This window comes from Pseudomonas sp. DW-iso17 (assembly GCF_058725345.1).
Genome location: NZ_JBZXEA010000046.1, coordinates 78,765 through 135,900, shown reverse-complemented (window position 1 = coordinate 135,900; position 57,136 = coordinate 78,765). Strand labels below are relative to the sequence as shown.

The 57,136-nt window shown below is 53.3% G+C and carries 52 protein-coding genes and 4 pseudogenes (1 of these 56 running past the window's edge); 25 read left to right on the top strand and 31 right to left on the bottom strand.

The window, feature by feature from the left end; genetic code table 11:
* From AC4PS6_RS25655 to AC4PS6_RS25640, 4 genes are all read right to left on the bottom strand, one after another.
* A protein-coding gene (locus AC4PS6_RS25655) for a heavy metal translocating P-type ATPase (RefSeq protein WP_024073349.1) crosses the window boundary here: on the bottom strand, positions 1-1,998 show its 5' portion. The gene continues 360 nt to the left of window position 1, outside the view; 1,998 of the gene's 2,358 nt are visible here — the first part of the coding sequence; it begins with the start codon at positions 1,996-1,998; its stop codon lies off the left edge, out of view.
* 2 nt (positions 1,999-2,000) lie between these two features.
* On the bottom strand, positions 2,001-2,246 hold the full coding sequence (locus tag AC4PS6_RS25650) for a DUF2933 domain-containing protein (RefSeq protein ID WP_032899631.1): 246 nt from the start codon (positions 2,244-2,246) through the stop codon (positions 2,001-2,003).
* Between the two features lie 94 nt (positions 2,247-2,340).
* The gene (locus tag AC4PS6_RS25645) at positions 2,341-2,877 is read right to left on the bottom strand and encodes a cupredoxin domain-containing protein (protein WP_008437431.1); all 537 of its coding nucleotides are present in this window, start codon (positions 2,875-2,877) and stop codon (positions 2,341-2,343) included.
* A 165-nt stretch (positions 2,878-3,042) separates the two neighbouring features.
* Positions 3,043-3,396, bottom strand: a complete 354-nt coding sequence (locus AC4PS6_RS25640) for a co-regulatory protein PtrA N-terminal domain-containing protein (RefSeq protein ID WP_008437430.1) — start codon at positions 3,394-3,396, stop codon at positions 3,043-3,045.
* Positions 3,397-3,601: 205 nt separating this feature from the next.
* On the opposite strand from AC4PS6_RS25640, the gene AC4PS6_RS25635 reads away from it, so the two are divergent.
* The 8 genes from AC4PS6_RS25635 (at position 3,602) to AC4PS6_RS25600 (ending at position 13,775) form a co-directional block, all read left to right on the top strand.
* Positions 3,602-4,297, top strand: coding sequence for a heavy metal response regulator transcription factor (locus tag AC4PS6_RS25635; RefSeq protein ID WP_008437429.1), 696 nt, complete (start codon positions 3,602-3,604; stop codon positions 4,295-4,297).
* On the top strand, positions 4,294-5,682 hold the full coding sequence (copS, locus tag AC4PS6_RS25630) for a copper resistance membrane spanning protein CopS (RefSeq protein ID WP_008437425.1): 1,389 nt from the start codon (positions 4,294-4,296) through the stop codon (positions 5,680-5,682). Before AC4PS6_RS25635 ends, copS begins: the two co-directional genes overlap by 4 nt.
* Positions 5,683-6,041: 359 nt before the next feature.
* The gene (copC, locus tag AC4PS6_RS25625; protein ID WP_008437424.1) at positions 6,042-6,425 is read left to right on the top strand and encodes a copper homeostasis periplasmic binding protein CopC; all 384 of its coding nucleotides are present in this window, start codon (positions 6,042-6,044) and stop codon (positions 6,423-6,425) included.
* Between the two features lie 3 nt (positions 6,426-6,428).
* Positions 6,429-7,367 carry a copper homeostasis membrane protein CopD gene (gene copD, locus AC4PS6_RS25620; protein ID WP_008437423.1) on the top strand — a complete coding sequence of 313 codons (939 nt, stop codon included), beginning with the start codon at positions 6,429-6,431 and terminating at the stop codon, positions 7,365-7,367.
* A 74-nt stretch (positions 7,368-7,441) separates the two neighbouring features.
* Positions 7,442-7,783, top strand: coding sequence for a hypothetical protein (locus AC4PS6_RS25615; protein WP_073844967.1), 342 nt, complete (start codon positions 7,442-7,444; stop codon positions 7,781-7,783).
* A 99-nt stretch (positions 7,784-7,882) separates the two neighbouring features.
* A complete protein-coding gene (locus AC4PS6_RS25610) occupies positions 7,883-9,139 on the top strand; it encodes a TolC family protein (RefSeq protein WP_008437421.1) in 1,257 nt (418 codons plus the stop codon).
* A complete protein-coding gene (locus AC4PS6_RS25605; RefSeq protein ID WP_008437420.1) occupies positions 9,136-10,620 on the top strand; it encodes an efflux RND transporter periplasmic adaptor subunit in 1,485 nt (494 codons plus the stop codon). The genes AC4PS6_RS25610 and AC4PS6_RS25605 overlap by 4 nt, the downstream gene beginning before the upstream one ends.
* Positions 10,617-13,775, top strand: coding sequence for an efflux RND transporter permease subunit (locus AC4PS6_RS25600; protein ID WP_008437418.1), 3,159 nt, complete (start codon positions 10,617-10,619; stop codon positions 13,773-13,775). Before AC4PS6_RS25605 ends, AC4PS6_RS25600 begins: the two co-directional genes overlap by 4 nt.
* 105 nt (positions 13,776-13,880) lie before the next feature.
* On the opposite strand, the gene AC4PS6_RS25595 is transcribed toward AC4PS6_RS25600, so the two are convergent.
* The 22 genes and pseudogenes from AC4PS6_RS25595 to AC4PS6_RS25490 form a co-directional block, all read right to left on the bottom strand.
* Positions 13,881-14,564 (bottom strand): DsbA family protein, encoded by a 684-nt coding sequence (locus tag AC4PS6_RS25595; protein WP_008437415.1) that lies wholly within the window; start codon positions 14,562-14,564, stop codon positions 13,881-13,883.
* Positions 14,561-14,857, bottom strand: coding sequence for a hypothetical protein (locus AC4PS6_RS25590; RefSeq protein WP_008437414.1), 297 nt, complete (start codon positions 14,855-14,857; stop codon positions 14,561-14,563). The genes AC4PS6_RS25595 and AC4PS6_RS25590 overlap by 4 nt, the downstream gene beginning before the upstream one ends.
* Entirely contained in the window at positions 14,854-17,817 is a 2,964-nt protein-coding gene (locus AC4PS6_RS25585; RefSeq protein ID WP_024073351.1) for a conjugative transfer ATPase, read from the bottom strand. Before AC4PS6_RS25585 ends, AC4PS6_RS25590 begins: the two co-directional genes overlap by 4 nt.
* Positions 17,817-18,245 carry a TIGR03751 family conjugal transfer lipoprotein gene (locus AC4PS6_RS25580; protein ID WP_008437412.1) on the bottom strand — a complete coding sequence of 143 codons (429 nt, stop codon included), beginning with the start codon at positions 18,243-18,245 and terminating at the stop codon, positions 17,817-17,819. Before AC4PS6_RS25580 ends, AC4PS6_RS25585 begins: the two co-directional genes overlap by 1 nt.
* Positions 18,223-19,713 (bottom strand): TIGR03752 family integrating conjugative element protein, encoded by a 1,491-nt coding sequence (locus tag AC4PS6_RS25575; RefSeq protein WP_024073352.1) that lies wholly within the window; start codon positions 19,711-19,713, stop codon positions 18,223-18,225. Before AC4PS6_RS25575 ends, AC4PS6_RS25580 begins: the two co-directional genes overlap by 23 nt.
* Positions 19,703-20,605, bottom strand: coding sequence for a TIGR03749 family integrating conjugative element protein (locus AC4PS6_RS25570; RefSeq protein ID WP_008437410.1), 903 nt, complete (start codon positions 20,603-20,605; stop codon positions 19,703-19,705). Before AC4PS6_RS25570 ends, AC4PS6_RS25575 begins: the two co-directional genes overlap by 11 nt.
* Positions 20,605-21,258: a PFL_4703 family integrating conjugative element protein gene (locus AC4PS6_RS25565; protein WP_020302977.1), complete on the bottom strand. Its 654-nt coding sequence runs from the start codon at positions 21,256-21,258 to the stop codon at positions 20,605-20,607. The genes AC4PS6_RS25570 and AC4PS6_RS25565 overlap by 1 nt, the downstream gene beginning before the upstream one ends.
* Complete coding sequence (locus AC4PS6_RS25560; protein WP_008437403.1) at positions 21,255-21,635, bottom strand: TIGR03750 family conjugal transfer protein; 381 nt, start codon at positions 21,633-21,635, stop codon at positions 21,255-21,257. The genes AC4PS6_RS25565 and AC4PS6_RS25560 overlap by 4 nt, the downstream gene beginning before the upstream one ends.
* A gap of 13 nt (positions 21,636-21,648) precedes the next feature.
* Complete coding sequence (locus AC4PS6_RS25555) at positions 21,649-21,987, bottom strand: TIGR03745 family integrating conjugative element membrane protein (RefSeq protein ID WP_008437401.1); 339 nt, start codon at positions 21,985-21,987, stop codon at positions 21,649-21,651.
* Between the two features lie 18 nt (positions 21,988-22,005).
* On the bottom strand, positions 22,006-22,245 hold the full coding sequence (locus tag AC4PS6_RS25550; RefSeq protein WP_008437400.1) for a TIGR03758 family integrating conjugative element protein: 240 nt from the start codon (positions 22,243-22,245) through the stop codon (positions 22,006-22,008).
* Positions 22,242-22,550 carry an integrative conjugative element protein, RAQPRD family gene (locus tag AC4PS6_RS25545; protein ID WP_178110642.1) on the bottom strand — a complete coding sequence of 103 codons (309 nt, stop codon included), beginning with the start codon at positions 22,548-22,550 and terminating at the stop codon, positions 22,242-22,244. Before AC4PS6_RS25545 ends, AC4PS6_RS25550 begins: the two co-directional genes overlap by 4 nt.
* 157 nt (positions 22,551-22,707) lie before the next feature.
* On the bottom strand, positions 22,708-23,019 hold the full coding sequence (locus tag AC4PS6_RS25540; protein WP_008437393.1) for a hypothetical protein: 312 nt from the start codon (positions 23,017-23,019) through the stop codon (positions 22,708-22,710).
* Positions 23,020-23,094: 75 nt separating this feature from the next.
* Entirely contained in the window at positions 23,095-24,573 is a 1,479-nt protein-coding gene (locus AC4PS6_RS25535; RefSeq protein WP_008437391.1) for a UvrD-helicase domain-containing protein, read from the bottom strand.
* Positions 24,574-24,582: 9 nt separating this feature from the next.
* On the bottom strand, positions 24,583-25,338 hold the full coding sequence (locus AC4PS6_RS25530) for a TIGR03747 family integrating conjugative element membrane protein (RefSeq protein WP_008437388.1): 756 nt from the start codon (positions 25,336-25,338) through the stop codon (positions 24,583-24,585).
* Positions 25,339-25,356: 18 nt separating this feature from the next.
* Entirely contained in the window at positions 25,357-27,573 is a 2,217-nt protein-coding gene (gene traD / locus AC4PS6_RS25525) for a type IV conjugative transfer system coupling protein TraD (RefSeq protein WP_024073353.1), read from the bottom strand.
* A 3-nt stretch (positions 27,574-27,576) separates the two neighbouring features.
* The gene (locus AC4PS6_RS25520; protein ID WP_008437384.1) at positions 27,577-27,987 is read right to left on the bottom strand and encodes a hypothetical protein; all 411 of its coding nucleotides are present in this window, start codon (positions 27,985-27,987) and stop codon (positions 27,577-27,579) included.
* Positions 27,947-28,231 carry a hypothetical protein gene (locus AC4PS6_RS25515; protein WP_024073354.1) on the bottom strand — a complete coding sequence of 95 codons (285 nt, stop codon included), beginning with the start codon at positions 28,229-28,231 and terminating at the stop codon, positions 27,947-27,949. The genes AC4PS6_RS25520 and AC4PS6_RS25515 overlap by 41 nt, the downstream gene beginning before the upstream one ends.
* Positions 28,232-28,238: 7 nt before the next feature.
* Positions 28,239-28,742, bottom strand: a complete 504-nt coding sequence (locus tag AC4PS6_RS25510; protein WP_008437383.1) for an integrating conjugative element protein — start codon at positions 28,740-28,742, stop codon at positions 28,239-28,241.
* Entirely contained in the window at positions 28,739-29,296 is a 558-nt protein-coding gene (locus tag AC4PS6_RS25505; RefSeq protein ID WP_339233003.1) for a lysozyme family protein, read from the bottom strand. Before AC4PS6_RS25505 ends, AC4PS6_RS25510 begins: the two co-directional genes overlap by 4 nt.
* Positions 29,281-30,033, bottom strand: coding sequence for a TIGR03759 family integrating conjugative element protein (locus AC4PS6_RS25500; RefSeq protein WP_024073355.1), 753 nt, complete (start codon positions 30,031-30,033; stop codon positions 29,281-29,283). Before AC4PS6_RS25500 ends, AC4PS6_RS25505 begins: the two co-directional genes overlap by 16 nt.
* 40 nt (positions 30,034-30,073) lie before the next feature.
* Entirely contained in the window at positions 30,074-30,790 is a 717-nt protein-coding gene (locus tag AC4PS6_RS25495; protein WP_024073356.1) for a hypothetical protein, read from the bottom strand.
* A gap of 159 nt (positions 30,791-30,949) precedes the next feature.
* A pseudogene (locus tag AC4PS6_RS25490) lies at positions 30,950-31,181 on the bottom strand (DEAD/DEAH box helicase); the annotation flags it as partial.
* A 191-nt stretch (positions 31,182-31,372) separates the two neighbouring features.
* On the opposite strand from AC4PS6_RS25490, the gene AC4PS6_RS25485 reads away from it, so the two are divergent.
* From AC4PS6_RS25485 to AC4PS6_RS25465, 5 genes and pseudogenes are all read left to right on the top strand, one after another.
* Positions 31,373-31,678: a transposase gene (locus AC4PS6_RS25485; protein ID WP_093235877.1), complete on the top strand. Its 306-nt coding sequence runs from the start codon at positions 31,373-31,375 to the stop codon at positions 31,676-31,678.
* Positions 31,675-32,010, top strand: a complete 336-nt coding sequence (gene tnpB, locus AC4PS6_RS25480; RefSeq protein WP_024073357.1) for an IS66 family insertion sequence element accessory protein TnpB — start codon at positions 31,675-31,677, stop codon at positions 32,008-32,010. Before AC4PS6_RS25485 ends, tnpB begins: the two co-directional genes overlap by 4 nt.
* A 61-nt stretch (positions 32,011-32,071) precedes the next feature.
* Positions 32,072-33,379, top strand: a pseudogene (gene tnpC / locus AC4PS6_RS25475) (IS66 family transposase); the annotation flags it as partial.
* A gap of 578 nt (positions 33,380-33,957) precedes the next feature.
* Entirely contained in the window at positions 33,958-35,619 is a 1,662-nt protein-coding gene (gene ltrA / locus AC4PS6_RS25470) for a group II intron reverse transcriptase/maturase (protein WP_024073359.1), read from the top strand.
* Between the two features lie 104 nt (positions 35,620-35,723).
* Positions 35,724-35,945 (top strand): annotated as a pseudogene (locus AC4PS6_RS25465) (transposase domain-containing protein); the annotation flags it as partial.
* Positions 35,946-35,983: 38 nt separating this feature from the next.
* Here AC4PS6_RS25465 and AC4PS6_RS25460 read toward each other — a convergent pair.
* A complete protein-coding gene (locus tag AC4PS6_RS25460) occupies positions 35,984-36,946 on the bottom strand; it encodes an arsenic resistance protein (protein WP_024073360.1) in 963 nt (320 codons plus the stop codon).
* A 93-nt stretch (positions 36,947-37,039) separates the two neighbouring features.
* On the opposite strand from AC4PS6_RS25460, the gene AC4PS6_RS25455 reads away from it, so the two are divergent.
* The 4 genes from AC4PS6_RS25455 (at position 37,040) to AC4PS6_RS25440 (ending at position 41,290) form a co-directional block, all read left to right on the top strand.
* A complete protein-coding gene (locus AC4PS6_RS25455; RefSeq protein WP_024073361.1) occupies positions 37,040-37,474 on the top strand; it encodes a MerR family transcriptional regulator in 435 nt (144 codons plus the stop codon).
* Between the two features lie 265 nt (positions 37,475-37,739).
* Positions 37,740-37,871 carry a hypothetical protein gene (locus AC4PS6_RS25450; RefSeq protein WP_024073362.1) on the top strand — a complete coding sequence of 44 codons (132 nt, stop codon included), beginning with the start codon at positions 37,740-37,742 and terminating at the stop codon, positions 37,869-37,871.
* A 514-nt stretch (positions 37,872-38,385) separates the two neighbouring features.
* On the top strand, positions 38,386-40,845 hold the full coding sequence (locus AC4PS6_RS25445) for a heavy metal translocating P-type ATPase (RefSeq protein ID WP_024073364.1): 2,460 nt from the start codon (positions 38,386-38,388) through the stop codon (positions 40,843-40,845).
* A 46-nt stretch (positions 40,846-40,891) separates the two neighbouring features.
* Positions 40,892-41,290 carry a TFIIB-type zinc ribbon-containing protein gene (locus tag AC4PS6_RS25440; RefSeq protein ID WP_073844972.1) on the top strand — a complete coding sequence of 133 codons (399 nt, stop codon included), beginning with the start codon at positions 40,892-40,894 and terminating at the stop codon, positions 41,288-41,290.
* Between the two features lie 124 nt (positions 41,291-41,414).
* On the opposite strand, the gene AC4PS6_RS25435 is transcribed toward AC4PS6_RS25440, so the two are convergent.
* Complete coding sequence (locus tag AC4PS6_RS25435) at positions 41,415-41,696, bottom strand: DUF411 domain-containing protein (RefSeq protein ID WP_181125140.1); 282 nt, start codon at positions 41,694-41,696, stop codon at positions 41,415-41,417.
* 233 nt (positions 41,697-41,929) lie between these two features.
* On the opposite strand from AC4PS6_RS25435, the pseudogene tnpC (AC4PS6_RS25430) reads away from it, so the two are divergent.
* Positions 41,930-42,774 (top strand): annotated as a pseudogene (tnpC, locus tag AC4PS6_RS25430) (IS66 family transposase); the annotation flags it as partial.
* Positions 42,775-43,535: 761 nt separating this feature from the next.
* Here the strand turns inward: tnpC (AC4PS6_RS25430) and AC4PS6_RS25425 are convergent.
* Both AC4PS6_RS25425 and AC4PS6_RS25420 read right to left on the bottom strand, forming a co-directional pair.
* Positions 43,536-44,210 (bottom strand): heavy metal response regulator transcription factor, encoded by a 675-nt coding sequence (locus AC4PS6_RS25425; RefSeq protein WP_019818115.1) that lies wholly within the window; start codon positions 44,208-44,210, stop codon positions 43,536-43,538.
* 495 nt (positions 44,211-44,705) lie between these two features.
* Positions 44,706-46,049: an OprD family porin gene (locus tag AC4PS6_RS25420; RefSeq protein ID WP_024073368.1), complete on the bottom strand. Its 1,344-nt coding sequence runs from the start codon at positions 46,047-46,049 to the stop codon at positions 44,706-44,708.
* 392 nt (positions 46,050-46,441) lie between these two features.
* Between AC4PS6_RS25420 and AC4PS6_RS25415 the strand changes: the two genes are divergently transcribed.
* The 7 genes from AC4PS6_RS25415 to AC4PS6_RS25385 all read left to right on the top strand — a co-directional run bounded on the left by AC4PS6_RS25415 (position 46,442) and on the right by AC4PS6_RS25385 (position 56,269).
* Entirely contained in the window at positions 46,442-47,713 is a 1,272-nt protein-coding gene (locus AC4PS6_RS25415; RefSeq protein WP_131672237.1) for a TolC family protein, read from the top strand.
* A gap of 67 nt (positions 47,714-47,780) precedes the next feature.
* Positions 47,781-49,025, top strand: coding sequence for an efflux RND transporter periplasmic adaptor subunit (locus tag AC4PS6_RS25410; RefSeq protein WP_024073370.1), 1,245 nt, complete (start codon positions 47,781-47,783; stop codon positions 49,023-49,025).
* A gap of 24 nt (positions 49,026-49,049) precedes the next feature.
* Positions 49,050-52,202 carry a CusA/CzcA family heavy metal efflux RND transporter gene (locus AC4PS6_RS25405; protein ID WP_024073371.1) on the top strand — a complete coding sequence of 1,051 codons (3,153 nt, stop codon included), beginning with the start codon at positions 49,050-49,052 and terminating at the stop codon, positions 52,200-52,202.
* A gap of 149 nt (positions 52,203-52,351) precedes the next feature.
* Positions 52,352-52,678, top strand: a complete 327-nt coding sequence (locus tag AC4PS6_RS25400; RefSeq protein ID WP_019818112.1) for a DUF2790 domain-containing protein — start codon at positions 52,352-52,354, stop codon at positions 52,676-52,678.
* Positions 52,679-53,467: 789 nt separating this feature from the next.
* Positions 53,468-53,887: a GtrA family protein gene (locus AC4PS6_RS25395; protein WP_024073372.1), complete on the top strand. Its 420-nt coding sequence runs from the start codon at positions 53,468-53,470 to the stop codon at positions 53,885-53,887.
* Positions 53,853-54,836, top strand: a complete 984-nt coding sequence (locus AC4PS6_RS25390; RefSeq protein ID WP_492181058.1) for a glycosyltransferase family 2 protein — start codon at positions 53,853-53,855, stop codon at positions 54,834-54,836. The genes AC4PS6_RS25395 and AC4PS6_RS25390 overlap by 35 nt, the downstream gene beginning before the upstream one ends.
* Positions 54,830-56,269: an ArnT family glycosyltransferase gene (locus tag AC4PS6_RS25385; RefSeq protein ID WP_019818109.1), complete on the top strand. Its 1,440-nt coding sequence runs from the start codon at positions 54,830-54,832 to the stop codon at positions 56,267-56,269. The genes AC4PS6_RS25390 and AC4PS6_RS25385 overlap by 7 nt, the downstream gene beginning before the upstream one ends.
* A gap of 187 nt (positions 56,270-56,456) precedes the next feature.
* Here AC4PS6_RS25385 and AC4PS6_RS25380 read toward each other — a convergent pair whose 3' ends face one another.
* Positions 56,457-56,687 (bottom strand): hypothetical protein, encoded by a 231-nt coding sequence (locus AC4PS6_RS25380; RefSeq protein WP_019818108.1) that lies wholly within the window; start codon positions 56,685-56,687, stop codon positions 56,457-56,459.
* Between the last annotated feature and the right edge of the window lie 449 nt (positions 56,688-57,136).

Sequence of the window (57,136 nt, the reverse complement as noted above, 5' to 3'; positions counted from 1 at the left end):
CTTTCGACCGGATTGCTGGAGGTCCGCCACCAGGCGCTCCTTGTCCTGAGGTTTCACTTCACCATGAACCTCTTCAATACCCATCTCCTTGGCGACAGCACGTGCGGTGGTGAGCCCGTCTCCCGTGGCCATGATGATTTTTACGTTATCAGCCTTAAGCTTGGTGACTGCTTCTTTAGAGGTCGGTTTTATCGGGTCTGAGACCGCTAGTAATCCTGCCAAGACCCCGTCAACTGCTAGATAGATGATGCTGATGCCTTCAAGGCGCAACAACTCTGCACGTTCTTGTAAGACCTTTGTGCTCACGCCGGCAGCTTCCATCAGTGCAGTGTTGCCCAGCTGTACTTTCTTGCCATCAACGAGACCACTCACCCCAATCCCTGAGCCGGACTCAAACGATTCAGGCTTGGTGAGCGCAATATTTTCAGTTCGGGCGTGATCGACGATGGCGTGTGCCAAAGGATGTTCGCTGCCTTGATCAAGGCTAGCGGCCAGTTGAAGCACATCGCGTGGGTTGAAATCTGGTGTGGCCTCCACACTGTGAAATACCGGCCGTCCCTCTGTCAGGGTTCCCGTTTTATCGACAATCAGTGTGTCGATCTTGCAAAGGTTTTCGATGGCACTGGCATCTCTGAACAGCACACCCATACTGGCGGCTTTACCCGTCGAAACCATGATCGACATGGGCGTTGCCAGACCCAGAGCACAGGGACAAGCGATGATAAGCACGGCGACAGCGTTGATCAGGCCGAAGACCCAGCTGGGTTCCGGGCCGAACAGTCCCCAACCTATGAGGGTCAGCAACGCAATCGCGATAACCGCCATCACAAAGTAGCCGGCGATCGAGTCGGCCATTCGTTGCATGGGCGCTTTGGAGCGTTGGGCTAGTGCGACCATTTGTACTATCTGCGACAGCATGGTGTCAGCGCCGACCTTTCGCGCCTCCATCACCAAGCTTCCATGAGTATTAAGCGTGGCACCGATCAGACTATCCCCTGCTCTTTTCATGACCGGCACAGGTTCACCAGTGAGCATGGATTCATCCACCGCACTTTCTCCCTCGAGTACAGAGCCATCAACTGGCACTTTTTCACCAGGTCTGACCCGCAAATGGTCTCCCAAGTGAACATGGGTAAGAGGAATGTCTTCCTCCTGACCATCGGCGTTGATCCTGCGTGCAGTCTTGGGAGATAGGCCAAGAAGGGACTTAATGGCGGCGGAGGTTTGTGACCGTGCTTTGAGCTCAAGAATCTGCCCAAGCAAGGTGAGCGAGATGATGACCGCAGCGGCTTCGAAGTAGACGCCGATGCGTCCATCTTGCATGAAGGTGGTGGGAAAACTTTGGGGAAATAGGGTTGCCGCGACGCTGTAAAGATAGGCTGCGGCAGTACCTAAACCAATCAGAGTCCACATGTTTGGACTGCGATTTCTAACGGATGCTATGCCTCTTACAAAAAAGGGCCAACCTGCCCATAAGGTGACCGGAGTGGCAAGAGCGAACTCGATCCAGTTTTGAACCGAACCATGGAAGATTTGTAATGAGTGACCCGCCATGGCTAGAAGGGCCACCATTACGGTTAAAGGCAGCGACCACCAAAAGCGGCGGGTGAAATCCAGGAGCTCGGGTTTGTCATCGTCATCAAGCGCGGGCATGACGGGCTCTAATGTCATGCCACATTTAGGGCAATTGCCGGGCCCTGGCTGTCTTATTTCCGGGTGCATAGGACAGGTAAACTCAGTGGCTACCTGTAGCGTGGGCTCTATAGCGGCGCTGCTGGGTTCAGCGCTGGGATGATTACCAATGTAGCGTTCTGGATCTGCCCGAAATTTCTCTTGGCATTTCTGGCTACAAAATTGATACGTCTGTCCTTGGTAAGACTCGCCAAATTTACTTGGAGGTATAACCGCCATACCGCACACCGGGTCGCGTAGACCACCGTCATTGGGTGAGGCAGCGTGGGCGGGACCGTGATCGTGGTGGCTCGGTGGAGTGGGCATAGCTATTTCTCTTCCTTGTTGGTTCCTGCCTGATCGCCATGGTCATGTCCGCCATGTCCATGTCCAAAAAAATGCATCAATGGACAGATCAACAGGATGAGGTAGGGCAAATACGGATAAACGTGGGTGAAATGTTCCCGCACCCCGTAAAAGGCACCGATCGCAATGAGCATGATCAGTACAACGCCTGTTTTGCGCCTCCAAAATGGTGGGGAGGTGCTTCCAGCCGGATGCTGATGCTTATCCATGATCTAGACCCCGTGTGTGAGCGTGTTGCTCTGATCTCTGCCTCAGAGCATAGCGAACTCTTGCGTCGACGCGGTTTTAGCGGTCGGTTCAGGCTTACTTCAAGTCAAATTGACCGACCATCCCCGACTGGTAATGACCTGGCACGTTGCAGGCAAATTGAAGTCCAGTTGTGTTGTTGAAGGTCCAGATCAACTCCTTGGTTGCCCCTGGCTCGATCAGCACGCTATTCGGGTCGTTGTGTTCCATTCCAACCATCTTCATGCCTCCCATGCTATGGCCCATGTTGCCCCACATTTTTCCAGTTCCGGTGGGTGTAAGCGTTCCATTCTGGAACATGCTCGCCATTTCTTTTTGGTGCGCCGCGTGAGCAGCGGCTTGGCCGATATTGAACTCGTGCAGCAACGCCCCTTTGTTGTGAAGTACAAAGCGAACCGTTTCACCGGGCTTTACGTCGATGCTTTTAGTTTTGAAGAAAATATCACCCATCTCTACATCAACCGTGCGAGTGACCTCTGAGGCGACTCCAGGCTGACCGATATCCTCTTTCCCATGACCTACGCTGGCCATCGCCGTAGCGCCGAGGAGTAGGGTGATTGCCGCAATAACTGGAGTAATGAGCTTAGTTTTCATGGTGACCTCGAGAGCCAGTGGAAAATACTAGCTATGCTAAAGGGATAGAGCTGAGCGTTAACTGACTTGAACACTACATTTCTGTCAGTTTTCCTGAGAAAACACGGCGCCCAGATGACGCCGTGTCTAGTGGGCGGTTCAGAGAGCCCCGTAGGAGTTATTCGGTTACTGATGGTTCTCAGAAAGCATCAGTTTGTGCTCGCGCTGCATTTGGTTCAAAACGTCATCAACCATGGCGTCGTGTTTTTCCATCCAGGCGAGATGTTCCTGAGGTGACATTGATGCTTTTGGATGATCTAGATGAAGCTGGCCCATGATCTCGCCCAGTATTTTCATATGCTCGGCCATGTGAACATGGCGCTGCCCTTCAGGAGCTTTTTCAGCTTGTACCAAGGTCGCTTCGGCTTTATCGCGCAGGCTTTCCATGCGCTCCATAATCCGATCTGCACCACCTTCAGCCAACGCAGATGCTGAGATGAGTATCGAACTAGCAAAGAATAGGACTTTTAAACGGTTCATGAGGAAGCTCCTTTTTGATTTGTTTTCCGGCTCCTCTAGCTTTCATGGTTAAGAGTCGGTCGAGCACCAGAAAGTACTCATGCTCGAACCCTAGACAGCACTCGCTGACATCTACCTGAAGCCAATATTACTTTTCTGTCAGTTGCTGGTTGGCAGAGGCATTTCATTGCAGACTCAGCCTCACAATTATTCGAGAGCCATCCCCATGAGACTTCTGGTTGCGGAAGACGAACCCAAAATAGGTATTTATTTGCAGCAAGGACTCACCGAGGCGGGGTTCAATGTTGATCGTTTTACCAATGGCAAAGACGCGCTTCAGCACGCCTTGAGCGAGGCGTATGACCTGCTGATTCTCGATGTGATGATGCCTGGGCTGGATGGCTGGGAAGTACTTCAGAAAGTGAGAGCATCCGGAAAAAATGTCCCTGTGCTTTTCCTCACGGCGCGAGACCGAGTTGAGGATCGGGTAAAAGGACTTGAGCTGGGGGCTGACGATTACCTGATCAAACCCTTCGCATTTTCTGAATTGCTGGCTCGCGTCAGAACGCTGCTGCGTAGAGGTACCACTGCCCCCTCCCAAACCCATATGAAATTGGCTGATTTGGAGGTGGACCTCCTCAAACGCAGGGTTATCCGCGCAGGCAAACGTATAGATCTAACGGCCAAAGAGTTTGCGTTGCTCGAATTGCTGCTCCGTCGTCGAGGTGAGGTTCTGCCCAAGTCGCTTATTGCTTCCCAGGTCTGGGACATGAACTTTGACAGCGATACTAACGTCATCGAGGTTGCTGTCAGGAGGCTCAGAGCAAAGATTGATGATGATTTTGAGGTCAAGCTTATCCACACCTCTCGAGGCATGGGGTACATGCTGGATGCGCCGGATTCGGGGACGGGGTCGGAATGAAGCGAATGTCCCTGACTACGCGCATGAGCCTGATGTTCATGCTAGCTGTAACGGCTGTGCTCACCGTCGCTGGACTCAGTTTTAACAACCTCAGCCGGCATCATTTCAAGATGCTGGATCAGCAGGCGCTGAACGAAAAGCTTCACTCGACGCAAAGAATTTTGACTGGGTTGAACAGCATTGATCAATTCAGTGATGTTAAGCCTGAGCTGGAGGCACTGCTTGGTGCTCATCGTGATTTGACAGCTCTTATCATCGATGGTGACGGTAAGCTCCTGTTTGCTGACCCAGGTCCGATCGTAGTTCCTGAAGACTTCCGAACGGTCACAAACAGCAATGTCTGGGAGTGGCGAGACCAGGAGCAGATATTTCGAGGCGTGACGGCGCAAGCCATAGTGACGGGGCAGGACAAGCCATTGACAGTGATGTTGATCTTTGATGTTACTCAACATATGGCCTTCTTCGAGACGCTTGAACGATGGTTTTGGATAGGACTGGTGATAAGCGCGCTGGTCAGTGCTGCACTGGGCTGGATGGTAGCGCGTAGTGGACTACGACCTATTCGCCTAGTCACTCAGGTAGCAGCTTCGATGTCAGCTAAATCGCTCAAAGAGCGTATTCCATTAGGTCCCGTTCCCCAAGAGCTCCAGCAGATGGTGCTCTCGTTCAACGCAATGTTATCTAGACTGGACGATGCGTTTGTTCGTTTATCGAACTTCTCTGCGGACATTGCTCACGAATTACGGACACCCGTTAGCAATTTGATGACTCACACTGAAGTGATTTTATCTAGAAAAAGAAATATTGAGGACTACGAGGACAATCTGTACTCAAATCTTGATGACTTGAAACGTATGGGACGTATGATTGATGACATGCTTTTTCTAGCGAAATCAGATAACGGTCTAATTACACATGAAAACAAACCGATTGACCTGGTAGCAGTAGTAGAGAAATTACTCGAGTACTACCGTTTGCTGGCTGATGAGCGAGGGATCGACCTGAAGGTCACAGGCAGGGGTAGCGTCCGAGGTGACGTACTCATGCTCGACAGGGCCATCTCTAATCTGCTCTCAAATGCGCTCCGGTACACCCCCGAAGGAAAGTGTATTACTGTCGATATTCGGCAGAAAGGAACTTCAATATCAGTCTCTGTGGAGAACCCGGGAGAGCCCATTGCGTCCGAGCATCTTGAAAAGCTGTTTGATCGATTTTATCGCGTGGACCCAGCTCGCAGAGAAGGAAGTCCAAGTAATGCAGGGCTAGGTTTATCGATTACTCGATCTATCATTGAAGCGCATGACGGAAAAATATGGTGTACGTCGTTAAACGGAATAACAGCCTTTCATATTGAACTCCCATGTGCTGATGCAAGAAAGGTCTAAGACACCTTGTTCATATGTATGCAGGCAACATGTGGTTAGCTCAATAGGATCGTTTTTGGATGAGAGAAAACTCTTGGAGCGTTCCAAAGAAAGTCGCGTATTTGGCGCCGTATCCGGGCAGATCAGTGCCAAAAACCCGCCCCAAGCTGACTGAAATGTAATCGAACAGTTTGCGTTCATGTGGCATCGTGTACTCGCACTGTGACGTTGGAAATCTTGTGATTCCTCCCTGTCCAGCCGGCCCTAGAACACGGAATTTGCTAGGTATTCGTCAGTGGTTTTAACGAGCGTCAAAAAGTAAAAAACTAGATATTCCCTAAAAACCTAGAACCAACAGCTTTTGCTGTCAGGAGTCTTGCATGTCATTCCTTAAAACTACCACCGTAGCTGTTGCGCTGACTGCGGGTTTGCTTCTGAGTGCAGTTGCTCAGGCGCATCCAAAGCTGGTTTCTTCTACTCCCGCTGAAGGATCGGATGCGGCGGCTCCGTCTAAAATCGAACTGCACTTTTCTGAGAATCTAACGACTCAGTTCTCTGGTGCAAAGCTGATTATGACCGATATGCCTGGTATGCCGAATTCACCTATGGGCGTAAAAGCTAACGTGGCAGGTGGCGGTGATCCGAAGACGATGGTTATTACACCCGCATCGCCATTGACCACGGGTACTTACAAAGTCGAATGGCGTGCCGTTTCCTCGGACACTCACCCGATTACCGGCAACTTTTCTTTCAAAGTGAAATGATTCATGAGCGACTCATTAAATATCGTTGTTCGCTTTGCTCTTTATTTCGACCTGATGCTGTTATTTGGACTGGCAATTTTTGGTCTTTATAGCCTCAGGGGAAAAGAAAGAATATCGGGAACAGTTTTGAATTTTGAGTCGCTTCTTTACAGTACTTCTGCTGTAGGTGTAGCTCTGTCCCTTGCCGCCATGTTGTTACTTGCGAAAGCAATGAGTGGCGTGTCGGGTTTCATGGAGCTACATCACCATATCTTTCAAATGGTTCTCATGGGGACTGACGTCGGTTTGACCTGGATGGTCCGAATAGGGGCGTTGGTGACGGCCATTATTGGCGTTTCCCTGAACAAGCGCTTTCCAACACTGAGTCTTTGGATTGTCACTGTCTGTGGCGCGATTGCGCTAGCGACGCTGGCATGGACAGGGCACGGAGCAATGGACGAGGGGAGCCGTCGCTACTGGCACTTTATTAGCGATATCTTCCATCTTTTGGCCGCAGGCGGTTGGTTGGGTGCGCTAGCGGCATTTGCCCTGCTGCTGCGTTTGAAATCACTGAAAGGTGAGCGAGAAGCACGAATTCTTGCTCGGGTACTGACAGGGTTTGAATCGGCCGGCGCGGTGATTGTAGTGATCATCAGCATTACGGGAGTGGCGAACTACCTATTTATCGTTGGGCCAAATCTCGATGAGGTGATGCTCAGCACTTATGGCGAGTTGCTATTTTTGAAGGTCCTGCTCTTTGCCGGGATGATCGTATTAGCGACGCTCAACCGTTTTCACCTAAGCCCGCTCTTGGAACGTTCTGTTCGAAATGGAGACTATGCTGTCGCGGTCAATGCCTTGCGCCGTAGCATGAAGCTCGAATTTTCAATGGCAGTCATCATTATTTGTCTAGTCGCATGGTTAGGTACTTTAAGCCCGGTCATGGAAATGAGCGCGGCATAGCGGTTGGTGATGGCCGACTAAGGAGTCTCAAGGGTGAATTGTAAGGGCCATTTGCACCGTCTACACTCCAGCTCATGAAACGCTACCTGCGGTTTTGCCTAATTTTCCTGATTAGCTTGGCGCTTCCCCTCAGCGGGATGGCGGGTGTTCAGACATCGATTGAACCATGCCCGATGAAAACCATGGGCATGGCGATGATGGATGGTATGGGGCAAGACTGCTGCCACGACATGAAAAGTCCCACCGAGCATGGCAAACCTTGTAAGCCCGGTCAGGAATGCAAAACTGGCGGCATGTTGCAAGTATCGATCATCAAGCCTCCTATCACCCTGTCCAGTCCTCTCATTCTATCATTCTCCAGCCATTTCCCGCTCGTACAAACCTCTTCAGGGGTATGGCGACCCCCACGTACTTGATTCCTGTACCACACTGAGCCTCATTCCGCGTTAGCGGGATGGCATATCTGCGCGCATGTCTTATGAAGCGCGCGGTGGATCATCACAGGAATCGTGAACATGAACTCCAAGTGCTGTTGCACAGGTTGGTCCTTCCTGGCCGGCCTGGCGGCAAGCGTACTTGCATTGCCGAGCTTCGCTAGCGCATTGACATTCGATGAAGCGCTGCGTCTGGCCGAAAACAATGCACCATCGTTGACCGCACAAGACGCCAAAATTCAAGCAGCCACTAGCGCGGCCATTCCCGCCGGCGAACTACCCGATCCCAAGCTACTGCTGGGCGTGCAGAACTACCCCATTGGTGGACCCGACAGATGGAGCATCGACCAGGACTTCATGACCATGCAAGTGGTCGGGATTAGGCAGGAGATGCCCAACAGCGACAAGCGCAAAGCACGTATCGAGGTCGCGGATGCGGCTGTTGATCGAGCGTCAGCCGAGCGTCGAGTGGCGCGTCTGAACGTCCGACAGTCCACGGCATTAGCCTGGATCAGAAGCTACTCGGTTGAGCGTAAAGATGCGTTGTTCCAGGACTTCTACAAAGAAAACCGTCTTCTGACCGATACCGTCAGAGCTCAGATTGCGGGTGGCCGAGCCCAACCCGCCGATGCGGTGACACCTAAACAGGAAGCTGCTCAACTGGCTGAGCAGCAGGATGATTTAGTTCGTCAACGTGCACAGGCCCGGGCCGCCCTCAAGCGCTGGATTGGCCCTGCCGCCGATGACAAACCGGTAGGCGGTTTGCCTGATTGGCCTATTGAGACCTCAGGTTACTCCCATAAGCTGCAACATCACCCCGAATTAGCGGCTTTTGTGCCGATGACCCGTGAAGCACAAGCCAAGATCCGTGAAGCTGAGGCGGAAAAGCAGTCTGACTGGAGCTGGGAATTCGATTATCAGCACCGAGGCCAACAATTCGGTGACATGGTCAGCGTGCAGTTTTCATGGGATCTCCCGCTGTTCCCTAACTCTCGGCAAAACCCCAAGATTGCGGCCAAGCACGCCGAACTAAACCAGCTTGAGGCTGAGCGCGAAGCCCTGTCACGCGAGCATACCCAGCAACTGGAGGATGAGTTGGCTGACTACGAGCGCCTCAATCGTGCAGTCAGCCGTAATCAGGAAAGCTTGTTGCCGTTGGCTAAAGAAAAGGTCGAACTCACGATGGCCAGCTACCGCTCCGGCAAGGGTGATTTGAACTCGGTTGTTGCCGCCCGACGCGAACTCATCGAAGCCCGTCTCAAGCAGGTTGACGTTGAAGAGCAACGTGCCCTGACCAGCGCTCGCCTGTATTTCTCTTACGGGGAGTCCGCTCAATGATTTTTAAATTATGGAAAGGGACTTTAATCATCGGCATCTCGATTGCCTTGGGTGTTGCCGGGGGTTACTGGTTAGCCCAACCGCGAATGAGCGGAGTAGCTGGTGTCGTACCGGATCATGAACCCAAAGCCTCTGCCGATCGAAAAGTTCTGTATTGGTATGATCCCATGTACCCACAACAGAAATTCGATAAACCGGGTAAGTCACCCTTCATGGACATGCAGATGATCCCTCAATACGCAGATACCAAGGGGGACAGCGCTGCCATTCGAATTGATCCAAGCCTGACTCAGAACCTTGGTGTGCGACTGGCTAGTGTCAGTCGAGGCGTATTTGCCTCGACACTGAACGTGGTAGGTGTGCTGGCCTTCAACGAACGGGACGTTGCAGTCATTCAGGCCCGTACAGCGGGTTTTGTCGAGCGTGTGTATGCCCACGCACCTGGTGATGTGCTGAAAGCGAATGCCGCCTTGGCAGATATCTTGGTGCCGGAGTGGGCAGCTGCTCAGGAGGAATTTCTCGCCCTCAAGCGTAGTGGCGATGCTGGCTTGCTGACAGCGGCCCGGCAGCGACTGCGGCTAACCGGAATGCCACTTACGTTAATTGCTCAAGTTGAGCGCACTGGCAAAGTTCAATCGAACCTGACGCTGACCAGCCCTATTGGTGGTGTGCTTCAAGAGCTGAGTGTGCGTGAAGGTATGACGGTGGCCGCAGGCGAGACGTTGGCTCGTGTTAATGGTTTGAGCAGTGTCTGGCTGGCCGTGGCTGTACCAGAGGCGGAAGCTGGGTCAATCGTAGTAGGGCAAGCAGCTGAAGCGCGTTTATCCGCATTCCCTGGAGTTGTGCTCAAGGGCGTCGTCAGTGCGATTCTTCCGGAAACCAGTTCGGACAGTCGCACACTTCGCGTTCGAGTTGAGTTACCCAATCCAGATGGCCGACTCAGACCAGGTTTGACCGCACAGGTAAGCCTCAATCGTTCAACGGAGCAAAGTGTTCTGTGGGTGCCGAGCGAGGCCGTCATTCGTACCGGTCGACGTGCGTTGGTCATGCTCTCTGAAGACGCTGGTCGATATCGCCCGGTGGAGGTGCAGCTAGGCCAGGATAACGATGGCAAGACGGCGATATTGAAAGGCTTGGAAGAGGGGCAGAAAGTGGTGACCTCTGGCCAGTTCCTGCTCGACTCGGAGGCCAGTCTCAAGGGCGTTGTCGCAAGCTCATTGGACGTTTCGCCATCTACTATGCCCGTTGGCGCTTTGCATGAGGCCGATGGTCAGATCGTTGAGATCAACGACAAAGAAGTCACGCTCGCCCACGGTCCCTTCAAGACATTGGGTATGCCAGGCATGACGATGACTTTCCCTCTCGCCACTCCTGCTCTGATGAAGGGCCTAAAAACGGGCGACAAGGTTCGGATCGCTGTTAGCCAGACGGACGATGGTCTGCGTGTTGAACGTCTGGAACGCTCTGGGGGCCAGCCATGATTGCGGCCCTTATTCGCTGGTCGGTGGCCAACCGCTTTCTTGTGTTGCTGGCGACGCTGTTCGTCACGGCATGGGGGATCTGGGCGGTTCAAAGTACGCCCATCGATGCATTGCCAGACCTGTCGGATGTTCAGGTAATTATCCGTACACCTTACCCAGGCCAAGCCCCACAGATCGTCGAAAACCAGGTGACCTATCCACTGGCAACCACCATGCTCTCGGTACCTGGGGCCAAGACTGTGCGCGGTTACTCCTTCTTTGGCGACAGCTTCGTTTATGTGCTGTTCGAAGACGGAACTGACTTGTACTGGGCCCGCTCGCGGGTGTTGGAATACCTGAGCCAGATACAAAGCCGCCTACCAGCCAGTGCTAAGCCAGCCTTAGGACCTGATGCCACTGGCGTTGGCTGGATTTTCCAGTACGCGTTGGTTGATCGCAGCGGTGGGCACGATCTGGCGCAACTGCGAGCCCTACAGGACTGGTTTCTCAAATTCGAGCTCAAGACGCTGCCGAACGTTGCGGAAGTTGCCACCGTAGGTGGCATGGTCAAACAGTATCAGGTCCAGCTCGATCCGCTAAAGTTGGCGAACTTGGGTATCACGCAGTCTGAGGTGACCGAGGCGATCGGCAAAGCCAATCAGGAAACCGGTGGAGCCGTGCTGGAAATGGCGGAGACAGAGTTCATCGTACGAGCTTCCGGCTACCTAAAGACGCTCAATGACTTTCGCGCCATCCCGCTCAAACTGGGCGCGGGCAGTGTGCCGGTCACGTTGGGCGATGTTGCCACGATTCAGTTAGGGCCTGAGATGCGTCGAGGCATTACCGAACTCGACGGTGAAGGTGAGACCGTCGGCGGCGTGGTGATTCTGCGCAGCGGGAAGAATGCTCGTGAAACCATTGCGGCGGTCAAAACCAAACTCGACGAGCTGAAAAGCAGTCTGCCGGCGGGGGTTGAAATCGTCACCACCTACGACCGCAGCAAGTTGATTGATCGTGCCGTGGAAAACCTCAGCCACAAGCTGATCGAAGAGTTCATCGTCGTCGCGTTGGTCTGCGGAATCTTTCTCTGGCACCTGCGTTCATCTCTGGTGGCAATCATTTCCCTGCCGGTTGGGGTGCTGATCGCCTTCATCGTGATGCGCTATCAGGGTATCAACGCCAACATCATGTCCCTTGGCGGGATTGCCATCGCCATCGGCGCTATGGTCGACGCTGCCGTGGTGATGATTGAAAATGCCCACAAGAAGGTCGAGGCTTGGCACGTGGCCAATCCTGGGGAGGAACTGAAAGGTGAACGTCATTGGCACGTGATGACTGAAGCGGCTGCCGAGGTAGGACCTGCATTGTTCTTCTGTCTGCTGATCATCACCCTGTCGTTCATTCCGGTGTTCACGCTGGAGGCTCAGGAAGGACGTCTATTCGGTCCATTGGCGTTCACCAAAACCTACGCTATGGCCGCAGCGGCTGGACTGTCGGTAACTCTCGTACCGGTGTTGATGGGGTATTGGATTCGTGGACGAATTCCCAATGAGCAGCAGAATCCGCTAAATCGCTGGTTGATCCGGATCTACGAACCCGCTCTGGACGCCGTATTACATCGACCTAAAATAACGCTGCTGGTTGCGTTGCTAGTCTTTGTCAGCGCGTTGTGGCCGATCTCTCGTCTGGGTGGTGAGTTTCTTCCCCCGCTGGACGAAGGGGACCTGCTCTATATGCCATCAGCTCTGCCTGGATTATCGGCGCAGAAGGCCGCGCAACTGCTTCAACAGACTGACCGTCTGATAAAGACAGTTCCAGAGGTCGAACACGTTTTCGGCAAAGCCGGCCGCGCTGAAACCGCGACTGACCCAGCACCTTTGGAAATGTTCGAAACCACCATCCAATTCAAACCACACGAACAGTGGCGCCCAGGCATGACCCAGGAAAAGCTCGTTGAGGAGCTAGACCAAGCGGTGCGTGTCCCAGGATTGACCAACATCTGGATACCGCCGATTCGTAACCGCATCGACATGCTGGCCACTGGCATAAAAAGCCCTATTGGTGTGAAGGTTGCCGGTACCAACCTGACGGAGATCGATGCCGTCACCCAAGCCATCGAACGTGTTGCCAAGGATGTCTCAGGTGTGAGTTCAGCGTTGGCCGAACGACTGACCGGTGGCCGCTATATTGATGTGGATATCGATCGTAAAGCTGCGGCCCGCTATGGGTTAAATATTGCCGATGTGCAATCGATCGTGGCCGGCGCAATCGGCGGTGAAAACGTCGGGGAGACGATTGAAGGGTTGGCTCGTTTCCCAATTAACGTACGTTACCCTCGTGAGTGGCGGGATTCACTCGGCGCTCTGGAGCAGTTACCTATCTATACCCCTCTAGGCAGCCAGATCACTCTTGGCACCGTTGCGAAGATCAAGGTCAGCGATGGTCCGCCGATGCTTAAGAGTGAGAACGCCCGACCTTCAGGCTGGGTGTATATCGACGTGCGGGGACGGGATATTGCTTCGGTAGTCGCCGATCTACGACGGGTCGTCAGCGAGCAGGTTAAGTTGCAGCCTGGTATGAGCCTGAGCTACGCAGGACAGTTCGAATTTCTCGAAAGGGCCAACGCACGACTCAAGCTGGTGGTGCCTGCCACGCTGTTGATCATCTTCGTGCTGCTTTATTTAACCTTTGCTCGCTTCGATGAGGCCTTGCTGATCATGGCCACTCTGCCATTCGCACTGACTGGTGGGGTATGGTTTCTCTATCTATTGGGATTCAACCTGTCGGTCGCCACTGGTGTCGGCTTTATCGCTTTGGCCGGTGTTTCTGCCGAATTTGGCGTAATTATGCTGCTTTATCTGAAGAACGCCTGGGCTGAGCGTGAAGACCTCGGCGATAGGACCGAGCACGGGCTGATGGCCGCGATTCGTGAAGGCGCTGTCCAGCGCGTTCGGCCCAAAGCCATGACTGTGGCTGTCATCATTGCTGGCTTGTTACCCATTTTGCTGGGCAGCGGGACCGGCAGCGAGGTGATGAGCCGAATTGCGGCACCCATGGTTGGAGGCATGATTACCGCGCCCTTGCTGTCGCTGTTTGTCATTCCGGCAGCCTATCGACTGATGCGTCGCCGGCACCTCTCAGTTGAGCCCATCAATCCTCAAGAAAAAGTCGTATGAAACTGACCCTGATTGCAGTTGCAAACACCGTATTTGCGCTGTCTCTTTCGGCCCACGCGTAGGACATGCCGGGCATGAAAATGTATGAATGGAATGCAAGCTCATTTAATGACAATGGCTAAGTGATTTAACGTTCGACTTTTGCAGAGCGTCGCAGCTCTTTTTTTGAGCCAGCCAATCACGAGCTGATAATAACAATACCCCGTCAGCTGGTCCCTCAAGCTTTACGGAGCTGCCAGTCGTGTTGTCTTTAATTATCACAGTAGGAGTTGCCGTAATGCCCGCTTTGAGGGCCTCCTCGACCTGTTGGCCAACATGCCGGGCGATCACTTTGTCGGTAGCTGCACAGGACAATAAGTCCTGGTAAGTAACATCAACGACGTTCAGATGCCCATTGAAACCCTCACCGTTGCTACGGGTCCGGTCAAAAATCTGGTCAATGGCTTGCCAGAAGGCAGGTGCGCCACCAAGCGCCCCCGCACATTCAGCGAGCTTGGCTTCGTGTAATGCGGTCGGACCGTGCACATCCAGTGGCAGATGATGCCACTGCAGGTTTACATCCTTCTGCTGCTGTATCCAGGTTTTCAACGCAGGTGTGTACGTCTTGCAGTAGGGGCACTCCAGATCCGCGAACTCAGTCACAGTCCAGCGTGCTTTGGAAGGACCAAACAACCACGGGCCTGTGTTGTGCGGGGATGGTATCTCACTTCGAGTGAGGGCTAAGCAGGCCATCGATGTGCCTGCCAAAACGCACCCCAGCATCAACCAATATTTGCGAAGGCCTATCATGCCCGAGCCTCTGCTGGCTTCGATGAAAGCAGCGCTTGTTTACGAAGGGCCTCAAGAAGAGCGTTCTCAGCATTCTCGGGTTGTGGGTGCTGTAGCAGCCAATTGGCTAACACCGCGTGAAGTTGGGACTCGATGTCACGACGATCCACCGCACGAACCAAAACCTGTTGCAGTTGCTCTATCAAAACGGGGGCACACACCTCAAGGGTTTGAAGGGCGTCTTCACCCGGTTGTTCAAGCAGCTGGGTCAGACTTTCTATAAGGTTCTGGGTCAGGGAATTCAATGCTCTCATGCTTGGCGCTCCAAGGCCGTGACTTGCTCGGGGAAAGTAATGATGTGAGGTTCGATACCGCGATAGCGGTCAAGCGTTGCAGCAACTTCAATGGCCGCATCCAGCTCGCTGCAGCCTTTGGCTTGCATGATGTCGAAGCGTTGCTTTTTCTCTTCCGGCTCGGTCATGGCCAGGGCCAGATACAAACTCGGTGGTACCGCCCGGAATAACATTTCCATGCTTTTGGACAACACGACGCCCTCGGTGAATTTGCCGCTTTCTTTACGCGCTGACAGCATCATCGACTTCTGTGCAGGAGTCAGTTCACGAAACCGCGCGATCTTCTCCACCTCATCAGGCGGCATGTTTAAGCACATCCACCACTCGATCATGTTGAGCAGGGCTGAGGCCTCTGGCGGCACGTCGTCAACGTTCTGGGTGGCCATCCAGAACCAGGCGCCGAGCTTTCGCCACATTTTGGTAATCTTGACGGAGTAGGGGGATAGGAGTGGGACCTTCAACTGGATGTGGCCTTCGTCGGTGAAGCAGATCAGCGGACGGCCTTTAAACTGGTCACGCTCGGCAATGTTGTTGACCGTGTTGAGCAGGGAAATATAAGCGATGGCCATCTGTGCGCTATAGCCTTCTCGCGCATAGGTGGCAAGGTCGACAATGGTAATGTCCGCTTCTGGCCATGGGGTGCCAGGACGGTTGAACATGTCGCCTTCGGTGCCCATACAGAACATGGACAAGGCTTCCGCCATCTCCAAGAATCGTGAGCTTCGGGCGTCTGGAATACCGGGCTCGAGTCCCATTTCTCGCAGCGCTTCACGGATATCTTCCGGCAGAACGATACGTTGCTCCGTCACGCATTTTTTCGCTGCATTCAGTATGCATTGGCGGATGGCGCTACGGTCGGCACGAGTAAGACGGGCATCCTCTTTTTCTTCACCACCGGTGATCATCAGCCTGGCCGCAATTTCCATCTCGCCCAGGATGTCGCGTTGTTCATCCTCGGTCTGGCTAGTCAGATGTTCGTCCGACGCCTCAAGATCATCAGCTTGGATAATCTTCACGTTTTGGCTGGGTTCGATGAGCTTCACGGCATCAGCGAATGGCGCGAGGCTGACACCCGATCCAGGTGCAAGTCGAACCCGGTTTACCGTCAAACCCAACTTTTTGGCGAAATCACCGAGTAAGCCGAAGCTGTTGCCAGCCTCCACAATGAATAGACGTGGCCGATAGATGGCGATGATTTGGCTAAGGATGTTTGTCGCGCTGGCCGATTTACCTGAACCCGTAGGCCCGAAAATGAACAAATGCGCGTTCATCTGCCGGTCCAGCTTGTTCAGCGGGTCGAAGGTTATCGGCGCTCCCCCACGGTTAAACAGGGTAATACCCGGGTGCCCGGTTCCGGTCGACCTACCCCAGACGGGGGCCAGGTTCGCAATGTGTTGGGCGAACATCAGTTGTGCGTACCACTCCAGTGCTTTGCGCGCATTGGGGTCGAAGTTGCCGGGTAGCCATCTAAGGTAGGAGTTCAGCGGTGCCACTTCATCCCGAGGTTCCACCGGCTCCATGCCCGCACCCAGCAATGCGCTGCTGAGTTGCAAACTGCGTTCGTGCAGCTGGGCATCATCTTTACCCCGCAGGTAAAACGCTACGCTACCTCTGTACAGCTTGTGCTTGCGCCCGAGCAACTGACGGGCGGTGGCGACGTCTTCGCGTGTCAGGATCGAGGCCTGAGTGTCTCCAACTGCCTTGCGTGAAAGCTGTTCCAGATGCCCTTCGAGAATGTCCTGCGGGGTGATCACGAGAGTGATACAGAGAATGGTGTCCTCTGGCATTTTGTCGAACAGTGCGTTGAGCGCATCACCGCCCTTTCGGGTTTCACCGGTTAAGTGCCCGGTCTTGGGAGCATCCCTCAAGCGGTCAAGCATCACCACCTGATGGGGAAGGCCGTCGAAATACCACAGACCTTTCTCTATATCTGACAGTGGTTCGCGATAAAACAGGTTTTGCGAGAAGTCAGTGCCGCTGGCGAGCGGCAGCTCGCCCTCTGCAGCACCAGGTGCTTGCTTGCACACCAATTCGTAGAAGCGGCGAATATCTGCATCGGCAGGGCCAAGATGATCGGGACGTGGATTGAACCAATGAATCAGCCAATGGCGAATGGCGTGGCCATCCATGCGATGGGTTTTAATGCCGGCGTTCGCCAAGCCGCCCACCAAGCGATCGCAGATGATTTTCAGGTAAGGACCTGGTGCCTGGCCTCGCACATCCGCTTGCGCGCCTTGGGTACGGCGGTAGACAACAACACGGACGCGGCGCTGTTGGCCCCTCCAGGGCAGTTGGCTGACCTTGGTGTCTTCAAACAGCCCGCCTGGTTTGGAGATGGATTCCAGGTGTTGCTTCATCAGCTTCAAATAAAGCTCGGTGAATGCACTGCCTTGTGCGCGTGGTTGAACGTAGTCATGCAGTTGCTGAAGGTAATCGTCCCAGCTGGTTTCGTCCTGGGCATAGAGCTGAACCACCCAGGGTGAGGTTTCAAGCTCGTCGAAGGAGTCCTGGAGGGCGTTTTCCAGGGCGTCGCGGGCCTTGCGTAACCATTCGGGATCCCGACCTTCAGTACCAATCGGTGTCAGCTCAAAAAAGGCAGCACGAGACACGCCGTCTTCCAATAGCATGGCTTTTTCTGCAGGCAGGTAATCTACCCACGGCAGTAGGTCTACGAAGGAGGGGTTGACGTGGTATAGACGGTCAGCATCAGCGGTTGTGGCTGGCTTTTTCTTTGGGTTACGCCAATCGCTCGGCGAGGGAATACCCATGGCAGCAAGGCGTTCGTAGTAACGCTCTGTAGCAGCCTCAAACGTCTCGGTTGCTGGTCCCTGCACATCGTCAGATAACGGCGAACCTGGTGTTACGCCAGGTTCCACACGCTCTGTCGCCCGTCGCGTTTTGAATCGTTCAAAAAAACCCATCAATATGCCTCCGTGCGTTCGCCAGGCATGGCGTATTGCACCCGCTGATACAGCGGAAACACCGTGGTGTAGCCTGGGATCGGTGCCGGGTCTGAACCCGCTAAATGAGGAAAGACGTACATCACCAGGTCGGGATTGGGTAGGCGTTTAAATTGGCTGTAGATCTCGTTTTGTGCGGTACGTGTGAACATGGTGTTGTCTGTTTCCCTCGTCTCCAGAGGCCGACGAAGATCTTGGCGTGCATCGAGCAATTGGCGGCTGCTCGAGCTGCTTGAGCCGCTGGAGCCTTGATCCCAAACGTCCATCATTGTGCGGTCCCCATGGGGGAGCAATTCGTCTTTGTTGGTGGAACAGGCCGAGGCGAGTAGGGCGATGGCCAGGTATGCACCTAGTTTTAAGCCATGATTAGTCAAGCGCAGTCGAAACATGACGGGCTCCTGAGCGATAGTTGACCTTGCGGCCATTGAGTTCGTAATCGATGGTCAGTTGCTGGTCCAGGTGCACAGCTATCTTTGCCCCGGGTTGTACATACACCGCTGCGAAGGCTTGCCCGTAGAGTTTGTTGACCCAGCTGGAGACGTCATTGACGCCCTGGCCAATAATTTTGCCCATGGCTTCACTGCCCGAGCCGCCGACAGAACCGATGGTCCCGGACTGAGGGTTTATAAAAGAGCCGCTGTTTCCATCTGACTTGATGAGGGAGGCAGCACCTGCGCCGGCGGCGGTAATCAGTACCTGCGAGCCAATGTATTGCGAGGCGTTGCTTTTGCGGTCGCCACTGATACAAGGAATGCCATAGGCATCGCTTATCCAGCCCAGGCCACCCTGAATGGTGGTTTGGTTGCCATTGTTCTGATTGTTACTATTTTGACTGCTATTCGTTTCTTCCTGAGGTTGTGGCAGCGTGCGCACAGTGCCGTCATTGAAGACGAACGTCAGGCTTTTGATCTGACCGCGTACGCAAGACAGGGTCCAATCGCCGGAAGCCGTTCCGCTGGCCACCGCGCCGGCGACGTCGGGCAAGTCGATGCCGTTGGCCGTGAGATTGTCCGGCCCGATCAATACCTTGAACGGGTAGGGGTCGTTGACAGTGCCGTCAATGGGCACCCGGCCGATCAGCGCGGACATGGCCACCGAACCCATCAATGTCGAGTTCTGCGGCAAGGTGTAGACCTTGCGCACCTGTTTGCGGGCCTCCTGTGGCGAGATTTCATTCGCAACACTTTGAGCGCCCGTGCGCAGTGCATTTTGTCCTCGGTCCACGGACTCGCCAAAAGAGGTCGGGAAGTTGAAGCCGCTTGCCGTTTGATTTGTCCCTGCAGCGATGGGCTTGCCGTTGACATCGACCGGCGTTGCGTCCTGCGGCTCTATCCAAACAACGTCCGCGCCAGGTCCGCCTTTGAAGCCTTGACCGTCACCTGGCTGAACGCCGAAGCCGATCGGCAAATCAGATCCAGACTCATTGCCACTGCCCGATTTGCTGCTCAGGGTATTGTACTGCTGCTGCAGTGTGTCCAAGAGGGTTTGGCTCTGTTGTTGCGCCTCCTGCTTCATCGTTTGCTGAACGTTCTGCAGTTTGTTATCGACGTTGAGGTCGATGTTCTGCAGGCGTTTTTGCAGCTCGATGTTCTGTTGCTTTAGTTCGTCATTGTTCTTCAAAGCATTGGAGACTTGGTCCTTGAGTTGTCTGCTTTCCACGACAATGGTGCGCAATGTGTCGCTGGGTGTATCTCCGTCAACCCCAAGCTTTTTAGCCTCCTTCGTACTAAGTACAACCGTTTCCGGCGCATGAACCTGTTGGTCGGCACTTTCGCGATTGAATAATTTGACCACTACGTATATCGCCAGGATCGCGAACGGTATGACCAGGTATTTAACAAGTGGATTACTCTTCACGACGGCCTCCCTTCGGATCGATCTGGCTGATGGCGGCCGGCAATAACGATTCGGCTAGACCATGACCACGGGTCACCAAGTAGACCGTCGAGGTGTCGCTGGAATCACCTTTGGCGCCAAGGTAGGGATGCTGAAAAGTCGCGGTGACAAAGTCACCCATCAGGTCACGCGGATCCAATGTGAGGTTTTGGGCGCTTGTGTTACGTAGCTTCACCGCCGTGACCCAATACTCGTCTAACCGCCACGACCCCAACGCAGAGGCTTCGACCGGCAATATCGGCATTAGGGTGGTGAGGTCCAAACCGCGCTTCAGATTGATCTGAGCAATCCCCTCCACGGGCTCAACGGTGCGTAGGGGCGCGTAAAGCATCTGTGCGGCATAGCGCGTCATGACCACCGGAAGAGGGGTCTCACGACGCGGTTTCGGCGCGTCCTCATCCTCCTCGGCTTGAGCGCTGGCTTGGGCCGTGGAAGAAGTTGAATGGTTGCTTGTAGGTTTGGCGTTGACTTGGCCGTAACGCGGGGCGGGACTGTCCCCGGCTACAATTTTAGCCGGCTCGGATGCGACCTGATTTGGTTTCCCTACCGTTGCGATGATATCCACGAGCATGATCTCACCGGAGTTCATGTTCTGCAGCTGTAAGCGAGTCGGTTCAATCGGCTCTTTCGCCAACAGGTAGAGGGCACCACCGGTGCTCTGCACGCGCAGTTTGTCGACGAGGTTACGAGGCAGACCCACCCGTACGTTTTGGTCCACAAAGACAATACGCTCCTGACCCACGATCAAGGGCAGTGCTATAGGGATACGATCCCAGCGCAGGATTTCGACGGCGTTGGCCAACCCGCAGAAGTGAAGGGCTACGAGCCCGATGATCAGTAGGCGGCGTGTCATCATTTGCCTCCTGCTCTGGTCGTTTCTGCGGAGACTTCGATGCGTTGTGGATTACTGCTATAACAGTCCCAGGCCAAGCCGAATGGGTTTTTTTCGGGATCGACGTCGAATCGGATAATTCTTAACGGATAGCGAGCAAATGCCCGCTTTACGCGCTCCCCGCCGTAGTGCTCGTCAGCGGTGATGTCCAGGTTGACGGTCCAGTCATTGATGCTGTGCTGTTCAATATGTTGCTCAGACTTATCGTCGATGCCTCTGCCTGGAATTTCAAATACACCCCGCTCACGTTTGCGCAGTTCCCCGCTATTGCGGCGTAGCTCGAAATCTTTCTGCAAGTAGGCTTTGCAGCTGGGAGTCAGGTAGCTTTCCAAGCGGGTAATGTTGTCCTCGTAGTCGGTTTCACCGTCAACGGGCCAACGGTTCATCTGCTGAAAAATGTACAGACCGAAGGCGTATACCGACTCCGGTGGAATATCCCACCACTTACGGGTGCTACCTGAACGTAGATCTGGAGGTACATGAACAGTTAGGTCACGCGGTGCGCTCTGCCAGCCATAAGCCATGTACAGACCCAGGGCAATGAGAAAACCAATGACCATGCGCAGGCTGTTAATGTGGGCCAGTTGGGCGTCTACTTTTTTACGGTAAGTCATTGAACCTCCGTTCGATGACAGGTCCACGCACCTGTACGAGTAATCAGCAGGGCTTTATTCCAGGTAGGAAAGAACCGCGCGATGTTCAATTGCATCTGGCGGTATAGCCATGTATCAGGTCGGCCGCGTTTCCACCGACGCAAGAAACGACTGGCAAGAAACAGCCCTAGGACAGCACAGAGCATGGCGGCGCCGATGATAAGTGCCCAAATCTGGGTCAATATCGCGGCCGGAATACCGATAACCAGCCCTGCGCCGGTGCTCAACGCCAAGGTGGCCCACATTTCGTCAGCGGTAAGGCCGCCCATGATGACTGGCTGATTGTTCAATCGCACAGGGAGGAAAATCAGGGTCCCATCGTCTGAGAGTTCTGTCATGGCCACGGCTCTTTTAAAGAATATTTGAAGCCTTGGTGACCAGAAAAATGGCGACACCGAGGATGGCGACGCCAACGGCGGCTGTCGCCCCCAGATCTCCCCATTTTTTCTTGCCAAGTTGAATTTCGTGGTAGGTGCCGAAGGCATGCCAAGCAACGCCACTGAAAATGACTGCGCAGATGATGAGGCCAAGCAAAGTAAAACCGTCAAAGGCGTAGTTCTGCATGGTTTGCATCAGGTTAGAGCCTTCCCCCCGGGTAGGAGGCTGAGACTGCGGAAGAGCCGCCATGGCCAGTTGGGGGAGAGCAAGCAACCCGATCAGCATGCGGCCCGGTTTTAAGAATGAAGTCATGGTGTATCTCCCATAGGGTCAACTAAGAACAAATGTGGTGAGGATCATGCAAAGCAGTAGGATGCGGACGAGCGAGGTCGAGGCAATCGTTCGATCAAGGTTGCCAGTGGCCCATCCTCGGTAGCAGCTCCAGATAGCCCAGGCGCCCCACATAAAGATGATGGCTACAGCGACGCCGACGAAAAACAGGTAGCTCGTCGAGGCAGGAAATCCTCCTGCCGCTTGAAACGCAGCAGCCTGAGCGCCGCTCATGCTCATGGCTTGCGTCCTTCGGTCGTGTATTGGCCTGACAGCTCAACAGGATCACGAGGCTGGGCTCGGGTTGGGGTTAGATAGCCCTCCAACCCATGACGAATTCGAGCGATATCACCTGCTAGACGCTGGTAATCGAAGAAGTAACGCTTGCCAGGTTCGTCGGCCACTTGAGCGCTACGACGTGCGGTGTCCTCTAAGGCATTCAACTGGCGGATCATCACGTCCAGGTTGGCCTGTTCGGAGGCTGAAGCAGCGGTCGCATGAGAGACAGGCAGGCCGCATCCAAAAAGTGCGATGAGGCCTGGCAAGGCAAGTCGGCAAGTGAGTGCAGTGAGACGCGGGTACTGGATCACGGCTGGGCTCTAGTCATTCCTGATGCCGTCAGCTTGCCGTGATCAAGCTATGGTCGCCGCAAGAAAACCATATTCAGGACTGTAAGGATTTCTTCTGACGGTACTGACACCATCAATCACAGTGGATAGGGCGTTTGAAGAACAGCAGATACCCGATGGGCAAGGCGAATCCGTAAGCCCAGCCTTGGGCGTTTTGATTGCCAACCTTGACTTCTCCTTTGACCACGGGCTGCACGCTGACCAGCTCCCAGCCTTCGCTGCCTAATTGAGCAAGGCGGTTTTGACGTTCAGAATCTTCCAGAAAACCCTGGGTGTCGGGTTCAGTGGTGGGCTCTTCGGACTTGAACATGAAGAGCTTTTTGGTTCTGACAACGTACTGAAAGGGAGAGAACTCAGTGTGGTATTCAAATTTCTGACGGCCCATGGCGACGTCCTCAATGTGCAGAGCTACCAGGGTTTCAATAATAAGCGCGTGCCAGCAATCTGAAATAGTTTGTTGCTAAGCGCGTGATTTCTGAGGTTGGAGTGCAGAGGTCCGAGCATCGACATAGCGCTGCATGATAGAAAGCACCATTGAGTTCAACGCTAGGATCTTCATCCCTCGCGTCACCGCCACGTACAGCAAATTCAACTCGTCATCTTTACGACCTTGATCGATATCGGGTGAAAGCGGATCAGCGCTAAAGTCGTCATACAGGCTGACAAAGTCCCACTCCAGCCCCTTGGCCTTGTGCCCAGTCGTGAGTGTCACGGTGGCGTCGAGCTCGTTATCTACAGAGCGGGAACGTAGGGTTTGGATCCGCTGGGGCAGGTCCGGATAGGCTGTAATGATCTTGATCGATCGCAACATCTCCGTATCCTGGCTTACCTCGGCTATTTCCACGTACTGTGAAAAGTCCCGGTAATCTCTCAACAGCCTGCGGTTCTGCACCTCATGGTTACGGTTGCGGCTGAATAGGTATAAATCTTCCAGATCGCGTAGCGAGTAGCTGTCGATACCGCCGACCCAGAAAATCTTGGGGTTGCTTGCGACCAGCTGCAGGGCGTTCTCGATGACGCCGGTCACGGTACGATGGATAAACGTGCGATGCGGTAGCTCTTCAGGCAGAGCCCGTTTAACCAGGGTATTGCAACCTAACCCCTGCAGCTTTCGTGTCTCACCCTTGTAAAAAAGAATGATGTTGGCCACATGCGCGACGGCAGGGCCGAAGCGAAAGCTTTGGGTCAGGTAGTGACGTTCGGCGTCGGCCATCCAGTCGCTGTTGAGCGCATCTTCTGCGCCGCGGAAGCGATAGATCTGCTGGTGGGGATCGCCGACTGCCACCTTGCGGACCCGTTGTATTTTTACTATGTCGGCAATAACTGGGTTCACGTCTTGACCTTCGTCGAGCAGAATGGCGTTAAATCGTTCGCTCAGGTCGGGCTTGCTTAGCTGATACAGCTTCAAGTAAGCGTCATGGGTGATCGACATTGCTGTGTCCTGCAGATCGATCATCCGGTTCCAGATGGTTTTAGCCACGTTTAAAGCATTGTTCAGGAAACGTTCCTGGGCACTTGTGAGCATTCGTTGCCCCTGGAATCTGGGAAAATGCACACGGCCCAACTCGTCATCGGCGCTGGCCATGAAGTTGTTAAGCGTGCTGAGGACATCCCGCACGAGCTCCCAGTCCTGGGTGTTGATGGCCCTTGCGATGTCCGTCAGGCGTAAGTTATTGGTCTGCTTGGTGGCGTACTGACTGCCATAGACTGCATATGCGAGGCCATGCGCCGTCTTACACACCACGTTTCTGCGTGGAAAGCGGCCCCTGGCAGCGAGCTCGACGGATTTGTTGTAGCAGAGGTAGAGCATTTTCACCGAGGCGTGTTGTGTGGCGTAGCCCACCAGTGTGGTGGTTTTGCCGGTACCGGCAAAAGCCTGAACCAGTAGCTTGTCAGCCGTGGAATGGATGATGGGCTGCTGTTCTTGTGTCCACTGCATGGGCAGCTCCTAAAGGTATTTTTTGAAGCTTGAAACGGTGATGTAAACGGACACACCCAACAGCACGGCGCAGGGCAACAGAATCAAAAGGGGGCTGATGCTGATGGGGATGGCCAGGTAGACCGTCCAGGGCACGATGGTCAGCGGAATGATCGTCCCCCGGGCTTTGTGATACAGGTAACTTGACTCGCGGCCGGAGCCGAATTTTCGTAGATCACGCCGCACCAGGCCATCGACCAAGCCAGTGAACGCCGCCAGTGCGAACAGCGGAATCGTCAACGTCAGAATGACCATTCGCACACAGAAGGTCAGGACTGTGTATAACGCGGCTAAGCCATAGTCCTGGAATTTGATCATCGCCCGACCGAGTTCGTAGCGAAGGTTCAAGGTTCCCGTTTGTTGTGGTGATGTTGAGCGAGCGTACTGTGTCAGTGCATTTATATTGTCCTGCATGCCGGTTTTCACCATCAGCCAGTCATAGACCGTTTGTGCCAGCCAGGTTGCCGTACGCCCCGGTTCTTTGATGACAACGCTGTGCAGCAGATCCTGGGACAGCCAGCCCAGTTCATGTTGGAACATCTGCTGAGCATGTTTCCAGCCGGCATCCGGCCAGAACGTGTACATGCAAAGCCATTCAACGACGATGGCGCCGAGCAAGGAGCCGAACATCACCCCCAAGAAATGAAAAGGGGTAGAGAACAGCATGCCCAGGAAGTTTTTTTGACCTTCCTGCTGTTGCTGGGCTTTTTCCGCGATATCGGCCATGGCTCTGTTCCTTCAAGCCTATGCGGCTTTTCCGTTATTGGCCATCTGGCGGAAGTCGTCTACCAAGTCATCAGGAAGCGACTCACTTAGTGCGTCATATCCCGGTGCTTGCCACCAGTCGCTGCTGGTTCCGGATCCTTTACGCATGCCCTCAACCAAGGCCTGAAGATCCTTGGGCATCACTTCATCGGGATCGCTTGCCGGCAACGGCATACGAATCTTCCACAAATTCCCGCCCTCTATCAGGGCAAAGCATTGCCCCTTGGGTAGGGCAACCACATGCGCCGGTTCGATCATCGGTACGCTGACACTTTGGATCTGATCGTGAGTGTTAGAGGTGAAAGCGGTGTTGCCGTTAATAGCGTCGTTTGCACTGCTTGCTGGTGTACTGGTAAACACCTGGACCTTTGGCAACTGGTTGGTCAGCAGCTCGGCGGTTGCAGTCTCACGTACACGTAACATGAACAGGTTGTTGAAGTTACCGATGACTTGGCCAGCTTTAGCCCGGTTACCGATTTTTGCCTCAATATCGCTCATGGTTTGGGTATAGGCCGTGACCTGCATGCCGGCACCACCGCCTTTGTTGATCATCGGTATGAATTCATCGCCCATCAGTTCGTTGAATTCGTCCGCATGTACGTTAATTGCTACCTTGCCGCCGGTGGCCCCGGGCAAGCCATCATCGATGCCAAACTTATAGATGTGACCCGCAACTGACACCAGGTCGCTGAACATCGAGTTGCCCACCGCTGCAGCTACCTCTGTATCAGATAAAGCGTCCAGGCCGACATAGACCACTGCCCGTTTGCGGATGATCTGCATCCAGTCAAAGATTGGTCGTGGGTCCTCAAGATCCATGTAGTCGGGAGATAGCAGCTCTGCAATCCGGCCTGTGGTCAGTTTTTCCAGCAATGGCAGAAGGCTGGCCACGATCTTGTCGAAATAGGTTTTGTCATAGCGTACGGCTGATCGCAGACCCTCCATCACTGGGTCGGAGATGCGTTGCTGAGTGAGGTACATGTCCAGGGCCACCACGCGTAGCGGTCGATCCTTCATGGCGAAACTGAGGTTCTTACGATCGATCTTTCCTTCCAGCTCAACGATGGTTTGCCAGGCTTTGGGATCATTTTCAGCAAAGTGCTTCTGCGCATACTCAATAAACAGCGCGTCAATGTTTGTCACATGCTTGAGGATCTGTTCATAGTCCGGCCGACGTCCCAGTGCCACGAGGGCGCGCGCGATGATGTTGACGAAACGCCAGGCGAATTCCCGGAATGCCGCGGAATTGCCTTCCCCCGAAAGTTGGCCGGCAATGCGGGTGGCAACCTCCGAGATCCGACCAAACCGGCCGACGGCGTTGTAGCGAGCGGAGTGATCGGGCCAGCCTAGGTGGAACACGTAGAATTCCTCCAGTCGGTTTGCGCGCTTGCATTCGATGTACATGCGCTTCAGGAGGTCTGCGTCGCCTTTAGGATCGAAGACAATCACCACTTCGCGGTCCAGGTCCATTTCTACATTGCGCTGGCTTCGATGAACGGGTTGCACGCGGCGCCCCATATGAACGCGGCGCCGGGGGCTACGGCGGGTACGCCTGATGTCTTGGGTGATAAACAACTCTGCCAAGCGGGTTTTTCCAACACGAGTAGTCCCCAATACAAGGGAGTGTCCAACCCGCTCACCCAGTGGCAGGCTGACATCCGCTTCGTTCGGCTCTATACCGTGTAAGCGCGGTAGCCCCCCGACTGGAGGAAGTGGACGCGCCGGGTTAAATGGCACATCCCACGAGGTAGCCTTTGACAGCAATTTGAGTGGAAAGGGTGCGAACTCCAGACGCTCCTCAATTCTGCGAGCAAAGGTATAGATAGACGTGGGCTCGACATACTCGGCGTACTTTGGGAGGTAAGTCTCCATCAACCGCTGAGTATGTTTTTGGGTCCAGCGAAAGCCTTTACCGATGAATAGCCGCTCATTGCTGACCGGCATGTCTTTGCTGGTCATGGTGTAGTGGGGTAGGCGCCGAATATTGCGCCGGTAACGCAGCACTACCAACGCTTGTTTGAGGCGGACGAACCCTAGACCCAGAAAGCCTGTACCGGCAACCATGCCGAATAAAGGCGTCAGAGCAACCGCCCAGGGCGCGAAAATACAGAGCAACGCCGCAGCGGCACATACGCAAACTGTGTACAGCTCAACAGCAGGGCGTAGTAACGACTCAATGGTGTAGGAGGTGGTCATGGATCACTTCCTATGAGTGAAAGGGGACAATGGCCCCACTGTTTCGAAATGGAAAACGACTGGCTTGCCTGTCTCAGCGATCAGCCCATAGGACTTGGCCAGGCGGTATATGGGGTGGTAGCTGTTAAGGGAGTTGACGTGTCCAGCAATGCGCTCTCGCCAGACTTCTAGTGGCATCGCTGCCTTGCTCAAATTACACGGCACGCACGCGGGCATCATGTTGCTGATGGCGTGGTTCTCTGGCCGCCCCAAAATGATGGCACCGGAGTACTTGCCGTCCACCCTCTCTGGTTCTCGCCATACTGCTTCCATGTGGTCCGCATGCCACCGGTCACCCAACAGCACACCGCAGTATGCGCAATGGCCCGCGAATTTAGCGTGAAGCTCGCAGCGTTGCTTCTTGGTCAGCTTCATGGGGCCGGGATCCTCCTTTCATGCGTGATGATGAATTGGCCAACTCTTGCCTCGCTTGCTCAACTGCCTCGGGCAGTCGTTCTTTTAGCCGCTGACATAGCTCCACCTCGTCACCAGGTACGCGGGCGATGACGGTGCCGCCATAGAGCTTGGCGACATAGGTGACCTGTTCAAAAAGCAGTTGGCCTGCTCGTGGGTCATCTGGTTGCTTGATGACCAAGGTGATGTGCGTAAGAGAGGCCATACCCTGGTTACTGCTGGATCGTTGTGGCAGTGATCAACAGCGGGTAATGCTGGACTCCCAAGCGCTGTGCCAGATCATTTGATGGAGCCGGGACCAACTGTAGATTTCCTGCCCATCGTTGGATTTCGGCAAACCGCTCGGCGCTGGCCACGTTAACCACAAGGCCCACTGCCTGCAGTTGCTGTAACTGATCGCGGCGCTGTGATAACCACTTTCTGGAGCTTTCATCGTCGCCTACAAGAAACAATGGTTGCAGGCCAGGTGCATTGATTACCCGGCCCTGTACCTGCCCGGGTGTCAGTTGGTCAGAGCGCACTGGAAACGAGCCTTGCCCACGCACACCAATATTCTCTGACTGTGCTGACTGCTCAGTAGGTTCTGGAGCCAAGTACTGGTAGTAGGGCAGAGCGGAAACACCCCCTCGGTCTTCAACAACAATCAGCGAGGTGGCATGCACTGCCATGGGGGAGGCCAAAGACAGCAAAACAGGCAGATGCAGCAATCTATTCATGGATTATTCGCCATCAGGTTGATACCGGTGACCCGGCTGAGGTGTTTGGCAAAAGCTCGTCGGTATCGGGCAGCGGGTTCGCCTCCGGCAGGGCGGTGGTACCGACCAGCAGCGGTGATCCAGTCGCCTCCTTTGGCTTTTTGCTCAGCCAGGATGTGGGCCGTAACCGAGAGGTTTTTGTACGGATCCAGCCCTTCGCAGGGATAGCTATAACGGTGGCCGTTGGCACCGATGTTGGTTTGTCCAAGCCCGACGTCGACTCTATTTGGGCCTGCGGTCTGAAGGGCGATCATCAACGCTCTGCAAGCATCGCTGCGTGTCGCAAAGCGATATCCGGCGCCGGCGACATTCAACGTCCAGGGCCAGGGGACGATCTGGCCGCGAAGTCGGGTGCCACTCTCTTGCAGTGCAACGGAGTACAGCACCTCGGACGGAACGCCGGCAGGCAGGGCAATCAACTGATAGGCCGGTGGCGGAACCTCGGCACCGTTAGCAAATGCCGCGGTGAGCAGTAGCCCCCCCGTTAAAGCCGCGCGAATTACAGACGCTGCCATTGTCCATTCACCTCGCGTACCACGGCCGGCAGCTCACCGCCGAGTCCAAGGCCAAGCCATCGACCGGCATCGTGATTCAATGTGATCTGTCGGCTTCTCACGCTGGCCGGTTCGACTCCAGCCAAGATGGCCCAGCGGCGAATTATTTCGTCATCACCTTGACTACCAACGAAGTACAGATCAAAGGACTGTTTCTGGTTTTGTAAGTCTTTGACGCGGTCAATACATGCGTTGCAACTGTCTTGAACAAAAACGGCTAGTCGTCCAGTGCCTTTCACAGCAGTTAACGCTCCCGAGCCAGGAGCAGATGCAGGGTTGGACGATAGTTGGATGACTTTTTCATTGGGGTAAAGACGTGCGAAGGCTTGGTCATAGGCCCTTTGGTACGCCAGTTCCTTATCGATACGCTGTCGCTCGGCTCGCACCTGCAGCTCTGCATAGCGTCGCCGCTCCTCCTCCGACTTCGCTTCGATGCCAAGTGCTGTCAGAGGATCCAGGCCTGGCGAATAGATTCCGCGAGGACCCTCCATCACAGTTTGAAAACGGGACCATTCTTGGGGGGTCAATCCCCACTCGCGGGCGAGTTCTGTCTGACTTGCTCCTTGAGAAGAGTTGTGAACTTCACTGTTCTGAGTGTTCGAGATCGACGTTGATTGCCCCGAAGCCGCATGACAGCCGTATGCAAACGCGAAGGTGGCCAAGCCTGCAATGAAACCCAAAATGTTCCTGGGCTTCATTGTTTTCGAGGAAGTGGTAGGGGAGTGCATAAAGGAGGTCCTATTGCGCGACGGTTACGGTTTGAGGTGTTCCGGCCACGTCAAAGCGTGCGGATCTTCCGTCCAGCGCGTTGAGTCGCCAGGCGGTGCCCGCCACAGCGTCACCAGGTCGGATAAGGTAAATTTGATTCAACTGCGTGCTGCCAGGCGGTGCTACGGACAAAAAGCGTTCACCGCCGCGATACTCGATACCGACAACGGTAAAAGGGGGTGTTTGCGGTGTGACAGTGGCGGTAGCGGGCGGTTTTGGCCGCTTTGGTTGGCGGGCAACGGGCTTAGGCTTGGGCTTGAGGGGCACAGCAGTGGTTTGTTTGATGCGTGACTGACTGAGTTCTTGAAGACGGCTATCGAGTGTTTCGACGCTGGCTTTGAGGACTAGCAATTCACCAGCAGACGCAGCATTTTGAGAGATTTCTTGCGCTGACTCCGTCGCTTGCTTTGCATACGCTTGTGCGGCATCAATTCGATTCGATAAAGCCTGCTGCCCGGCTCGGAAGTCCTCGTTGGTCACCAGGTGGTTGCCGGCTACCGTGCCCAGTCGCTCATCGACTTTGCCAAGCCGCGTCAACAACGCATCGAGCGACTCTTTGTCTGCAGTCGCAGCCAAGCTGGTGCGGAGTTGGGAGAGTTGATGATGCTCATAACACAGAATGCCTGCCAATAATGCAAGGCACAGACTGAGTATCGCTGTGGTTCGAGTAGGGCGTGGTAGGTTCATGGGCGTCCTCGCGCAAAAGCGAATACACCCTCTCAAACCAGTCTCTTAGGTGCATCAGGAAATAGGTTTTCCAGGACGCATGGTTTTTGAAGTGTCGAGTTGGCCGCTGGTAAATTGGGATCGTTATAAAAAAATGGCCACCCGAAGGTGGCCGTCAAACTATGAAGCAATGAGCTGCCTTGCAAGTGTCATTTCAACTGAATCACCATCTTGGTTCAGCGAGTCGAGACCAGAATCTGGCACATCTCCCGACGTGCTTTGAATCACGGCGATTTTCTTGGCCATCAACTGCAGGCAAGTAATCTGAGAGCTGCCGGCATAGCCAAAAAAACACCCTCACTGGCTGCTTTTGCCCAATCCGCCATCACCGTCGAAATGCCTGTTGCAAGGTGTTGGGTAAAGCCATATACCGTAGCCCCACTGCGCGGAGTAAAGTCTTAAAAACCCGTGATAATGATCTGCGGAGTCAGAATAAAGTGGGTAACCGTCCGGCCAGGTCATCTACCCAGCTCTGCAAAGCGAAGACATGGTGTGCATTTAAATTAAGTGGACACCAATTCTAGCCTTTCAAGCGGGTATTTCATGCAGCCAACACGCCGTTCCTATTCCAAATCCTTCAAAGCCCAGATCATTCAAGAGTGCGCCCAACCAGGCGCTTCGATTGCCAGCGTCGCGCTCGGCCATAGCCTCAACGCAAACCTCGTCCACAAATGGATTCGGCTGCAAACGCAGAAAATTCCGGCACACCCACCTGCGGGGGCGAACTCCCATCCAGCATCATCGAATATCTGCGTTGAAATACAGCACCCGCGCGCCATCATCAAAGTGGACTGGCCCACTGAAAGTGCTGCCGCCTGCGCGACTTTTCTTCGAGATATTCTGCGATGATTCACATCGACTCCATCTGGCTCGCCACCGAACCGATGGCCATGCGCGCAGGCACCGAAACGGCGCTAGCCAAGGTGATCGCGGTGTTCGGTGCGGCGCAGCCGCACTGCGCTTATCTGTTCGCCAACCGCCGCGCCAATCGCATGAAAGTGCTGGTGCATGACGGCTTCGGAATATGGCTGGCGGCGCGCCGGTTAAACCAAGGCAAGTTCCACTGGCCTGGCATCCGCCATGGTCCTGAGATGGAACTGGATGCCGAGCAACTTCAAACGTTGTTGCTGGGGCTGCCATGGCAACGCGCAGGTTCTGGAGGCTCGATCACACTGCTTTAACGGCAGCCATTAGCCTATCGGTCTATCGTCGCGAAACGCCCGCTCTGGCAAAGTCCGGCGTATGACTTCTTCGCCCAATCTCGACCAACTGTCTCCCAATCAACTGCGCGTCCTCGCAGCGCAGTTGCTCTCGCAAGTCGACACTATGGGCAAGAAAATCAACCGTGATCAAACAGTCATTGAGAAACAGACCCACGAGATCGCCCAGCTCAAGCGTTTGAAGTTTGCCAAGCGCAGCGAGCAGATGAATCCTGAACAGGCCAGCCTGCTAGATGACCTGATCGATACTGATATCGCGGCGATTGAGGCCGAGCTTCAGGCGTTGCAAATAGCACCAGAGGCGACCGAGGAAAAGCTAAGGCCCAAGCGCACGGCATTGCCGGCAGAATTTCCGCGAACGTTGATCCATCACGAACCGGACAACACTCACCGCCCATGCGGCTGCGCCCTGAAGCGCATCGGTGAGGACGTTAGCGAGAAGCTGGACTACACGCCCGGCGTGTTCACCGTCGAACGCCATGTCCGTGGCAAGTGGGTCTGCGATAACTGCGAAACGCTGATCCAGGCACCGGTTCCGCCGCAGGTCATTGATAAGGGCATCCCGACTTCGGGCCTGCTCGCACACGTCATGATCGCCAAGTTTGCTGACCATCTGCCGCTTTACCGTCAGGAATCGATCTTAGGTCGAGCGGGCTTGGCGATTCCACGTTCAACCTTGGCTCAATGGGTTGGCGTGACCGGAGTTCAGTTGCAGCCGCTGGTCGATGCGCTGCGCGAAGTAGTGCTTGGGCAACAAATCATCCACGCAGATGAAACACCGGTGCAGATGCTCATGCCGGGAACAAAGAAAACCCACCGCTCCTATGTGTGGTCCTACGCTACCAGCCAGTTCTCGGATGTGGCAGCGGTGGTTTATGACTTCAGCCCCAGTCGCGCCGGAGAGCATGCTCGCGACTTCCTTCAGGACTGGAATGGCAAGTTGGTCTGCGACGATTTTGGCGGCTACAAGGCCAGCTTTGAACTCGGCGTGACCGAGATCGGCTGCATGGCCCATGCACGGCGCAAGTTCTTTGAACTGCACGCTACGAATAAAAGCACGCTCGCCGAGCAAGCCCTGCGCTATATCCAGTTGTTGTACGAAATCGAAAGAGAAGTCAGAGACCTGGAGCCGGATTTACGGCGCCGAATACGGCAAGAAAAAGCCGTACCGGTGAAGGATAGGCTGCATGCCTGGATGAACGCGCAGCGTGATCTTGTGCCCGAAGGTTCGGCCATCAGCAGAGCGCTCGATTACAGCCTTAAACGCTGGGCAGCGCTGTCGCGCTACCTCGATGACGGGGCGGTTCCCATTGATAATAATTGGGCGGAGGTGCGACACGAAGTCGCTTAATGAAGTTGTTCCCCCTTGGTGGGAACCACCCGTGTCACCGGGTGAATCTAGAAGGCTGAATCAAGAGCGCCTTCGACAATGTTACGAGGCGCCGCAAGGTGCGGGGTACCAATCGTGAGAGGCGTACCCTTCTGGCAGCCATGGCCGGACAAGTGCTAGATAGTTGGTATGGTGAACACACGTGAATCTGCGCAACGATCGTTAAATTAAGCGAGCGGAAATGGCTTACACGCTCGAACCAAAATGGTAATGGAGGTGGGAACTGCGTCTTTCTACTACGCATTCGTGACCCACATGCCTCCCGGTCGATAGCAGGCACCTAACCCGACGCACTTCAGTAAGCGGAACGTGGAAATCCCGTATCGCTCCCGTCAGGGAAAGCCGTTTGTAAAAATTGCCCATGGCGGTGCGGGCGAAGGAACGAGGAAAAAGCGAACGCCGTCCTGTAATGGGTTGGATAGAGGTTGAAACATCACTTCACGCGAAAGCGGGCAGACGTCCTCATGGTCTCTCTTCACACGAGAGTAGGTAGAACCCTTTCAACGGAAGGAGAGCAAATGAACGCAGCAGCATTGGCGTGTGCACCTTCCGGCACGTCGTGGGACAGCATCGATTGGATCGCCGTACAACGTCGTGTCAGAGGGCTGCAAGCGCGTATTGTGAAGGCTGTACAAGATGGCAGACATAACAAGGTGAAAGCCCTGCAATGGCTGCTGACTCACTCGTTCAGTGGCAAGGCATTTGCTGTGAAACGGGTGTCTGAAAACAAAGGCAAAAATACCCCCGGCGTGGACAAGGTTACTTGGAATACGCCTAGGGCCAAGCTCGGCGCGATAGAGTCGTTGACGCGGCGAGGTTACTCGCCGCTCCCGCTTCGGAGAGTGCTTATTCCGAAGAAAAACGGCAAAACGAGACCTCTTGGAATTCCCGCGATGAAATGCCGGGCCATGCAGGCGCTTCATCTGCTGGCTCTGGAACCGATAGCGGAAACTACCGGCGACCCGAACTCTTATGGGTTCAGGCCGGAACGCTCAACTGCGGATGCCGTCGCACAGTGCTTTGGTGTGCTGTCACGAAAAGCAAACGCGGAATGGGTGTTAGAGGGCGACATTCAAGGCTGTTTCGACAATATCAGCCATGACTGGTTGATCGCCAACATTCCCATGGACAAGGCGATTTTGCAGAAATGGCTCCGGGCTGGTTATGTCTACCAAAAGCAGCTATTCCCCAGCCACGCCGGAACCCCGCAGGGAGGCATCATATCCCCGGGGTTGGCGAACATGACGCTGGATGGGTTGGAAGCGATGCTGGCGAAGAGATTTCCCAACGCGAAGTGGACAGCCCGAAAAATGCGCGTGGTGCGTTATGCAGATGATTTCATCATCACTGGTTGTTCGAAAGAATGGCTGGAGAATGAAGTCAGGCCCGCCGTGGTTGAATTTCTGGCAGAGCGTGGACTTGTCCTCTCTCCGGAAAAAACCAAGATAACGCACATAGGGGACGGGTTCGACTTCCTCGGATGGAACCTGCGCAAGTACAACGGCAAGCTCCTGATCAAGCCGTCCAAGGCGAACATCGGGGCTCTACTTGCCAAGCTGCGAGAGTTGATCAAGACCAACAAAACGATACGACAGGCTAACTTGATAGGTTTGCTCAACCCGGTTCTACGGGGCTGGGCGAACTATCACAGTCATGTCGTCGCCAAGAAGGTCTTCAACCAGGTGGACAGCGCAGTGTGGGAAATGCTCTGGCGATGGGCGGTACGTCGCCACCCTCGCAAGACACGCCGATGGGTGAAGGATCGGTATTTCAAAGTACAAGGGGCGCGCCGTTGGGTGTTCTCGTGTACTGAAAAATCCGCCGATGGTCGGAAGCGTCAGTACACGCTAGTAGACGCCTCAGACACACCGATTGTGCGACATATCAAGATTAAGGCTGCTGCCAACCCTCACGACCCTGCATGGGATGAGTACTTCGAGTCCCGCTGGGGCAAGAAGATGCTCACTTCCGTTAAAGGTCGAGCCAAGCTGTATCGGGTATGGGTGCAACAGGGCGGCAGGTGCTGCGCCTGCTTCAAGCCGGTGACCAAAGACACACCGTGGCACAGTCGCCATATTGTGAAGCTAGGTCATGGCGGGACGGACGCTGCGGCTAATCTTGAGATTTACCACCTGCGTTGCCCACGAGATGTGCAATTTGCCAATGTCGACGATGTATAACCGGGTGCCCAATGGCGCCTTAGCAGAGGCTTGAGCCGTGTGCTGGGAAACTCGCATGCACGGTTCTTAGGGGGTTGGACGCGGGCAACCGCGTCTGACTACCCGACAACCAGATCCGGCCATGGGCTCTTGGGCGCAAGAACTGGCTCTTCGCCGGGTCGCTACGCAGCGGAAAACGGGCTGCGGCGATCATGAGCTTGATCCAGTCAGCGCGGCTGAATGGCCATGATCCGTACGCCTATCTAAAGGATGTTCTCACGCGCCTGCCGACGCGGCGCGCGAGTGAGATTAACAAGCTGCTGCCGCACAGGTGGGCACCTGTTTAATCGCGCAGGGTGTTTTGTGCTTATGTCTTCCCTGGCATCTACATTTTGCGCCACACCAAAGCAGGAATTGCTCGGATGTAAATTAGTTCGCTGACCAACTCAATCAGCGTTTGAGTAATCACTGCTGCCGCAGCGAGCCCTCTGATTTCCTCGGGCAAGGCCAATGCCAATGGTAGAACTACCAATGAGTTTCGTGTCGAACTGCTGAAAGCGACAGATCTTGCCGTGCTAGCCGGTAACTTAAACGCCCGAGCCACCAGCGCACCCACCACGGGTGCCAAGAGCATGAAACCAATGTAGACGGGAATAACAGGCAGCAGCTTGTCCATGTCTCTGACCACCGTTGAAATCTGAGAGCCGATCACTACGACCAATACAGCCGCCATAGCTGGCACAGGCATCCAAGCCCATACATTGTTCCAGCCCTCAACGATGCGTGACCCCTTTGCCCCGGCAGCTGTTGCTACTGCCAAGACCAAGGGTAAAGCGATCAGCACTACGAAGGCCTCAACAAATGGGCCGACCGATATAACCACCGCCGAGTCATCACTCACCATGAAGGCTAGATAGAGGGGTAGTAGCACAAGCTGAAGCACGAGTAGTAATGGTGTTGCCGCCAGAGTCAGTTTGGAGTCGCCCTTACCGATATGGGTAAACACAACAACATAATCGATACAAGGCGTCAGCAAGACCAATAGTGCGCCCACCAAAATCGCCGGGTGGTCGGCTAGGCCCATCGTCAACGCCCAAACCAACAGGGGGATGGCGACGAAATTGGCGGTCAGCAGCGCGGTCATGAAACGCTTGTTTGCAAGCCCTTTGCGAAGATCCAAGAATGGGATCTGCAGAAACATGGCGTACATCAGCACAGCGATGGCTGGTGTCACCAACGCACCTAACGCTTGAGAGGCATCAGGTGCGAGCAGGCCCCCGATAGCCGCGACAATGACCGCGACGAAGTAAACGGGAATCTGGTTCTTCTCTAGCTGTTCTCTGTCCACGGAATGCCCTTAAAACGCGTGAAATCATTTTTCGATTGAGCAGGTTAATATCTGTAGCTACTACAGGTTCAAGAAAATGCTTGGGGAGTTTGGATGTCAGGAATCGGAGCGCTGTCGAAATCAACGGGTTGCCACATTGAAACGATTCGCTACTACGAGAAAATAGGCCTTCTCCCTCCGGCCCTACGGTCGACAGGGCGGCATCGAATCTATACCGAAAAGCATCGGTCACGACTCATCTTCATCAGGCAGAATCGTGAACTGGGCTTTCCACTCGACGATATCCGCGAACTCATTGCGCTCGCGGCAGATGCTGATCGTCCGTGTGCTGATGCGTTGTCGGTGGTCAAGAAGCACTTGGCAGAAGTGGAATCTAAGGTAGCTAAGCTCCTGCAGATCCGGATAGAGCTGCTCTCAATGGCAGGCACGTGTGAGTCAAGATGCCTAGGCTCGAACACTCCAGACTGTACGATTATTGAGTCACTGTTCGAACCCGCTGCTGGGGCTCGCTCTGGTTGCTGCTCCTAGACGAGTCAAGAGCATAGGGGAGCAAGCTGCCATTGAAACCGAATAGCGCGATAGTCTCGACAGGGTCTTTCGAGCGTCCGTCTACACCAAACGGGCTGGTGCAAGATGTGTTCGGCAGACGCTTACTAAAGTGGTGCGCCACTGCTGGCATAAAAATATCAAGCTATAGTGTTTGGGGCCCTCAATCTCGTGACCGTACTGAGCGAACGCTTACACGGCAGACGTTTGCCAGGGCATATACCTATCAACTGAAGGAGCAAGTTCTATGGCCATCAAACCTGGGCCCAAGCCAATTGCCGAATCAACCGGCAAGACAGACCAGCGTCGCCGTGTAACCCCCGAGAACAAGCCTAAGCATCCCGACCTGGACGTGCATAAGCACAAGAAGGGTGATTGATGAGACCCCGCCAGACATGGCGGGGTTTTATTCTCGGTTAGCAGGTGTCACCGGATTTCCAGTGGGCATCTCCTAATTAATGCCGAAAAGCTTGTAGTAGGGTTGTTGAGGAGGACATGCTGGTGCGACTGTGTCGAGGAGCTTTCTGGATATTTCTACCCTTAACCCTGTCGGCTACCGATGGTAATGAGCGCTTAGAGAGGTCTACAGCCGACACATGCCAATGGCGTCGAAAACCATCATGGCGGATTTCTCCAAACGTTTACTCGTAGGCTTCACAACGCGATTGACGACTTGCTCGATATGCATGACTCCCAGGGTGAAAGCTGAGTGGGCATTTGAGGTGCTGACCAACCTGGCTGATGCATCGCAGCATGCAGCTATCAGGCGCTCGCACTGAGGGACGTAGACTCGAGCGGCGCCCTCGGCCCAGTCGAAATTTCAAACTCATTGCTTGACACTGTAGCTACTACAGGCTGTTCAATGACGCCATATCCTTATTGGTAGATGCGTCATGAGCCAGGAAAACCCGTCGAAAGCCAAATTGCACCTCGTGCCGAAGTCGGACGATTGCTGTTCTGCTGACCCCCGCGAGACCTTCGCCAAACAGGTTCATTCTCGTGCACATCATGTTGAGCATGGGCCTGATCACGCCGAGAGCTTGGGCAGAACGGGATCGCATGCGTGCGGTTCGAAGGATTCTCAGCCTTGTGGAGCCAAGTCCACCGACCATAATCAAGACCATAGCGCACACGATCATGGCACTTCAGCTCAAGCCCATTCCGATGCCGACCATTGCTGTTTGAGCAAAGTGGATTCCGCAGGGGCGGTGACTTCACATTCGGCCATGGCTGAGCCAGAAGGCACGACCCTGGTTCGGTATCGCATTGATAAGATGGATTGCCCTACCGAAGAGCGGCTAATTCGTAATCGCTTAGAGCCGATGCCTGGCATCGCACGACTTGATTTCAATCTGTTGGATCGTGAGCTGACAGTGCATCATCGCTTGGATGATCCGAAGGCGATAGTCATCGCTTTGACCGCGCTGGATATGGGGCCCAATCTCATCGAGGCCGGCGCAACCCCGAATGCCATTTCACCTGCTCTGACGACGCGCTTGAAAGGGCTGCTGGCGGTCAGCGGTCTAGCTGCCATCGCCGCTGAAGTGATCGCTTGGACGACCGGACAGGAGGGTTCTTTGCCTGTAATGTCCTTGGCTGCGCTGTCCATTCTTACTGCTGGTCTACCAACTCTGAAGAAGGGGTGGATCGCTGTAAAGAACTTCACATTGAACATCTACTTCTTGATGTCTTTGGCTGTCTTGGGTGCCATGGTGATTGGCAAGTGGCCGGAAGCCGCGATGGTGGTTTTCCTTTTCGCTATTGCCGAAGCCATCGAAGCACTCTCACTTGAGCGAGCGCGTAACGCGATTAAATCGCTGACTGCATTAGCTCCTGAGACTGCGGAAGTCATGACCGAAGCTGGCTGGAAAGAACACCCGGTTGAGAATGTCGTTCTCGGCAGCCGTATTCGTGTTCGCACAGGGTCGCGGGTACCGCTGGATGCGAGGGTGGAATCTGGTCGTGCTGCTCTCGACCAAGCCCCTATCACTGGTGAAAGCTTGCCAGTAGATAAGGCAGAGGGGGATCCGCTATATGCTGGCAGTATCGTGACAGACGGCGTCGTGGAGGCGACTGTCACGGCAGTCGCTGGCGAAAGTACGCTCGCTCGTATTGCTGCCGCGATTCAGGATGCGCAGTCTCAGCGGGCGCCGACGCAGAGGTTCGTTGACCAGTTCGCACGGTATTACACCCCAGCCGTAGTGGCGGTGGCATTTCTTGTTGCCGTTTTAGGCCCAGTGCTGCTTGGTGGTACGTGGGGTGAATGGTTGTATGAGGCCCTGGTGTTGTTGGTCATCGCGTGTCCTTGTGCCTTGGTCGTCTCAACGCCTGTCACTGTTGTGAGTGGTCTTGCCGCAGCCGCACGGCATGGAATCTTGATCAAGGGTGGTGCCTACCTGGAAAGCGGGCGCCTGCTGAAGGTGGTTGCTCTGGATAAAACAGGCACGTTGACTCAGGGCAAGCCAGTTCTGACTGACTCAGATATATTCAGTGACTTGTCTATCGAGAAGGCAACTTTGATTGCTGCGAGTCTTGATGAGCAAAGTACCCACCCAGTAGCGAAAGCATTGGTCAATGGGTGGAAATCGCAGCAGCCTGGCGCTGTGGCTCTGCCTGTCAGTGACTTCAGTGTGCTAAATGGCCGAGGCGTGAAAGGCACGATCGACGGTCATCTTTGGCATCTAGGCAACCATCGTTTGGTTGAGGAGTTGGGCGTGTGTTCTTCGGAGCTGGAGGCCAGACTTTCACGGCTTGAGGAAACTGGCAAAACGGTGATCGTGCTATGCGGCAATAGCGGCCCCGCCGCGATATTCGCGGTCGCAGACACAGTCCGACCGGAGAGTGTTGAAGCTGTGGCTGCTTTGAAGGCTTTGAACGTGGTTCCAGTAATGCTGACTGGGGATAATCCTGCGACGGCGAGGTCGATCGCTGAGCAATTGGGCATCGAGGATGCCCGTGGAAATCTGATGCCAGAGGACAAGCAGACTGCAGTCGCTGAACTCAAACGCAGATATGGCGCCGTTGGGATGGTTGGTGACGGCGTTAATGACGCCCCCGCCTTAGCGCAATCCGATATAGGTTTCGCAATGGGAGCCGCAGGGACAGCGACAGCTCTCGAAACAGCTGACGTTGCGATCATGGACGACGACCCTCGAAAAATCGCGTACTTTATCAGCCTGAGTCGCCGATCCGCCTCGGTTCTAAAGCAAAACATCATTTTGGCTCTGGGCATAAAAGTTGTCTTCTTGGCGTTGGCTCTCTCTGGTTTCGCGACATTGTGGATGGCCGTTTTCGCCGACATGGGGGCGAGCTTGCTCGTCGTATTCAATGGCTTGCGGCTGCTGCGTCGGTGAAATGGCTGCTGCGTTTTATATAGCTCATTCGCTGGAGGAGAGAACCATGCACTGCCCAGTTTGCAAAGAAGTACTGTTGGTAATGTCGGAACGTCAAAACGTTGAAATCGACTATTGCCCGCAATGTCGAGGTGTTTGGCTTGACCGGGGAGAACTCGACAAGATCATCGAGCGTAGCCAGCAGGAAGAACAAGAAGCTCGTTTTCTTCCACAGAGCGTATCTCAGTCGCTGCAAGGTACACCTCCGTCTGAACCTGTGTATGCCCAGCCGTCTTCTGGCCACCATGACAACAAACGCGGCACTAAGCACGGCCACTCCGCGCCGCAGCCTGGTCACGGTGGTGGTTGGCGGGACGGATATCAGAACGGCCATCAGAATCAGTCGAGGCATCAGGAAGAGCAGGTTTATCATAAGAAATCGTTTTTACGGGAAATTTTCGACTAATATTTGCTTGGATACAGCGATCCGCTAATCAGACTCCAGCCGGAAGATTTGATCAGCCGGCTGTAGCTTTTTCGAAACCCGGTATCCGGTATTCAACCAGTTTAGTAGAGCGGTTCCTCAGCCACTAGCGGGCCCGAAAATCCTGTAAAACCGTCTCTCCCCTTGACTTGCTCATCCCAATTACCGGGTAGGCGCTGCGTCGGTCACCTGACTCCATTCCGAGCGATCCCACGGGCATACCGAAGGCAGCTATTCCGTCCAGATTGGCTCGTCGACTTAGTTCAGCAATTTGTGTGACCGGAACATGGCCTTCGACGAATTTCCCACTTACAACTCCCGTGTGGCACGACGCCAGATTTACGGGTACGCCGAGCTTCTCGTTCATATCGCTAATGTTGTTTTCCATATAGTCGACCACTCCTTCAGATAAGCGATCCACCTGGTCCAGCAGCCACAGTTAGGGGCTTTGTAGACGGCAATTGATTACGCTGCCTGTAACAATGAGGCTGCATTTAGCGTTGCAACGAGTGCAATGACTTGAACGGTCTTTTTGAATGAATTCATGGCTGATGCTACTTAACGAAGAGAAAGAGAGGAGGAGTTAGCGTGCATAGCCTCACCGACGGTGGCCAGATGGCCGTGACTGGGGTTCAGTTCCAGCCGCTGGTTGATGCGCTGCGCGACGTGGTTCTCGGGCAGCAGATTATTCAAGCCGATGAGACACCTGTGCAAATGCTCATGCCGGGAACTAAGAAAACCCACAGTTCTTATATTTGGTCCTATGCCACCAGCCAGTTCTCGGACGCGGCAGCGGTGGTTCACGACTTCAGCCCTAGCCGCGCCGGAGAACACGCTCGCAACTTCCTGAATGACTGGAAGGACAAGCTGGTCTGCGATGATTGTGTCGGTTACAAAGCCAGCTTCGAACTAGACGTGACCGAGATCGGGTGAATGGCTCATGCGCAACGTAATTTCTTTGAGCTGCACGCTAAGAATAAAAGCACGCTTGCGGAGCAAGCTCTGCGTTATATCCAGTTGTTGTACGAAATTGAAAGCGAAGTCGCGATCTGGGGCCGGATTTACGACTCCGAATACGGCAAGAAAAAGCTGTACGGGTGATGAATATGCTGCACGCCAGGTTGATTGCCTAGCGTGACCTCGTGCCTGAAGTCTCAGCCATCAGCAGAGCACTCGATTACAGTCTCGAACGCTGGGCAGCGCTGTCGCGCTACCTCGATGACGGGGCTGTACCCATAGACAATAACTGGGCAGAGAACCAGATCCGATCATAGGGCCTTGGGCGCAAGAACTGGCTCTTTGCAGGGGCCTTACGCAGCGGAAAACGTGCGGCAGCGATCATGAGTCTGATCCAGTCTGCGCGCCTGAATGGTCATGATCCGTATGCATATCTGAAGGATGCTCTCACGCGGCTGCCGACGCAGCGGGCGAGTGAAATCGATCAGTTGCTGCCGCAATCTTTTTAATCACGCAAGGCGTGATGCCCGGACGCTTATGGCGATACTCAAGCTAATGCAAAAGTTCTGACGATTGAGCAAGTGTGACGGCTTAACCCGACGGCAAGGGGAGGTGTCGAATATCGTCAACCATCAACGCAAAACGCCGTAATCGTTTCAATATGTAGCTTTCACTGTAGAGTTTAAAAGCGTTATGCAATGAGCTTGCAAGGTATCTAGAGAGCCGGAGTGATTCACTTGCTCGCCTTCAGAGATCATAGAGTATGCGACCTTTAAGTCACGACCGTATTGTCCACTCCATGGCATGCTTAGGCTTCATGCCCCGGTAGATTTATCATATCCACACGCAACTACATGGATATGTGCGCCGTGGCACCGTCACGTAGTTCGTCTCACCAGATTATGAGAGTATCAACTGATAAAAATCCACGTTCCTTGAACTACACTTTATCATCGGCAACTACGTTACTCACAAATACCTAAAGTGAAAGCGGGTCTGAACGCTTCCACATACATTGGACACTGAAATCCAGCTTGTGGATAAGCATTATCGAGCGCTGTTTCGGGGGGGTATGGTGTTTTTTCGCACCACGGTTTTGGACCGGTAGGCGAGTTGAAAGCTTCGATTAGCAAGTTTTTTGCGCGCCGAAATGTATATCCGACGCGGTAGGCCAGAAGCGCCAAGTGAAAGACAAACTTGGATGAAACCTGAAGTGCCCGTGAGTCGGCGAAATCACAGGAGCGTATGTGATTGCTTCAAGAACAGCACGCTAGCGTTTTTCTAGAACATATCCTACGCCTCTGAGTGTATGTATCAGTTTGTTTTCAAAAGGATCATCCATCTTGGCTCTTAATCTTCTAATTGAAACTTCTACAACATTTGTATCGCAGTCGAAATTCATGTCCCATACCTGAGATATGATCTGTGTACGACTCAGGACAATTCCCGTATTTCTCATTAAATAGTGCAGAAGTGCGAATTCCTTCGTTGTTAAGTCGATACGCTGACCGTCTCTAAACGCCCTATGACGGCTTTGATCCAGCTCCAGATCGGCTACGCGAATGATCTCAACAGATGCTGGATTATCAGACCTGCGCATCAGTGCGCGAACTCGAGCAAGCAGTTCCGGGAATTCAAAAGGCTTAATTAGGTAATCATCTGCACCATTCTCTAGTCCTCTGATTTTATCAACCAAGCGACTTCGAGCAGTAAGCATCATAATTCTACAAAGACAATTGTTTCTTCGCAACAATTCAAGTACCTGCCACCCATCCATCTCCGGCAGGTTGATATCTAGGATGATTAACTCGTACATATGTTGTTTGGCCAGAAAAAGCCCGTCGTATCCGGTATGTACGCAATCCACGATATAACCGCTCTCCGTAAGGCCTTGGCGCACATATTCGGCAGTTTTTACTTCGTCCTCAATTACCAGAATTCGCATTGGATTTTGTCTCGATATGACTGAGCTGTTTTAACTACGCGAATGCGCTGTCATCATTGGCAGGAATGATAATTCAAAACCACTTGGGTGGGGGCTAAATAACGTACTTGTAATCAGTGAGCAATACACTTGATAACATCGCGATATATTATATCGTGGCTCGGACCAACCAGTTGCGGGTTATTTCTCTACTGCTGAATTGACCTTATGAAATGTTGGGTTGTTTTTTTTATTATGGCCATTTTATTCCGTGCAGATGAGGGCGATTTTTCTCATGCTGAAGAAGGCGGTCACTGGTGCAGTCATGAACTCCATCGGGACGCGGTGCGCGTACTCGAAGATTTACTCGAATTTTAGGTAAAAAAAAGCGCCCCAGGGGGGCGCAAAATATTCACCTTTTACCAAAGGAGCATTTAAGCAACTCAAGGTGAATTCTTTAAGCTCGCTATTTTTGTTTTAGGCGAGTCACATGAATAAATCGATCTTGTTTAGGGCTCACAGTATCGAAAGTGGATATTCAACGATCAGGCGTACTTCATCCAAGTCCGATTCGAATGCAGTGGCACGAGTATTTGCTTGACGTAATCGCAAGGAAAGATCTTTCGCCGCACCTGTTTGTACGACGTATTTGACTTCAATATCACGCTCCCAACGTTTTTGATTCGTGAGCGGATCGCCGTTACCATCAGTGCGCATATAGAATTGATTGGCGTTCGAATAGTCTGCACCAGAACCTCTGGCATAACGAGTCATGAACGATAGCCCCGGAATACCGTAGCTGGTCATGTTCAAGTCGTAGCGCAGCATCCAAGAGCGTTCCTTCGGTGAGTTGAAGTCGCTGTACTGTATTGAGTTGTCAACGAAGATTGAGTCTGATTGACGAAGGTAGTCGAAGTCGTCATCGCCATTGTTTCGCTGATGAGACAGTGCAAGAGTATGCGCACCGTACCGGACGCCGAGCTTGGCGCTCCATATATTGTTGTCGAATTCGCCCAGGCGCTTCTTGCCTTCATCTACAGCTTTGTAGTAGTTGAATCCGCCGATAAGCGTCAAATCATCGCTGAGTGGGTAAGTGAGGCTGCTACCGGCATAGTATTGATTCCAAACATCCTTCAATTGGCTGGCGTAAAGGCTCACCGTGATGTTGTCGTTGACTTGGTAATCACCGCCGCCGTACCCAATCCAAGGCGAGTTGACCGGGCCGGCATAAAATGTGGCAAAGTTATCGTTCAAGTTGCTGGAACCAGGCTGGCTCATCGCATGCAGTCGACCACCCTGCAAGGTTAGGCCTTGAATGCTACTATTTTCGACCGTCACGCCGCGGAAACTTTCAGGGAGTAAGCGAGAATCTCCCGATGCCACGACGGGTGTTGCGGGGAAAACATCTCCAACCTTTACGACAGTATCAAACAGCCGAAACTTCGCTGCTCCACCCACCTTAGTGTATTCATCACGTGCTTCGCCGTCACCGTTAACAGGCAGCACGTCAAAGCTGCTACGGCCACCGTTGCGCCCGCCACCAGTATCAAGCTTGATGCCAATCATTGCAAACGCATCTATACCAAAGCCCACAGTGCCCTGCGTAAAACCAGAGTTGAATTTAGTGATTATCGCATGTGCCCAAGCTTCGGAATAACCGTTGGTATTGCCTTTGCCGCTGTTGAAAGTCGGCGCAGATGCATCACGATTATCACGATTGAAATAGAAGTTGCGGTTTAGAACAGTAAGGCTGCTACCTTCAATAAAACCTTCTGGTTTACCTTCCGCTTGTGCCGTGAGGGCATAGCTTCCAGAAAAAGCTGAAACCGCAGCCAAATACAAAGTTACTTTGTGTCTCATGCGATGCTCCTTTGATTACGGCAGTTTTTATTATGATTTACCTACGCGGGTATAGTCTGTTGTTTTGGCCCGGTGGAGCACTTAGAATAGCGCCTGGATCATATTTGCAGATCAAAGATAACGAGTCGGTGACGGGGTGATTACAATTCTGTTATCAGGTATTTCCACCGTTGCAGGGCTTCCAGAATCTTTTTCACTAAATCCCTGCGTTTCGCCTGAAAGCTTTCTATTTCGACTATCCCCCCAGGGTTTCTAACGAAATTGTAATTTTATAGCCACCCCTCTGATAGTGATCGCTGATTAGAGTGCCATCACCTGATCCAGAGGAGCTTGGCAGCTGTTTAGGCGTTCTCGCCAAGCTTTATCAAAGTTTGTGCATGAGGACTATCAAAGTGCCCTGGTATAATCACATTGCTTTATCTAAAACCCCCATCTTTCCTTTGAAAGTCTTTGTGTTCTGTATGGTCTTGTCTGGATTGTGGGTGCCTGCCGCATTTGCCCAGAGTCTCAGTCTGGCTGAAGCGCTTTCGACGGCAATAGACGCTAACCCCGATCTTGCAGCAGCACGTCAAGAGATCGGAATCTCTGAAGGAGTGCGCAAGCAGGCTGGACTCATCCCCAATCCTGAAATTTCTTATCAAGTAGAAGACACCCGTCGTAATACCAGCACGACGACTGTCGCGCTTAGTCAGCCGTTAGAGTTGGGTGGCAAGCGACGTGCTCGTGTCGAGGTTGCAACCTACGGTCAAAGCGTCGCGCAGTTAGAGCTGGACCGTCGAGTCAATAGCCTTCGTGCAGATGTTGTTCAATCTTACTACGCTGCTTTGAGAGCTCAGACCGGCTTGAATCTGGCAAAACAATCATTGGAGCTCACCGAACGCGGTCTGCGCATCGTCGATGGACGGGTGCGTGCCGGTAAGTCCTCGCCGGTGGAAGCCACGCGCGCTCAGGTGCAACTGGCTGAAGCCAAGTTACAGGTAAGGCGCGCTGAAACCTTGAAGTCAACGGCTTACCAGCAATTGGCCCAGTTAATAGGCAGTTCGGTCACTGCATTTGATCGTCTTGACTCGCCAGACCTATCTCCCGGCAAGCCGCCGCAAGCTACAGAATTACTGGCGAAGCTCGATCAAACCGCAGATATGCGTCAAGCGCTTGCTCAAATAGATAAGAGCGATGCCTCACTAGGCGCGGAAAAGGCGCAGCGCATCCCGAATCTCACCGTGAGTGTTGGTAGCCAATACGACCGCTCTATTCGCGAGAGGGTCAATGTCGTGGGGCTGTCGATGCCTTTACCGCTGTTTGATCGCAATCAGGGCAACATTCTTTCCGCTTCTCGCCGCGCAGATCAGGCCCGAGACCAGCGAAACGCTGTTGAGCTCAGGCTACGTTCCGAAACTCAAACCGCAGTGAATCAGTGGGCTACCGCCATGCAGGAGGTCGAGTCCTATGACAAGACGATCCTGCCTTCAGCTCAACAGGCCGTGGATACCGCAACTCGTGGATTTGAGATGGGCAAATTCGGTTTCATCGAAGTGCTGGATGCTCAGCGCACCTTGATAGTTGCTCGTGGCCAGTACCTCGACTCTTTGGCGGCTGCGACCAATGCGCGTGCTCAAGTGGAAAGGGTGTATGGCGACGTCGGCTTGACTGCCAATACGCGCTGAACAGGCCAGGCATTTTCCTTGTATGCGTCTTTGAATAAGCCGGTACCTAAGATCAGCAGGAGTAGCAATGGATAACAAACGCAAGATCGCGCTCGCGGTAATCGCTGTGGCAGTCCTCGGATTTGGCAGTTTCGCCTGGAACTCCAGTTCCGAGCAGCCTCCAGTCAGTAAGGCCGAACATGGCACTGAAGATGGCCATGAGAGAACTGCTGTAGCACCTGCTAAAGACGGGGGGGATGAAGGTCACGGTGAGGAAGGCCACAGCGAAAATGCCAATGAGGAAGAGGGCAAGATGACGCTTAGCGCCGAGCAGATTGAGGCTGCGGGCGTCGTTCTGGAAGCAGCTGCTCCCCGTGAGATTAGCACTATTGTGACTTTTCCTGGCGAAATACGGTTTGATGAGGACCACACCGCACATGTGGTACCTCGCGTTCCTGGAGTTGTTGAAAGCGTTCAGGCGAACCTGGGCGAGTCGGTCAAGAAGGGCCAAGTCCTTGCGGTGATTGCCAGTCAACAGATCTCGGATATGCGCAGTGAGCAACAAGCTGCACAGCGACGTGTTGAGTTGGCACGCTTGACTTTTGACCGCGAGAAGCAGTTGTGGCAGGACAAAATCTCCGCCGAGCAAGATTACCTTCAGGCGCGACAAGCTTTGCAAGAAGCTGAAATATCACTGGCCAACGCTAAGCAAAAGGTCGGAGCAATCGGCGCTTCGGTCAATTCTGCAGGCGGTAACCGCTATGAACTGCGTGCGCCTTTCGACGCAGTTGTAGTGGAAAAGCACCTGACCGTCGGTGAGGTGGTCAGCGAGGCAACCAATGCTTTCATCCTGTCCGATCTTAATCAGGTGTGGGCAACTTTCGCGGTTCCTCCTGGCGATCTCGGAAAGGTCGTGACTGGCCGCTCGGTAAAGGTTTCTTCTCCTGACATGAAGGCTGAGGTCGAGGGCAAGGTGGGTTACGTAGGCAGCCTTTTGGGCGAGCAGAATCGTGCAGCGCCCGTCCGTGTCACTCTGACCAATCCCAATGGGGCCTGGCGACCGGGGCTGTTCGTGAGCATCGCAGTCACGTCACAAACTGATCAAGTTGCTGTAGCTGTTCCAGAGTCAGCGGTGCAGACCGTCGAGGAAAAAACTGCAGTTTTCGTGAGGACCACTGAGGGCTTCGACACTCGCAGGGTAACTCTAGGTCGCCGTGCCGGTGGCTATGTGGAAATAACCGAAGGCCTCCAATCGGGTGCCCAAGTGGCAACCAGTGGCAGCTTCACGCTCAAGTCTGAGCTTGGCAAAGCGTCTGCCGAGCATGGCCACTGATGCGAATTTACAGGATGATTTCTTATGTTTGAACGTATCATCAGATTCGCCATTGAGCAGCGCATCGTAGTAATGATCGCAGTTCTAATCATGGCCGGTATAGGTATCTACAGCTACCAAAAACTGCCCATTGATGCGGTGCCTGATATCACAAACGTCCAGGTGCAGATTAACACTGGCGCCCCTGGTTACTCGCCGTTGGAAACCGAACAGCGGATCACGTTTCCAGTTGAAACGGCCATGGCCGGTCTTCCGGGCCTTCAGCAAACCCGATCCCTATCTCGCTCCGGCTTGTCACAGGTCACCGTGATCTTCAAAGACGGTACTGACATCTTTTTTGCCCGCCAACTCATTAACGAGCGTTTGCAGGTTGCAAAGGAACAGTTGCCAGATGGGGTCGAGGCCGTCATGGGGCCTGTATCCACCGGGCTTGGTGAAATCTTCCTGTGGACCGTTGAAGCGGAAGATGGCGCACTCAAAGAAGATGGTACTCCTTACACTCCCACCGACCTGCGAGTGATCCAGGATTGGATTATCAAGCCGCAGCTGCGCAACGTCCCTGGTGTTGCCGAGATCAACACCATCGGTGGCTTCGCCAAGCAGTTTCTGATTGCGCCGGACCCGAAGCGGTTGGCTACCTACAAGCTGACACTTAATGACCTGGTAGTTGCATTGGAAAGCAACAACGCCAACGTGGGCGCCGGTTACATCGAGCGTAATGGTGAGCAGTTGCTCATTCGTGCGCCGGGTCAGGTAAGCAATATCGAAGATATTGCCAACATCGTAATTACCAGTGTAGATGGCACGCCGATTCGCATCAGCAACGTTGCTGAAGTCAGCATCGGTAAAGAACTGCGAACGGGGGCTGCTACTGAGAATGGTCGCGAAGTAGTACTCGGTACCGTATTTATGCTGATTGGTGAAAATAGTCGTACAGTGTCCCAAGCTGTGGCCACCAAATTGACCGACATCAACCGCACCCTGCCGAAGGGCGTGGTTGCTGTGACCGTTTATGACCGTACCAACTTGGTTGAAAAAGCCATTGCGACGGTGAAGAAGAACTTGGTGGAAGGCGCGATTCTGGTAATTGCTATTCTCTTCCTGTTCCTCGGCAACATCCGCGCAGCACTGATCACCGCAATGGTGATCCCGCTGTCCATGCTATTTACCTTCACAGGTATGTTCAACAACAAGGTTAGTGCAAACCTAATGAGTTTGGGAGCACTCGACTTTGGCATTATTGTAGATGGTGCCGTGGTTATAGTAGAAAACGCGATCCGCCGACTGGCTCATGCGCAACACAAGCATGGTCGCATACTCACCAAAGCAGAACGCTTCCATGAAGTCTTTGCCGCTGCAGGTGAAGCTCGCCGGCCACTGATATTTGGCCAGTTGATCATCATGGTAGTGTATCTGCCGATCTTCGCCCTAACCGGCGTCGAAGGAAAAATGTTCCACCCCATGGCATTCACTGTCGTAATGGCGCTGCTGGGGGCAATGATTCTTTCCGTAACCTTTGTTCCTGCTGCTATCGCCATGTTCATCACTGGCAAGGTCAAGGAAGAGGAGGGCGTGGTAATGCGCACCGCCCGACAGCGCTATGAGCCGATACTGCAATGGGTTCTTGGGCACCGGAACATTGCGTTCTCGGCTGCAGTAGCTCTGGTCGTACTTAGCGGTATACTTGCAAGTCGTATGGGTAGCGAGTTCATTCCCAGCCTTAGTGAGGGCGACTTTGCGATGCAGGCTATGCGAGTGCCCGGAACGAGCCTTACTCAGTCCGTCGAGATGCAACAGCGCCTGGAGAAAGCGGTAATAGCGCAGGTCCCAGAAGTAGAGCGGATGTTCGCACGCTCGGGTACTGCAGAAATCGCATCTGATCCAATGCCGCCTAACGCCTCTGACGCCTACATAATGCTTAAGCCTCAGGATCAGTGGCCAAATCCCAATAAGCCTCGTGATGAGCTGATCGCTGAGGTGCAGAAAGCCGCAGCAGGTGTCCCGGGAAGCAACTATGAGTTGTCCCAGCCGATCCAGTTGCGTTTCAACGAGCTGATTTCGGGCGTGCGTAGTGACGTTGCGGTGAAAGTTTTTGGCGATGACATGGACGCGCTCAACAGCACCGCCAACAAAATCGCGGCATCGCTTAAAGCGGTACCGGGCTCATCGGAGGTCAAGGTTGAGCAGACTTCCGGCCTTCCTGTGTTAACCATCAACATCGACCGCGAAAAAGCAGCACGCTACGGTTTGAACATCGCGGATGTGCAAAACTCAATTGCTATTGCTGTGGGTGGCCGCCAGGCAGGTACATTGTATGAGGGCGATCGTCGGTTCGATATGGTGGTGCGACTGCCTGAGACCGTGCGCACTGACGTAGCGGGTATGTCCAGCTTGCTGATTCCTGTGCCTGCTAATGTTGCTCAGGATGCTAATCAGATAGGGTTCATTCCTCTGTCCCAAGTCGCTAATCTTGACTTGCAGTTGGGCCCGAACCAGATCAGCCGCGAAAATGGGAAACGGCTGGTAGTAGTTAGTGCAAACGTTCGAGGCCGTGACCTAGGCTCGTTCGTTGAAGAAGCGACTAAGTCGCTGGCTACTGTGCAGATCCCAGCAGGCTACTGGACTACCTGGGGTGGCCAGTTTGAGCAGTTGCAATCAGCAGCCAAGCGTCTGCAGATCGTTGTTCCAGTCGCATTGCTTCTGGTCATGACACTGCTGTTCCTGATGTTCAACAACTTGAAGGATGGCATGCTGGTCTTCACCGGAATTCCATTCGCACTCACCGGCGGTGTAGTTGCACTGTGGTTGCGGGATATCCCGCTGTCTATCTCGGCGGGAGTTGGCTTCATTGCGCTGTCCGGTGTGGCAGTTCTAAACGGCCTGGTTATGATTTCTTTTATCCGCGGGCTGCGGGAGGAAGGACGTACCCTCCGGCAAGCGGTAGATGAAGGCGCGTTGACACGGTTAAGGCCCGTTCTGATGACAGCCCTAGTCGCATCCCTCGGATTTATCCCGATGGCTCTCGCAACAGGTACCGGTGCTGAAGTTCAGCGGCCACTGGCGACAGTGGTGATTGGCGGGATTCTTTCGTCTACCGTGCTTACTCTGTTGGTGCTTCCTGCTCTGTATCAATGGGCACACCGCAAAGATGATGATGGTGATGAAGCGGGTAGCTGATAGCCCATAACAGAAGCCCACAGCAACGTTGTGGGCTTTTCATTCTGGATATTGTTGTCACCTTTCAAAATTGTAAGTTTACCGTCATGCCGGTGATGCCTGTGAGTTGATAAGGTTACTCCCAATAAGATTGATATTGAGAGGACCTTATGAAAAAGCTTATCATTGCGGCAGCCCTAGCTGTTTTGCCTATAGTTTCACAAGCTACTACGTTTTCCGAAAAGAAGCAGTTGCAATATATTCAGGAACATCAGAACGCCGTGGCTAGCTATGCGGCGAAAAATAATAAGCCAATACCAGAGATTCAGGACTACAAGTATGGAATGAAGATTGATGTTGCAAAATTTGTGCGTCAGTCCCAGGATCCCCGTACTTGCGAGGTGTATCAACGGTTGATGACCTACGAAGACTCGCGGGGTGAGCTTAATACGATTCGTTATTCTTTGTTTTCCCAATGTGTCAACAACAAAAATTGAATGCATCGATAGGATTTTTAGAGGCCATAGAAAAACGCCAGGCGATGCCTGGCGTTTTCTATGGTCCTTGACATGTTTTAACCAAAGATTGTCAGTCCTTGCCCCCCTCCCCAAAAGTAAGTCAAGTCCAGCTAAAAAATTTAGGCCGGCGAATTTGCACTCAGAAGCAGCGAATTTTGAAAAAAACTGATTTCTGTGACATCCAGGCAAAGCATGAGCACTGACTCAGTCGAAGTGCGGCTTGATAAGGGTGTTTATTGGAAAGTTTATAATTGGCTCGGGGCTTAGGCTTACTTAAAGACTTAACTCCGGATAATTGCTTTAGGTGAGTCCTCAGGCTTTGAACGAAAAACGAAAGTCGATGGTGTGGCAGCAAGTTCTGGGTCGTACTAGCTTGCTACCCAACCAAAAATAAACACTGAATATATGGGCTTAGCTCGACGACACGTACGTTTAGCAGGTTGCTTCTTGTTTAAACTGATGGGCGCTCGTGAGAAAATGGATCACTGGTTGGTAAGTTGATACTTAATTGGTGTAATTATTGGTGTCGTTACTGGTTTTCATGTTTTGAGAAAGTGCTTAATTGTCCAAGATCTAAAGTGCCATCATGTATATGCTCTTATCAGAATTGTAATCTCTGGATCATGCTAGAGTTATTTGTTCAGTTTATTATTAGGGTTTTTTGGTGTTTGTTGGGTGGCACAGCTATTGTCGAGGTGCTGCATCATTTAGTTCTGAAATTACATGCAGTTCACTTTTTTTTCACTTCGGGTTGTTTAGTCTTTGTAGATGGAAAATACAAGCATGTCGATCATAGCTTTGCTTATTCGTTATCTAGGCATTGGATTCGTAGCAACCGGGGGGCACTATTTTGTATTTCTCCTGCTTATTGTAAATGGAGTTACTGATCCAGTGTTAGCCAGCGTTGGCGGAGGCGTGATAGGCGCTATTATTAGCTATATTGGTAATAGAAGGCTCAGTTTCGTGGCGACGGGAATTTATAAGCTTCAACCTATCAGGTTTGTACTTGTCTCGTTGGCAACTAATATCGGTAATGGTGTAGGTATGTGGGTTCTGATTAAATTCAATCTCTCACCGCTTGTCTCTCAGATTTTAGTGACTTTAACCCTAACTGCGCTCGGATTCACTGCGCATCGTTTCTGGACATTCAATCATGCGGACATCACATCGGCTTTCCGAACGCGCTGACCCCTTGTTAACAATAGTGGTTCCTTGCTTTCAAGAAGAGCAAACCATTCCGGAATTTCACAAGCGCATCACCAGAGTTGTAAAGCGCCTGCCTGTTTCGTGCGAGATTCTCTATGTCGACGATGGTAGTAGCGATCAAACTGCAGACCTACTTCGACACTATCAAGATGGATCAAATGTACGATGCCTGTTCCTAAGTCGGAACTTCGGAAAAGAGGCTGCGTTAAGTGCAGGGATCGACCATGCACGCGGTAGCGCATTGATCTTCATTGATGTCGACCTTCAGGATCCACCTGAACTCATCTCGAGTATGGTATATCATTGGCAGATGGGTTACGACGTTGTGAACATGCAACGCGACTTGCGAACTGGCGACTCCTGGCTAAAACGCACGAGTGCACGTAGCTATTACTGGATCATGCAGCGCCTGGTGGAGAAAGTTGATCTTCCGGTGGATGTCAGTGACTTCCGTCTGATTGGTCCTGCTCCATTGGCCGCCTTAAGAGCGCTGGACGAACGCTCCAGAATTCTTAAGGGTTTGATCGGCTGGGTAGGCTTTCGCACCATTGAGTTACCCTACAATCGCACTTCCCGTCATGCCGGCAATACCAAGTGGAACGCCGCTAGCCTGCTGGACCTAGCCATCGAAAGTATTCTCAGCTTCTCCCGCAAGCCGCTTCGTATATTCAGTCTCATTAGCTTCAGTTTCTTTGTCTCCAGCATCTGCTACCTGCTCGCAGTACTGGTAGCAGGCTTCTTTGACATCCATCACCTGCTTGTCGGAATTGCTTCATTCATGTGCGTGGGTGTTGCACTGGTGGGCGAGTACGTAGGCGTAACGCTCGCGGAGGTCAAACGCCGCCCCCTTTATTTTCTAAATAGTAATAATGAAGCGCGACCCATGACTATTCATCCTCCGGCTTCCTCACTCGAGGGTAAGAAATGCTGAATTTGAAAAGCGAGCGAACATTGTGGTTCATCCTGAGTTCGATTCTGCTTTTGCGTCTCCTGGGGCTGGGCGTATATCCCCTGATGGATACCTCTGAAGCACGCTACGCTGAAATGGCACGCAAGATGGTTGAACTGAGTGACTGGGTGACTCCGATGTTCGATTACGGAGTTCCATTTTGGGGCAAGCCACCGCTGTCTTTCTGGACCCAAGCGGCGAGCATGACGGTATTCGGCACCAATGAGTTTGCTGCTCGATTCCCAGCCTGGTTTCTCCACTTGGCAAGCTGCTTCATCATCATCAGGCTCGCGACACAGGAGGTATCGCGCAAGGCGGGCATTTGGGCAGCCATCATCTTTTCCGGCACGGCGCTGGGCTTGGTGTCCAGTGGTGTTGTGCTGACTGACCCCGTTTTATCGTTCTCGATCCTGTTGGCCAGCTATGGTTTCTGGCGTTGGATGAAGTGCGCAGGCAAAGGGGATGCCTACCTTATGTTCTTAGCTCTCGGCTTGGGCCTGCTTGCTAAAGGGCCACTGACCTTGGTACTGATGGGCGCGCCAGCATTTTTTTGGATCGTCATCTACAAGCAATGGAATCGGGTATTGAGGCTTCCTTGGGTAACGGGGATTGCTCTCATGTTAGGTATATCAGTGCCTTGGTACATTGCAGCCGAAATGAAGACGCCGGGTTTCCTTGAGTATTTTTTTGTCGGCGAGCACTGGAGCCGATATGTTGTAAGTGATTGGGCCGGGGATCTCTACGGGAGTGCTCACGCCAAGCCCTACGGCACCATATGGATTCAGCTTGGCTTAGCGTTGCTTCCTTGGACTTTCTTTCTACCCCTCGTTATTAGCAGGCGTGGGACGATGCAGCGCTTCGATGTATACCTTTGGCTTTGGGCATTGGCGACACCTGTTTTCTTTACTTTCTCTGGTAACATTCTCTGGACCTATCTTCTTCCTGCTCTGCCTGCATGGACGCTACTCCTTGCCGAATGTATCAGCGAAGTGGGCAGAAAGACTGCTTGGGCTGCTGCAGCGAGCGCTCTGATGCTGCCAGTCGCGGGCGCCGGTATTATCTATAACGGTGTGCTTGAGGATCGTCCTCAGAACCAGCGAGATTTAGTGCAGGCCTGGCTGGATGTGCAGTCGTCTCAATCGGGCCCCCTGATTTATCCTGGCCGCCGCTCGTATTCGTCGGAGTTTTATAGCCGGGGAATGTCCAAAAGCATCAAAGATCCTGACAAGTGGCCTCGCGACAGATCGTTCTACCTTTCCAGGCGTTTGCGCGACAGCGATTCTGATCTACCTGTAGACGTTGGTTGCAAAATAATCACTGAAACGAACGCGAGCCAACTGCTTCTATGCCGCTGGAAGGACACTGCACAGGATGGTGAAAATATTCTAGGAGATAGTGCTACTGGCTCCCGTTGAAAGTAAGAGCCCGGCGAAGAGAGTATTTAAATTTCTAGCTGCTTTTCAGTTTAAAGTGAATAATCCATCTCAGGATTTATCTTTGATGCTGAAAAATTATTTAATAAGTACAATTAGGGAGAGGTTGCTAAAAAGCCAGATATTAATCTGGCTTTTTGTCGATGGCTTTGATCGTGTTAATTGTTTTTTACTGTCTCTTAGTTGTCGACTTGCTGCTAATGCCCTTAGGTTCTTTCTGTTTTTCTTGAGCAATTTTCTGCTTACTTTTCTCCGATACATCAGGACCCCATAGACGAGCTTGCTCGGCTCGGAAGTTATCTTTGAAATTTTTGGTTCGCTCGAAACCGTCTTCAGCAAAAGCGGAACTCATAAATCCAGTCAGTACGATACCAATAGAGAGGAGTTTTATGAATTTCATTGTGCCCTCGATGTTTACTAGGTCTGCTTAACTAGCAGCCTTTGTGGTTTGATAGTTTAGGATTTTGAAGCTAACAGCAGGGTGAGGGAATCATTACAATTTCGTAATTTATGCGTTTGGTGAAACGGTATAAATTTTGTGTTTGTGAAAGCTCCGAAGCAGGCTATTTTTCTTTCATAACCTTTAATGTGATATCTAAGCCATTGATGTTTTTGGATTTTTTGCCACTAGTGGAAGCTAGCCATAAACGATCTAAAGACTGTGTAGCAGCGATTGGATATTTTTGTTTACGCATCGAAGCTAACGGCTAGATTAGCTGGCATCTCAAATGCGGCGCCGTTGGCGGTTAGTCAAACTGGCTGTCGAATTTTTTTGACTCCGTCTGTGGTTCACTCAGAGGGGCGTGAAAGAGTTTAAGGCGGGGGGGGGGGGGGGGGGGGGGGGGCTAA

Excerpts from the sequence above, each read along its gene's own strand:
- AC4PS6_RS25640 (WP_008437430.1), bottom strand. The coding sequence starts at position 3,396 with ATGAACCGTTTAAAAGTCCTATTCTTTGCTAGTTCGATACTCATCTCA.
- AC4PS6_RS25570 (WP_008437410.1), bottom strand. The coding sequence starts at position 20,605 with ATGACACGCCGCCTACTGATCATCGGGCTCGTAGCCCTTCACTTCTGC.
- copD (WP_008437423.1), top strand. The coding sequence starts at position 6,429 with ATGAGCGACTCATTAAATATCGTTGTTCGCTTTGCTCTTTATTTCGAC.
- AC4PS6_RS25445 (WP_024073364.1), top strand. The coding sequence starts at position 38,386 with ATGAGCCAGGAAAACCCGTCGAAAGCCAAATTGCACCTCGTGCCGAAG.
- ltrA (WP_024073359.1), top strand. The coding sequence starts at position 33,958 with ATGAACGCAGCAGCATTGGCGTGTGCACCTTCCGGCACGTCGTGGGAC.
- AC4PS6_RS25555 (WP_008437401.1), bottom strand. The coding sequence starts at position 21,987 with ATGACTTCATTCTTAAAACCGGGCCGCATGCTGATCGGGTTGCTTGCT.
- AC4PS6_RS25455 (WP_024073361.1), top strand. The coding sequence starts at position 37,040 with ATGTCAGGAATCGGAGCGCTGTCGAAATCAACGGGTTGCCACATTGAA.
- AC4PS6_RS25600 (WP_008437418.1), top strand. The coding sequence starts at position 10,617 with ATGATTGCGGCCCTTATTCGCTGGTCGGTGGCCAACCGCTTTCTTGTG.
- AC4PS6_RS25560 (WP_008437403.1), bottom strand. The coding sequence starts at position 21,635 with ATGACAGAACTCTCAGACGATGGGACCCTGATTTTCCTCCCTGTGCGA.
- AC4PS6_RS25635 (WP_008437429.1), top strand. The coding sequence starts at position 3,602 with ATGAGACTTCTGGTTGCGGAAGACGAACCCAAAATAGGTATTTATTTG.
- AC4PS6_RS25395 (WP_024073372.1), top strand. The coding sequence starts at position 53,468 with ATGGAAAATACAAGCATGTCGATCATAGCTTTGCTTATTCGTTATCTA.
- tnpB (WP_024073357.1), top strand. The coding sequence starts at position 31,675 with ATGATTCACATCGACTCCATCTGGCTCGCCACCGAACCGATGGCCATG.
- AC4PS6_RS25610 (WP_008437421.1), top strand. The coding sequence starts at position 7,883 with ATGAACTCCAAGTGCTGTTGCACAGGTTGGTCCTTCCTGGCCGGCCTG.
- AC4PS6_RS25550 (WP_008437400.1), bottom strand. The coding sequence starts at position 22,245 with ATGAGCATGAGCGGCGCTCAGGCTGCTGCGTTTCAAGCGGCAGGAGGA.
- AC4PS6_RS25405 (WP_024073371.1), top strand. The coding sequence starts at position 49,050 with ATGTTTGAACGTATCATCAGATTCGCCATTGAGCAGCGCATCGTAGTA.
- AC4PS6_RS25645 (WP_008437431.1), bottom strand. The coding sequence starts at position 2,877 with ATGAAAACTAAGCTCATTACTCCAGTTATTGCGGCAATCACCCTACTC.
- AC4PS6_RS25450 (WP_024073362.1), top strand. The coding sequence starts at position 37,740 with ATGGCCATCAAACCTGGGCCCAAGCCAATTGCCGAATCAACCGGCAAG.
- AC4PS6_RS25420 (WP_024073368.1), bottom strand. The coding sequence starts at position 46,049 with ATGAGACACAAAGTAACTTTGTATTTGGCTGCGGTTTCAGCTTTTTCT.
- AC4PS6_RS25565 (WP_020302977.1), bottom strand. The coding sequence starts at position 21,258 with ATGACTTACCGTAAAAAAGTAGACGCCCAACTGGCCCACATTAACAGC.
- AC4PS6_RS25510 (WP_008437383.1), bottom strand. The coding sequence starts at position 28,742 with ATGAATAGATTGCTGCATCTGCCTGTTTTGCTGTCTTTGGCCTCCCCC.
- AC4PS6_RS25500 (WP_024073355.1), bottom strand. The coding sequence starts at position 30,033 with ATGAAGCCCAGGAACATTTTGGGTTTCATTGCAGGCTTGGCCACCTTC.
- AC4PS6_RS25605 (WP_008437420.1), top strand. The coding sequence starts at position 9,136 with ATGATTTTTAAATTATGGAAAGGGACTTTAATCATCGGCATCTCGATT.
- AC4PS6_RS25520 (WP_008437384.1), bottom strand. The coding sequence starts at position 27,987 with ATGAAGCTGACCAAGAAGCAACGCTGCGAGCTTCACGCTAAATTCGCG.
- AC4PS6_RS25385 (WP_019818109.1), top strand. The coding sequence starts at position 54,830 with ATGCTGAATTTGAAAAGCGAGCGAACATTGTGGTTCATCCTGAGTTCG.
- AC4PS6_RS25650 (WP_032899631.1), bottom strand. The coding sequence starts at position 2,246 with ATGGATAAGCATCAGCATCCGGCTGGAAGCACCTCCCCACCATTTTGG.
- traD (WP_024073353.1), bottom strand. The coding sequence starts at position 27,573 with ATGACCACCTCCTACACCATTGAGTCGTTACTACGCCCTGCTGTTGAG.
- AC4PS6_RS25495 (WP_024073356.1), bottom strand. The coding sequence starts at position 30,790 with ATGAACCTACCACGCCCTACTCGAACCACAGCGATACTCAGTCTGTGC.
- AC4PS6_RS25590 (WP_008437414.1), bottom strand. The coding sequence starts at position 14,857 with ATGAGAGCATTGAATTCCCTGACCCAGAACCTTATAGAAAGTCTGACC.
- AC4PS6_RS25585 (WP_024073351.1), bottom strand. The coding sequence starts at position 17,817 with ATGGGTTTTTTTGAACGATTCAAAACGCGACGGGCGACAGAGCGTGTG.
- AC4PS6_RS25425 (WP_019818115.1), bottom strand. The coding sequence starts at position 44,210 with ATGCGAATTCTGGTAATTGAGGACGAAGTAAAAACTGCCGAATATGTG.
- AC4PS6_RS25400 (WP_019818112.1), top strand. The coding sequence starts at position 52,352 with ATGAAAAAGCTTATCATTGCGGCAGCCCTAGCTGTTTTGCCTATAGTT.
- AC4PS6_RS25580 (WP_008437412.1), bottom strand. The coding sequence starts at position 18,245 with ATGTTTCGACTGCGCTTGACTAATCATGGCTTAAAACTAGGTGCATAC.
- AC4PS6_RS25515 (WP_024073354.1), bottom strand. The coding sequence starts at position 28,231 with ATGGCCTCTCTTACGCACATCACCTTGGTCATCAAGCAACCAGATGAC.
- AC4PS6_RS25540 (WP_008437393.1), bottom strand. The coding sequence starts at position 23,019 with ATGGGCCGTCAGAAATTTGAATACCACACTGAGTTCTCTCCCTTTCAG.
- AC4PS6_RS25595 (WP_008437415.1), bottom strand. The coding sequence starts at position 14,564 with ATGATAGGCCTTCGCAAATATTGGTTGATGCTGGGGTGCGTTTTGGCA.
- AC4PS6_RS25435 (WP_181125140.1), bottom strand. The coding sequence starts at position 41,696 with ATGGAAAACAACATTAGCGATATGAACGAGAAGCTCGGCGTACCCGTA.
- AC4PS6_RS25530 (WP_008437388.1), bottom strand. The coding sequence starts at position 25,338 with ATGGCCGATATCGCGGAAAAAGCCCAGCAACAGCAGGAAGGTCAAAAA.
- AC4PS6_RS25505 (WP_339233003.1), bottom strand. The coding sequence starts at position 29,296 with ATGGCAGCGTCTGTAATTCGCGCGGCTTTAACGGGGGGGCTACTGCTC.
- copC (WP_008437424.1), top strand. The coding sequence starts at position 6,042 with ATGTCATTCCTTAAAACTACCACCGTAGCTGTTGCGCTGACTGCGGGT.
- AC4PS6_RS25535 (WP_008437391.1), bottom strand. The coding sequence starts at position 24,573 with ATGCAGTGGACACAAGAACAGCAGCCCATCATCCATTCCACGGCTGAC.
- AC4PS6_RS25615 (WP_073844967.1), top strand. The coding sequence starts at position 7,442 with ATGAAACGCTACCTGCGGTTTTGCCTAATTTTCCTGATTAGCTTGGCG.
- AC4PS6_RS25440 (WP_073844972.1), top strand. The coding sequence starts at position 40,892 with ATGCACTGCCCAGTTTGCAAAGAAGTACTGTTGGTAATGTCGGAACGT.
- AC4PS6_RS25410 (WP_024073370.1), top strand. The coding sequence starts at position 47,781 with ATGGATAACAAACGCAAGATCGCGCTCGCGGTAATCGCTGTGGCAGTC.
- AC4PS6_RS25390 (WP_492181058.1), top strand. The coding sequence starts at position 53,853 with ATGCGGACATCACATCGGCTTTCCGAACGCGCTGACCCCTTGTTAACA.
- AC4PS6_RS25485 (WP_093235877.1), top strand. The coding sequence starts at position 31,373 with ATGCAGCCAACACGCCGTTCCTATTCCAAATCCTTCAAAGCCCAGATC.
- copS (WP_008437425.1), top strand. The coding sequence starts at position 4,294 with ATGAAGCGAATGTCCCTGACTACGCGCATGAGCCTGATGTTCATGCTA.
- AC4PS6_RS25380 (WP_019818108.1), bottom strand. The coding sequence starts at position 56,687 with ATGAAATTCATAAAACTCCTCTCTATTGGTATCGTACTGACTGGATTT.